The organism is Mycolicibacterium fluoranthenivorans, from assembly GCF_011758805.1.
Lineage (GTDB): Bacteria > Actinomycetota > Actinomycetes > Mycobacteriales > Mycobacteriaceae > Mycobacterium > Mycobacterium fluoranthenivorans.
Genome location: NZ_JAANOW010000001.1, coordinates 2401190 through 2457972, shown reverse-complemented (window position 1 = coordinate 2457972; position 56783 = coordinate 2401190). Strand labels below are relative to the sequence as shown.

The following is a 56783-nucleotide window of genomic DNA, read 5'->3' as shown; positions in this document are numbered from 1 at the left end:
TCACCGAGCGGGCACTGATCCCGAAGCCGTCCGGCGGCGGGGCGATGATGCGGCGCACCGCGGCCAGCACCCGGTTGTAGTTGGCCAGCGGTTCACCCATGCCCATGAAGACGATGTTGGACAGCCGGCCGTCCTGCTCTTCACGCATCGCGAAGGACGCGGCGCGCACCTGCTCCAGGATCTCCGCGGTGGACAGGTTGCGTTTGAGCCCGCCTTGTCCTGTCGCGCAGAACGGGCAGGCCATACCGCAGCCGGCCTGTGACGAGATACAGACGGTGTTGCGCTGCGGATAGCGCATCAACACCGATTCGAAGGTGGTGCCGTCCAGTGCGCGCCACAGCGTCTTGCGGGTTTCGCCGGCATCGCACTGGATCTCGCGAGCCGGCGAGATCAGCGTCGGGAACAGCTCGCCGGCCACCGAGGCGCGCACGGCGGCGGGCAGGTCGGTCATCTGGTGCGGATCGGCGATGAGGCGCCCGTAGTACTGATGGGCCAGCTGTTTGGCCCGGAATTTCGGCAACCCGAGCTCGGTGACGGCCGCCACCCGCCCGGCTTCGTCGAGATCGGCCAGGTGCCGCGGCGGCATACCGCGGCGGGGGGCTTCGAAAACCAGTTCCTGCTTCATGATCGATTCCAGTATCAGTCTTGTCCGGCGAGAACGTCACGCACGGTCTGTTCGACGGTGTCGAGGATCCCCGCGTCGACCCCGGCCCGGCCACGGACGAACACCGACGCGCGACTGGCCGGAGGCAGCCCCTCGGCCAGACAGAGGCCGTCGGGCAGCCGGCCGATCATCGGCAGCAGCGCCACTCCCAGCCCCGACCGCACGGCGGCGAACAGGCCGGACAGATCGGCGGATTCGGCGGCGATGCGGTAGCCGATCTTCATCCGGTCCAGCGTGGCGAACGTCGGTTCGCGCAGGGTGCACGGTTCGGAGAACATCACGACCGGTAGCGGCTGGTTGGCCGGCGCGGCGAAGCTGCGGCCCGAGACCCATTTCAGCGCAAGCGTTCCGGAGGCATGGGCGGGATCCAGGCCGGATCCGTCGAGCATCACCGCGAGGTCGACGAGGCCGTGTTCGATGGCGTCGGCCAGCGTGACGTTGCGATCGAGCCGGAACCGCAGCCGCCATTCGGGTAACCGTTCACCCAGCGCCGCGGTGAGCCCCGGCAGCATGACATCGGCACCGTGTTCGGTGGCGCCGATCAGCAGCACCCGCTCCTCGGCGGCGCCGAGGTCGGTCAGCGCCGCATCGTGTGTGGCCAGGATGGTCCGCGCGTGCCCGAGCAGGCGGTGTCCCAGTTCGGTGAAGGCGACGCCGCGGCCGGAGCGTTCGACCACCGGGCCGCCGACGACGGCCTCGATCCGCCGGACATGTTGGCTGACCGCGGACTGCGTCATGTGCAACACCGCGGCGGCGCGGTGAAACCCGCCACAGTCGGCCACTGCCACCACACTGCGCAGCGGCGCGATGTCCAGCACCTGACCCATGCCGTCAAGGTACTCCGATCAGTGCATACGATCAAAAATCGAGCCTTCGACGACAGATACGGCAGATATTCCCCGCAACCGATCGATATTCACGATCAATCGTGATAGCCGATATTCGTTGGACCGCGCGCTACCGGGCGACCCACCATGGACCCCATGACCCCGATGCCGTTGCGCACCGCGACGACCGTGACGTTCTTCTATGCGCTGGGCTACCCGATCGGCAACATGGCCGTGCACGCACTGTCCCCGATGGCGGTGCTGGCGTTCCGGTTCGGGCTGGCGGGCGCGATCCTCGGGGTGTGGGCGGCACTGTCCGGGGTGCGGTTCCCGACCGGGCGCACCCTGGCCCATGTCGCGGTGGCCGGGCTGCTGATGCAGGCCGTGCAGTTCTGCGCGCTCTACATCGCCATCCAGCACGGCGCCCCGGCTGTGCTGTGCGCGGTGGTGATCGCGATGAACCCGGTGGCCACCGCGCTGCTGGCCGCGGCGTTCCTGCGGGACCGGTTGACCTCACGGCGCGTCATCGCCCTGGTGCTCGGCGTCGCCGCCGTGCTCGCGGCGTGCGCGACCCGCCTCATCGCGACCGGCGGGGTGGACCCCGTGGTCGGACTCCTGCTGGTGGCCCTGCTCGGCCTGGCCGCAGGTGGGGTCTATCAGCAGCGGTTCTGCGCCCATATCGACTTCCGCGCTTCCACCTCGGTGCAGAACGCCGTGGCGTTCGTGCCGGCCCTGGCGCTGGCACTGAGCACGCCGATCGACGTGCACAACATGACCCACGCGGTGTTCGCGGTCGCGGGCGTCGTGCTGCTCAACGCGACACTCGGCGTCTCGCTGTACGTGCGGGCCATCAGCCATCACGGTGCGTCGTCGGTGGCGATGCTGTTCTGTGTGATTCCCGCCGTCGCCGGGGTGCTGTCCTGGCTAATGCTCGGCGAGCGGGTCACCGTCGGGATCGCCGTCGGGTTGGTGCTGGGTGCGGCGGCGTGCTGGCTGAACGCGTCAGGATCAAGGTCCCAGGGGGTCGAGCGCAGCGAGGGGGGATTAAGCCAGCAGCGTGAGCACGATCCAGCCGACGACCGCGGACGGCAGCATCGCGTCGATGCGGTCCATGATCCCGCCGTGACCGGGTAGCAGCGTGCCCATGTCCTTGATGCCGAGATCGCGCTTGACCTGAGACTCGACCAGGTCACCGAGCACGCCGGTGACGACCAACAGCACACCGAGCGGCACACCGACCCAGGCGGGCTTGTCCATCAGGAACGTGACCGACAGCACCGCGGCGGTGATACCGAACAGCAGCGACCCGCCGAGGCCCTCCCACGATTTCTTGGGGCTGATCGCCGGCGCCAGTAGGTGCTTGCCGAACAGCACCCCCGCGACGTAGCCGCCGATGTCGGCGAAGACGACCGTCACGATCACGGTGAACACCCGCACCCCACCGTGGTCGGCGAAGATCAGCAGCGCGGTGAACGCGGCGAACATCGGGACCCAGGTGGCCAGCAGCACAGTGGCAGCGATATCGCGCAGGTAGTTGACCGGTTGCTGGTCCAGACCTTGGCCGACGAGCCGCCAGACCATGCAGACGACGATGGTCGCGCCGTAGGCGCCCAGGAGACCCGCCACGCCGAACGGCCAGGTCAGCCAGATCATGGCCTGGCCGCCGACGAGCAGCGCCAGGGTGGGCAGCGCATAGCCGTGTTCGCGCAGGCGCCGGATCACCTCGTGGGTGGCGATCCCGATCGCGACGGCCAGCAGCGGCAGCCACCAGATCGGCGCGAACAGCAGGGTGCCGATGGCCAGGGCGCCGAGGACCACCCCGACCGCGATGGCGGCAGGCAGATCGCGGCCGGCGCGCGACGTCTTCTTGGGTGGCTCGGTCTGTGCCACGGGACTGGGGTGCTGAAAGGTCATCTAGACCTCCAGCAACTCGCCTTCCTTGTGCTTGACCAGTTCGTCGATCTGGGCGACGTACTGCCCGGTGCTCTTGTCGAGGTCCTTCTCCGCGCGGCCCACCTCGTCCTCGCCGGCCTCGCCGTCCTTCTTGATCCGGGCCAGCTCGTCCATCGCCTTGCGACGGATGTTGCGGATGGACACCTTGGCATCCTCACCCTTGGACTTGGCCTGCTTCACCAGTTCGCGGCGGCGCTCCTCGGTGAGCTGCGGGACGGAGATCCGGATGACGTTGCCGTCGTTGGACGGATTGACACCGAGATCGGAGTTGCGGATGGCATCTTCGATGGCGCGCAACTGATTGGCCTCATAGGGCTTGATGACGACCAAGCGGGCCTCGGGCACGTTGATGCTGGAAAGCTGAGTGATCGGCGTCGGCGAACCGTAATAGTCGATGTTCAGCCGGGAGAACATGCCGGGGTTGGCACGGCCGGTACGGATCGACGCGAGGTCGTCGCGCGCCACCGTCACCGCCTTCTCCATCTTCTCTTCGGCGTCGAAGAGGGTTTCGTCGATCACAGGGTCTCCTTCACATGCGCGGCTGTCAGCTGGTGACCAGTGTTCCGATCTTCTCACCTGCGACCGCTCGCGCGATATTGCCGTGGATGAGGAGATTGAACACGAGCATCGGCATGCCGTTGTCCATACAGAGGCTGAAGGCGGTGGCATCGGCAACCTTCAGTCCGCGATCGATCACCTCGCGGTGGGTGATCACGGTCAGCAATTCGGCGTCGGGCACCTCACGCGGGTCGGCGGTGAACACACCGTCGACGGCCTTGGCCATCAACACCACGTCGGCACCGATCTCCAGCGCGCGCTGCGCGGCGGTGGTGTCGGTGGAGAAGTACGGCAGCCCCATACCGGCGCCGAAGATGACCACTCGGCCCTTCTCCAGGTGCCGCCGGGCGCGCAGCGGGATGTAGGGCTCGGCGACCTGCCCCATCGTGATGGCGGTCTGCACGCGGGTGTCGATACCTTCCTTCTGCAGGAAGTCCTGCAGCGCAAGGCTGTTCATCACCGTGCCGAGCATGCCCATGTAATCGCTACGGGTGCGTTCCATACCCCGCTGCTGCAATTGGGCACCGCGGAAGAAGTTGCCACCGCCGATGACGACGGCCACCTGCACGCCGCTGCGTACCACCTCGGCGATCTGCTGCGCCACCAGCGCCACGACGTCGGGGTCCAGGCCCACCTGTCCACCGCCGAACATCTCGCCACCGAGTTTGAGGAGCACTCGGGAGTACGCCGGCCGGATCTGTCCCTCCGTCATCAGGCTCCTTCGCTTCCGACACAGAATCGCCACCATCCTGCCTCATGACGGTGCCCCGGCCACGTCGGGGTGGCCGGGGCACCGGTGGAAGTTTGGTCAGGCGCGGTGTGCGGTGAGAAGCCAGGCGCCCACCGATTTGCGTCCATTCGGCTCATCGCGGACGTCCGCTCCGGCGAAGGCACCGAAGTCACCGAGCACCGGCGGCACCTGGGCGTGGATTCGGGCCGCGCGGATCTCGTCGATCTCCCAGTACCTGCCCACCACCTCGCGCAGCTCCTCGGAGGTGACCGGGTTGACCGGGCCGTCGGTGGGCATACCGGTGGCATCGAAGACCAGCACGAAATACGACGCGCCGGGCGCGGCCGCGCGGACTATGGACTGCTGGTAGCCCTCACGCAGCTCCACCGGCATCGAATGGAACAGCGTCGAGTCGATGATGGTGCCGAACCGCCCGTCGTATCCGGTGAAGGCGCTGATATCGGCGACGTCGAAGGTGACGTTGGTCAGTCCTCGCCGGGCCGCTTCGGCGCGGGCCAGCTCGATCGCGGTGGGCGATGAGTCCAGTCCGACGGTCGTGAAGCCCCGCGCGGCGAGATCCAGGGCGGTGGCCGCCTCACCGCATCCGGCGTCCAGCACGTCACCGTGCACGCGTCCGGCGGCGATGAGAGCGGCGATCTCGGGCTGCGGTTCCCCGATACTCCACGGCGGCCGGGCACCCTCGAAATCCGGCGCCTCGCCGCGGTAGGCCGATTCGAACATCTGTTGTGGTGTGGTCATGTCTCCGGTATATCAACGTAGTTGATATGTGTCAATATGCTTGACATGGGTGACGCACTCGACGATCTGCCGCTGGGCTACCTGCTGCACCGAGCTGCCATGGCGTTGCGGTCGGAGGTGACGACCTCCGTCCTGGAGCCCCTGGATCTGACCTTCGCCCAGTACCTCTGCATGCGGATCCTGTCCAAGGCTCCGGGCAGCTCGAACGCCGAGCTCGCGCGCCAACTCAACGTCTCGCCGCAGGCGATGAACATGGTGGTGCGCGGGCTTGAAGATCGGGGGCTGGTGTCCCGTCCGGCCAGCGTGGCGTCGGGCCGCGCGCTGCCCGCCGAGCTGAGCCGGGAGGGCGTGGCGATACTCAGCCGAACCGACTCCGGTGTGCGCGCAGCGGAACTGCAGGTGTTGGGCAACCTCGCCGAAGACGAGCGTTCCCAGCTGAAACGGATCCTGGCGGCCGTCGGCGAGTAGGCGTTCAGAAGCCACCCGCCGGCGACCGCCACCCCGTCAGTGCTGGTGGCAGGCTTTCGGCGGGGACGGCGGCAGATCCAGTGCCGGGTTACCGTCGAAGAAGCCGATCGGCTTGAGGTGGAAACCCGTGTAGGCACACGGCATCACGGGCCAGTCCTCGGGGCGCACCACGTGATGGGCACCGAGGGTGTACCAGAGCACCACGTCGGTGTCTTCCAGCGGCGCATCATCGGCGACGAACTCGGGCAGGCCCTGGACATCGGCCGACTGGTACATGTAGTCACCGGCGGCGAACATCTCCGACGGGTCGTACTTGGTCACCCACAGGTTGTGCTGGACGAATCGGGCCCGGTCGTAGATGTAGGAGCCCTCCTGCACCATCACCGGCACGATCTCCTTGGGCACCAGCTTGTAGGCCACCGGTGCACCGAGTTCGTTGACCTTCGACGGATTGGTCACCTTCCAGTACCGGCCGGTCTCCCAGTTCCAGTCGCGGGCGCCCTCGGCCTCCGACGCCACCAACGTGTCCTGGGTGATCCACGCGTTGTGGTGCGGGTTGAGTGCCGGATCCGGCTCGGGCACCGAATCGACCTCGTACACACTGTTCCCGGCGCCGTCGATGCTCATATCGAGCCGGAAGTTGAAGAAATGCTGGTGATTCGGGCCGTAGATGCCGGGAGCCACCATCTTGCCCCAGCGGGGCGTCTCCCCCTCGGCCACCGCACCGGTGGTCAGCACACCGGAGAGCTTGACCTCCACCTCGATCGAGGCGTCGTTGTAGAAGTACCAGAAGAATCCGTACTCGTAGTTGCCCACCGTGCAGATCATCGACACGACCAGCCGCCGCGAGCGGCGCACCTCCACTTCACCCGTGCGGAAGTCGGTGTGCTTCCAGGAGATCCCGAAGTCCTCCTCGTGCATGCAGATCGCGTTCGGGATGACCACCGCGTTCCCGTCGGAATCGTTGACCGTACCGTCGAAGTAGTGGATCTCGCCCAGACAGTCGCAGCCCAGCGTCAACGGATTGGCCGAGAAGCCCATCCCGACCTCGCCCATGTCGAACACGTTCTTGTTCCAGTGGGTCGGCGAGGTGTCGCCGTAGGGCACCACCATCTCCGAGAGCGACCCGCGGTAGAGGATCGGACGTGTCTCACCGCGATCGGTGTAGGTCACCTCGTGGATCGTGACACCCTCGCGGGGGTTGAAGCCGATCCGCAGAGACCACTTCTGCCACTGCACCTTCCAGCCGTCCACGGTGAAGCTCGGGCCGTCCGGCTGGGTAATCTCGATCGTCTTGACGTCATCACGGAACTGCGTGAACGCCGGCCGGTTATCGGGTGAGAACATGAACTGTTCGGAATAGTTGCCCGCGGTCGGCGGCAGAGGAACCACCCCGTGGTCCTCGATATCGATGACCTCCATCGCGTCGAGATCGAACGTGACGATCAACCCCTCGACGGGTCGCGCGTACCCGTGTTCGGACGGTGCGGCGCGCATGAACGTCAACGGACGGCAGACCAGCGGCGAGTTCTCGTAATGGTCGCCCGCGCCGTAATAGCCCGCAGGCCAGGGGTCGATCATCGCGAGACTGAAGTCGGTGACGCCCCGCTTGCGCATCGCCTCCTGCCACCGCGGGTCCTCACGGACCTTCTCCTCCACACCCGTCATGTGTTCGACGAGGTAGGAGGGGAACCGGCCGGGCACCCCCTTCCACGACTCGATGACTCGGGCGCCGAGGTCGACGACGGCTTCATAGATCATCTTGGCGGCCGCGTCGTACATGCTCACGAACGCACACCGCGGGACGTCGAGTCCCTCGAAGTTCAGCCCGGCGGTCTTGTCCGGCTCGGCGAGCTGAATCATGACGAATTTCAGTGTGGGAGTGGCGTATTCCGACCCCGTGATGACCGCCGCGGCGGCCTCGATCTCGGCGCCCGACAGCGGGTCGAGCGGGTAGAACGTGGCATCACTGGCCGTGCCCGTCGCGCGGGTGTCTTCCATGGTCACTTGGCGGTTTCCTCTGCTTCCTTGGTGAGATCGAATACCGCGAGATGGGCCAGGGCATCGTCTTGGGACACCTTGTGCGCCGACCGTCGGCCGAAGATGTAGACGACCAGGCCGAGGGCGAACATCCCGACGCTGATGCTGCCGACCCACGTCATCCACTCGCCGTCCCCGACGCCGGAACTGGTCAGCCAGGACTTCGCGAACGAGTAGTAGACGCCGGCGATGGTGCCGATGGTGCCCACGACCACGGTGATCCAGACGCCGACCATGCCACCGGGGATGCGCCAGAACGTCTCGCTCGCATAGCGGTCGGCATACTTCTTGCGGGCGATGACGACCGGGATCAGGAAGAAGAATCCGGAGAGCAGCCACACCGTCGACAGGCCACCCTGCAGGAAGATCGTCGTGTTCACCAGGCTGCTCTGCGAGTAGAGCCCGATGATCAGCAGCGAGGAGAGCACACCCTGAATCAGGATGGCGCTCACCGGGTTACGGGTGCGCGGGTTGAGGTGGGTGAAGATCCGCGGCAGGTGACGTTCCAGGCCGGACACGAAGATCAGCCGGGAGTAGGCAACCTGGTAGGTCATCAGCGCCACGACGATGATCAAGGCCAGCACCACCGCGCAGATCTCCATCAGGCCGGGGAATCCCGAGACTCCCAGCATGCCGATCACACCCGTGACCGCGTCGATCTGATCGGTGGGCAGTGCCATCATGGTGCCCAGCGTCGTCAGCAGGTAGATGGCCACCAAGGCGGTGGAACCCCAGAGGATCATCCGCGGACCACTCTTGCGGACCGACAGAAACTCGGCACCCATGTTGTACGGCGTCTCGACGCCGAGCAGGTACAGCAGGACCGTGCCGTACAGGAAGCCCGATACCGCGAAGTTCGGGATCACGGCGTCGTGCCAGTTGAAGGGGGTCGCCGAGCCGTTCTTCACCGCGAACAGCACGCCGCAGATGAAGATGGTCAGCGCGAGAATGCCGAACACGACGAAGACGACGTTCATGATGCGCTGGTTGGCGGCGAGTTTGGCGAGCGCCAGCCCTACCACCACCCACATGATGACCAGCTGCAGGATGACGCTCGTCATCACCCCGAGTTCGGTGTGAAACGCCAGCAACAGGAACGAGAGCACCACCGCCGGGGAGGACGCCGCGTTCAGGATCACCGGCACCCAGGACAGGTAACCGCCGATGAAGCCCCACGTCTCACCCATCGTCCGGGTGGCCCAGATGTACACACCACCCTGGCCGGGCCACAGGTTACCGAGTTCGACGACGGCCATGCCGGCGGGAACCAGGAAGGTCAGGATGCCGAGGATCCACATCGGGATGGCGGTCCACCCACCGGTGGCCATCACCGAGGAACCGGTGATCCAGCAGATGATGAACACATAGGCGGCGGTGAGGCCGAATGTGCTCATCACCTTGGGCAGGATCTGTTCCGGTACCAGTTCGGTGGTCATCAGCTTGTCGCGTTCAGCGGTGACCGCGTGTTCGAGTTCTTGTGTCATGACTAGTCTCCCAATACCGTTGGATCAGTTGACGATCTGTCCGTCTCGCATCCGGACAACACGGCTCGCTTCGTCGGCCACCGTGGGGTCGTGTGTGCTCGCGACGACCGTGACGCCGAGCGTCGAACACAGGTCGCGCAGCATGCGCACCACCGTCTCCCCCGTGCGGTGGTCCAGATTGGCAGTCGGCTCGTCGGCCAGTACCAACGTCGGATTGCTGATCAGCGAACGCGCAATGGCGGTGCGCTGCTGCTCGCCGCCGGACATCTTGGTCGGCTGGTGATTGATCCGGTGCCCCAATCCGACCAGTTCGAGCAGTTCGGTGGCGCGCTTGCGCAGCGCCTTGCGGTCATACGGCTCGAACATCAGTGGTAGTTCGACGTTCTCGACGGCAGACAGGAAGGGGATCAGGTTGTAGCTCTGGAAGATGAACCCGATCGTGTCGTGCCGTAGCGCGGCGAACTGGCTCTCCGAGATCGTCGAGGTGTCCTGACCCGCGACGTGCACGGCGCCCTTCGTCGGGCGATCCAGGCCGCCGATGATGTTGAGCAGCGTCGACTTGCCACTTCCACTGGGTCCCATCAGGCAGACGAATTCGCCCGGCATCACCTTCAGCTCGACGGCGATGAGCGCCTTGACGACCTCGTCGCCCAGTTTGTGCAGCTTCCACACATCGGAGATCTCGATCACCGGCGCCGCGCCGGCTGATGCACCGTCGGCCAGCGCGACCGAATCGGTGGCGGATTCGTTGATGGCAGTCATGTCTTCCTATCCCGTGCTCAACGATCGGATGGGTGGGCGGGAGGCGGCATTCCAGGTGGGGACGACACTGGTGGCCAGCGCGGCGACCACACTGACCGCGACGGCGATGGCGGTCCCCAGCGCGAGGCCACCGATCGCCACCCCGGTCGGGACGAAGCCGACGGCCCCCAGCACCACTCCGGCGATCACCGCCAGCGCTGCGCCTCCGACGGCTCCCAGCAGGGCGGCGATGACGGGTTCGACGAGCAGCGCGATCACGACAGGTGTCCGGGGAATTCCGTTGGCCCCCAACACACCCAGTTCCCTGGTCCGCTGGGCCACCGTCCGGGTGGTGGCGACCGCCACCTCGACCACACCGACCAGCAACACGGTGACGGCGATGAGCACCACAACGGCACTGATCTCGTCGGCGTGGCCCAGCGATGCCGACTGGGCCCGGATCCCCTCCGACATCCCGAAGACGATGACGACCAGAAAGGCACCCGTGGCGGTGGTGATGGCGGGCAGGATCATCTCTCCGAGCCGGCGCCGCGCCGCCAGCCAGCCGTACGACAGTCCGTAGCGCATGGCTACCTGCCTCCCAAGAGGTCGACGGGCCGCTGTTGCAACAGCCGGTGCACCGGGATCAACGCTCCGACGATCGCCATGGCGGGGATGAAGGCGGCGACCATACCGGCGGCCTGTGCCCACGCGGTCACGGTCGCGATACCCGGAATCACCAGGGCGACAGCCGCTCCCGCACCCAGTACACCGACCAGATAGGCGACCACGAAGACGATGGCCGACTCGACGAGGAAGAAATACAGCACTTCGTCGGCGAGTCCGATACTCGACATGATGCCGAACTCCCGTTTGCGCTCGGCGACGGCGGCCAGGAAGGAGGACACGGCGATCACGAAGCCGAGGATGAGGCCGATGGTGGAGATGAGCCCCAGCGTGGACCCGGTCACCTTGCCGGAGAACAGCGCGGAGAAGTTCTGCTCGAAGGTCAGCGGTCCCACTCCGCCCACCGTGTCATAGATCAGTCCCGATCCGTTGCGGTCGGGCTGCACCGCCGGATCCGTGGTGGTGGGCAGCCCGGTCGCGGCGCCGAAGATCTGGGCCAGGTCGCGGCGCTTCTGCTCACCTTCTGGTGCGGTGATGGTCCACCACCCATTGTCACCCACCACGCTGTGCGCCAGATCGGTTGACACGGTGGCAGATTCCCCCGGGCCGGAGAGGTCCACCACGAGACTCTGTCCGCCGATCACCACGCGGTCTCCGGGGCCGACGCCCAGTCGGGTCGCGAGCTGCTCCCCCACCGCAGCGTGACCGGCGGCCACCGAGTCGTTACCGCGTACGGACACCGTCATACCGTTGACCGAGGTGGTACCGGACAGCGTCCGGACAGCCGACCAATCGGCGGGCACGACGGTGATGGCGGAGGCGGGGCCGTCGGCCACCAAGGCCAGAGCCGCGGTGTCATAGTGCACCCCGGCGGCCGGCACCACCCACAGCTGCGCGCCGCCGATCACATCGGTGACCGAATCCGCGCCTGTGATCGCGAAACTCGCGGCGATGGTGCGCACCACGGTGACGCATGCGATCGCCAGCGCGATACCGAGGACGGACAGGACGAATCGTTCGGGCCGGCGCTTGATGTTCGCCAGGGCGAACCGGACCAGGCACAGAAAGGTGTTACCGGACGCGGTGGCGATCTCCGGTGGTCGCGTGATCGTGAGTGGTGCAGCGGACTCCACGGAAGGGATGGTGGGCGCGCTGTGTTTCGTCGAAAGCCATCTGCGGTATCTGCCGCGTTAACGGAGACTGCTTGCGATTACAACAAGGTGTCTCGACGACAACGGATTTCGTCGTCGGATCAGAGAATCGCGGCCGCGATGATCAGTCCGAAGGCCAGATACGACGCCGCCACGACCAGCACTTCGGGGGTGAAGCGCTCCTCGGCAAGCACGCGGCCGATGTCGACACCCTTGATCACGCCGACCAGGCGGACCGAGAACGCTTGCGCGGCAATGCCCAGCAGGCCGAAGACCAGGGTCTTGATCAACCCGCCGACGAGATCACCGGTGGAACTGTAGATCGCCAGCACGATGATCAGTGCCATCGACAGGACTCCGGAGGCGGTGATGGCGGCGGCGTTGGGGCGTCCCGCTTGCACCAAGGCGCGCAGCGGACCGGGCGTGGTCCAGTCGATGACGAAGAAGCCCAGGACCATCAGCGCGATGCCGACGATCGTGTACAGCACGATCGCCGACGCACCGTGGCCGACGATCGACCAGTAGTCCGGCCCCAGGGCCGAGAGCGTGGCGCGGTTCATTGACGGATCCTTCCGGTCACAGCGGAATACGGTGGGGGACGAATGCGGCGCCGTCATCGGTGATGAGGCCGGAGGTCTCTCTGATGCCGAGCCCGGCGGATTCGTCGCCGACGATCCACGCACCCAGCGCGGGCCGCATATCGTCGAATTTCGGTAGTGGGTCCAGCAGTTGGTAGACGTAGCCCTCTTCGCCGTAGACGCCGCCGGTCTCCATATCCTGCCCCGCCCCGACCACGCTGATGTTCGCCCCTTCACGGCCCAGCTTGGGTTTGCGGACGTATTCGGTCAGCTCGTGCGGGCTGTCCAGATAGGCGGGCAGCAGGTTGGGGTGGCCCGGGTACATCTCCCAGAGCACCGCGAGGATGGCCTTGTTGCTCAGCAGCGTCTTCCACAGCGGTTCCACCCACATGGTCGACGGCAGCAGGTCCAGAGCGTGGCGCCCGAAATCGTCGTCGAGGATCCACTCCCACGGGTAGAGCTTGAACAGCGACGCGATGGGGGCTTCCTCGAGATCGACGAAGCAGCCCAGGTCCCGGTCGAACCCGATGTCCTCGATCGACAGGCCGACGGTGTGCAGGCCGGCTTCGGCCGCGCACTCCTGGATGTAGCCGAGCGTGACGTTGTCCTCACCGCTCGCGTCGGCCGAGGACCAGGTGAAGTGGGTTTCCTTGCCGGGCAACCGATCCCGGATCTCACCCCACCGCGCGACGAGGCGTTCGTGCAGCGAGTTCCACTGGTCGTCGGCGGGAAAGACGTCGGTCTTCCAGTGCCACTGCAGGATCGCGGCTTCCAGTAGCGAGGTCGGGGTGTCGGCGTTGTACTCCAGCAGCACCGGTGGCCGGCGTCCGTCGTAGCGCAGATCGAATCGCCCGTACAGGTGCGGATCGCTGCGGCGCCAGGACTTCTCGATGTGCTCCCAGGTCCACTCGGGCAGGCCGAAGTCTCGGTAGCGCTCCGCCAGCACCACGTGTTCTACGGCATCCAGGCACATCGAATGCAGCACCTCGACGGAGGCTTCCAGCGACAGCACCTCGTCCATATCGAAGACGTAGTGCACCGACTCGTCCCAGTACGACCGATCCGCACCGGCCGAATCACGCGCCGGGGTGCCGAAACACATGCCCTGCTCGGCCACGATCCGTTCCCAGCCCGGTCGCGGGGAACAGTGCTCACGGCGCATTCAGCTGCCCGAGCTTCCATGGCTGGACGAGCCGAAGCCACCGCGCGAGATCGACGATCCCGAACTCGTCTTGCCGGTGGTGCCCTTGGGGAGTTCGAGGGTGCCGCCCCGCGCCGTGGTCCCAATTCCGCCGTTGCTGCCGCCGTAGTAGTAGCGGTACGGCGAGCCGGCGAAGATAAACAGCCCGCCCGTGCCCGCGTGACCGCTGCTGCAGTAGCTGTCCGGCACCACCTGGTTGCTCCCGTCGGCGACACAGGTGGCCGAGACCGTGTCTTCGTGCAGTACCTGGTAGCCCAGCGCGATGGCCCCCACGACGCCGACGACGGCCACCGAGCCCATCAGGACTTTCTTCCCGGTGGCCGCGCGCTTCTCCGCGTTCTCGCGTTGCAGGGCGGCGAACTGTTCGGCGGCTTCGCGGGCCCGGCGCGCCTTATCGCGCTGACGGGCCTCGGCGACGGTGGGCGGCCGCGGTGTGGTCGAGCCGGGGTCTTGGTAGCGCATGGAACCCCGCGGCCCCGCTGGGCGCTCGGGCGCGTCGTCGGACCCGGATTCCATCCATCCCCCCAAATTTTTTTCCGCCCAGCGGCGTTCCCCGTCCAGCCGCCTCACAGCATAGAGCGGTCACTCCTGGATGCGGCCGAACGCCTGGGCCTCCTCGAGTTCGTAGGCCAGTTCCAGCAGGAGACGTTCCTGCCCGACCGGCGCCGCGAACATCATCCCGACAGGCAGGCCGTCGGCGGATTGGCCGAGCGGCAGCGAGATCGCCGGGTCCCCGGTGACGTTCTGCAGCGGGGTGAAGGCGACCCAGTCGATGAGCCGGTCGATGATCTGCTCATACGGGGCTGTCGGGTCGAGGTGCCCGATCCGGGGTGTCACGTCGGCGAGGGTGGGCGTGAGCAGGACGTCGTAGGAGGCGGCCAGCCGCGCGATGGTGCGGCGGGTCCGGGCCAGCCGGCCGATCACCAGCGGCATGCGCACCAGGTTGCGGCCGGCCAGCTGTTCCAGCCCGAGGGTCAGGTTGTCCAGTTTCGTCTTGTCGAAGCTGGGGCCGAACGTGCGCGGCCCACCGCGCACCAGGGCGAACGCCAGCAGCGACCAGTACAGCAGGAAGTCGTTCATGAACGACGCCGGCACCGGGTTGGCGATTTCGGTGACCCGGTGCCCGAGACTCTCCAGCAGGGCCGAGGTCTTCATCGTCACCTCGCGGATCTCCGGGCTGGATTCCCGCGCAATCGATTCGGTGCACACCGCGATGTGCAGCCGCCGGCTGCTGGGCCCGGTGACATCGCCGATGGGTGGCAGCTTCGGGTTCCGTTGCAGGCGCTCGGCCTCGCGGTAGTACGCGGCGGTGTCACGCACGGACCGGGTGAGCACCCCGTTGGCCACGATGCGCAGCGGCATCTGGCGCATCGCCTTGTCCAGCGGCAGCCGCCCACGGGACGGTTTGAGACCGACCAGTCCGTTACAGGCGGCCGGGATGCGGATGGATCCGCCGCCGTCGTTGGCGTGCGCGATCGGCACCACGCCGGCGGCCACGAAGGCGCCCGAGCCCGACGACGATGCCCCGGCGGTGTGGGCGGTGTTCCACGGGTTGCGCACGGGCCCGAGGCGGGGGTGCTCGGCCGAGGCGCTGAAGCCGAACTCGGAGAGCTGGGTCTTGCCCAGGGCGACCAGACCGGTGCCCAGGTAGCTGCGGGCGAAATCGCCGTCGGTGGGCGCCGGCCGCGGTGTCCAGGCGTCGGTGCCCTCCCTCGTCGGCATCCCGGCGACGTCGGAGTTGTCCTTGACGAACGTCGGTACGCCGCCGAAGAAGCCGTTACGGGGCGCGGCCGTGCGGGCTCGGTCGAACGCCGGGTAGGCCAGCGCGTTCAACGCCGGATTGACGGCTTCGGCCCTTGCGATCGCGGCCTCGACCAGTTCGGCCTGCGAGACGTCGCCGGCCCGCAGCGCGGCGGCCAGCCCGACCGCATCCAGATCGCCCAGGGCGTCGTCACCGAAGGCGTGCACACGTGTCATGAGCCCGACGGTACCAGTACGTACCACGTCGTCGGGAGGTTCCCGACGCAAAGAACCCCGCGTCGCGGAGGCGACGCGGGGTTCTTCTGGCCGCAACGGGCCGAGCTGTTACTGCTGGCCGACCTCGAACCGGACGAACCGGGTCACGGTCACGCCGGCCTCGTCGAGCAGCGCCTTGACGGACTTCTTGTTGTCCGACACCGACGGCTGATCGAGCAGCACGACATCCTTGTAGAAACCGGTGACGCGACCTTCCACGATCTTGGGCAGCGCCTGCTCGGGCTTGCCCTCCTCCTTGGCGGTCTCCTCGGCGATGCGGCGCTCGTTGGCGACGACATCGGCGGGCACCTCTTCACGGGTCAGGTACTTGGCCTTGAGCGCGGCGATCTGCAGGGCGACCGCGTGCGCGGCCTCCTCCGAGGCACCGGTGTACTCGACCAGCACGCCGACGGCCGGCGGCAGGTCGGCCGACCGCTTGTGCAGGTAGGTCTCGACCTGACCGTCGAAGTACGCCACCCGGCGCAGCTCGAGCTTCTCGCCGATCTTGGCACTGAGGTCCGCGATCAGCTGCTCGACAGTGGTGTCACCCGACTTGGCGGCCTTGAGAGCGTCGACGTCAGCGGCCTTGGAGGCGGCCGCGGCGGTGACGATCTGGTCCGCGAGTGCCTGGAACTCCGCGTTCTTGGCGACGAAGTCGGTCTCGGAGTTCAGCTCGATGAGCGCGCCGTCCTTGGCGGCCACCAAACCCTCGGCGGTCGCGCGCTCGGCGCGCTTGCCGACATCCTTGGCACCCTTGATGCGCAGCACCTCGACGGCCTTGTCGTAATCGCCGTCGCTCTCGGTCAGCGCGTTCTTGCAGTCGAGCATGCCGGCGCCGGTCAGCTCCCGAAGGCGCTTGACGTCGGCAGCGGTGTAGTTAGCCATGAAAGCGGTTCTCCTTGAACTGAGAAATCAGGAAGCGTCGGTGGTGGTCTCGGCAGCGGCTTCGGTGCCGGTGGTCGCGCCGGCCAGCAGCTCCTGCTCCCACTCGGCCAGCGGCTCGGCCGCTTCGGCCGCCTCGGTCTTGCCTGCGCCGGCACGGGCCTGCAGGCCCTCGGCGACGGCAGACGCGATGACCTTGGTCAGCAGCGCGGCCGAGCGGATCGCGTCGTCGTTGCCCGGGACCGGGTAGTTGACCTGGTCGGGGTCGCAGTTGGTGTCGAGGATGGCGATGACCGGGATGCCGAGCTTGATGGCCTCGTTGACGGCCAGGTGCTCCTTGTTCGTGTCGACGACCCAGATGGCCGACGGCACCTTCTGCATGTCCCGGATACCGCCGAGGCTGCGCTCCAGCTTGTTCTTCTCACGCGTGAGCATGAGGATTTCCTTCTTGGTGCGACCTTCGAAACCACCGGTCTGCTCCATGGCCTCAAGCTCCTTGAGGCGCTGCAGACGCTTGTGCACGGTGGAGAAGTTGGTGAGCATGCCACCCAGCCAGCGCTGGTTCACGTACGGCATACCGACCCGAGTCGCCTCAGCGGCGATGGACTCCTGGGCCTGCTTCTTGGTGCCGACGAACATCACGGTGCCGCCGTGGGCGACGGTCTCCTTGACGAACTCGTAGGCCTTGTCGATGTAGGTCAGCGTCTGCTGCAGGTCGATGATGTAGATGCCGTTGCGGTCGGTGAAGATGAACCGCTTCATCTTGGGGTTCCAGCGCCGGGTCTGATGCCCGAAATGGGTGCCGCTGTCGAGCAGCTGCTTCATGGTCACTACGGCCACGATGGTGCCTCACTTATATATCGGTTGTCGCCCGGCATCGGGTGATACCGGACCCTGGCGTCCGCTGCTGCCGGACCCGTTTCGGTTTCCCGAAGCGGGACCGCCCGGCAAGCTGGTGCAACCCTGGTTCCCGGAGGGAATGGCGATTGCAAAGCAGGCGCGCGAAGTCAGCCCACAAAAGTGAGCTGCGGGTAGCAGTTTACACCGTGGATACCGGTGCTTTTACCATCGCAGTTATCCACAGTCGGGCCCTCATCCACATTCTCCGGCGACCCGCTTCCCATACCGGCGGCGGGCCGCTGAACTGGGGTGATGAGGTTTCTCGTGGTGCTGTCGGCAATGCTTGCCGCGGCCGTCCCGGCGCACGCCGACAGCACCCGGCTGGGCTGGCCGCTGCAGCCCCGCCCGGCGGTCACCCGCGGCTTCGACGCCCCGGCACCCAACTGGAACCGCGGCCACCGCGGTGTCGACCTCGCGGGGGCACCCGGGCGGCCGGTCTATGCCGCCGGGCCCGGGACGGTGGTGTTCGCCGGCGAACTGGCCGGCCGGCCACTGGTGTCCATCAGCCACCCCGGCGGCCTGCGCACCAGCTACGAACCGGTGCGCGCGACGGTGCGGGCGGGCCAGCTGGTGGCCGCCGGAACCCCGATCGGTGTGCTGATCGCCGGGCATGTGGGCTGTCCCGCCGCGGCGTGCCTGCACTGGGGCGCGATGTGGGGCCCGGCCGCCCGCGCCGATTACGTCGATCCGCTGGGGCTGATCGCCGAGACACCCATCCGGCTCAAACCGGTCAGGCTCGTGGGTGTGCCTGGTCGTGGACCGCCCGCAGTCGCGCCACCGTGACATGGGTGTAGAGCTGCGTGGTGGCAAGGGAGGAATGGCCCAGGAGTTCCTGCACGATGCGCAGATCGGCGCCGCCCTCGAGCAGATGGGTGGCCGCGCTGTGCCGCAGGCCGTGCGGCCCGATATCGGGTGCGCCGTCGACCGCGGTCATGGTGTCGTGCACGACGGTGCGGACCTGACGCTGGTCGACCCGGCCGCCGCGGGCACCGAGGAGCAGGGCCGGCCCGGACTTCTCGGTGGCCAGCGCGGGCCGACCGTCGGTGAGCCAGGCCTGCAGGGCCACCGCGGCCGGCTGCCCGAACGGCACCGAGCGTTGTTTGTTGCCCTTGCCCAGCACCCGCAGCACCCGCCGCGACGTGTCGACATCGTCGATGTCCAGCCCGCACAGCTCGCTGACCCGGATACCGGTGGCGTAGAGCAGCTCGACGATGAGCCGGTCCCGCAGCGCGAGCGGATCTCCTTGCTGCGCACCGGAGTTGAGCGCCTCCAGCGCGTCGATCGCCTGGTCCTGGCGCAGCACCGCGGGCAGGGTGCGGTGCGCTTTGGGGGTCTGCAGCCGGGCCGCCGGGTCGGTGCGCAGCAGACCCCGGTGGCACGCCCACGCGGTGAACGTCTTGACCGCCGAGGTGCGCCGGGCCAGCGTGGTGCGCGCCGCCCCCGCACCGGCCTGCGCGGCCAGCCAGGAGCGCAGCGTGATCAGGTTCAGGCTGTCCAATCCGCCGCCGGTGAATTCGAACAGTGACCGCAGGTCACCGAGGTAGGCCCGGCGGGTGTGCGCGGAGCGGCCACGCTGAAGCTCCAGGAATTCGTCGAATTCCTCCAGAAGGGGCCCGATCTGCACTCCCCCACCGTGCTCAGCCGCACGGGCCCTGTCTAGGTGACGCGCCGCAGCGTGTCCGGGGTGAGATCCGCCAGTGACCGGTAACCGTCGATCGCCATGATCAGGTCGGCCTCGGCGAGCAGGGATCGCAAGACGTGCACCACCCCGTCGACGCCGCCGAGCGCCAGCCCGTAGGCGTACGGCCGCCCGACGCCGACCGCGGTGGCGCCCAGCGCGAGCGCCTTGACGATGTCGGCACCGCTGCGCACTCCGGAGTCGAACAGCACCGGCAGCCCGTCGGCGGCGGCCACCACGTCGGGCAGGCAGTCGATGGCGGGCAGGCCGCCGTTGGCCTGGCGGCCTCCGTGGTTGGAGCAGTAGATGCCGTCGACCCCGGCGTCGCGGGCGCGGCGCACGTCATCGGGATGGCAGATCCCCTTGACCAGCAGCGGCAACGTCGTCAGGGTCCGGAGCCAGGCCAGGTCGTCCCAGGTGACGCACTGGCCGAAGTTCTGGATCCAGCTCAGGATCGCGCCCTGTGGGTTCTCCTCCGGCGGCTGCGCGAGCCCGGCCCGGAACACCGGGTCGCTGGTGTAGTTGGTCAGGCAGTGCCCGCGCAACTGCGGGAAGTTCGAGGTGCTCAGGTCGCGCGGCCGCCAGCCGGGCACCCAGGTGTCGAGCGTGACGATGATGCCCTTGAACCCGGCGGCCTCGGCGCGGGCCACGAAACTCGCCGCCAGCTCACGGTCTTTCGGGGTGTAGAGCTGGAAGAAACCCGGGGTCTCACCGAATTCGGCGGCGACGGCCTCCAGCGGATCGGCGGTCAGCGTGGAGACCACCATCGGGACGCCGGTCCTGGCGGCCGCGCGGGCCGAGGCGATATCGCCGTGACCGTCCTGGGCGCACAGCCCGATCACCCCGATGGGCGCCATGAACAGCGGCGACGGCAGGGTCAGCCCGAACAGGTCCACCGTCAGGTCGCGTTCGGTGGCGCCGACGCACATCCGCGGGATCAGGCCCCAGTTCTCGAACGCGGTGACGTTGACCCGCTGGGTGCGTTCGTCGCCGGCACCCCCGGCCACATACGACCACAGCGACGGGGACATCGCCTTCTCGGCCCTGGCCTCCAGTTCGGCGTAGCCGATCGGCAGGGTGGGCACGACCCCGGAAAGGCCCTGGAAGTAGATCTCGAGCTGATAGTCGCCGAATGCCATGGGGTCAGTCTGACTGGCTCGCTTCGACTTTCGCCAGCTCCGCTTTCCACTGCCGGAAGGTCTCCTCGGTCCGCCCGCGCCGCCAGTACCCGGAGATGGACGCCCATTTGGCCTCGACACCGCGCTCTTTGCGCAGATAGGGCCGCAGATTGTGCATGACGGTCTGCGCCTCGCCGTGCACGAAGACCTGCACCTGACCGGGCAGCCATTCGGCGGCGCGCACCGCCGCGATGAGCGGCGCGTGGTCACCGGCGACCGAGTCGGGCACCTGATCGGCACGGCCGCCGCGGTGGATCCAGTGCACCGCGACACCCGCCGGGGCGGTCAGCTCCAGCTCGTCCTCGGGTCCGGCCACCTCGATGAAGGCCTGCCCGACCGCGGTCGGGGGCAGGGCGTTCAGTGCGGCGCTGATCGCCGGCAGTCCGGCTTCGTCGCCGGCCAGCAGGTGCCAGTCCGCGGCGGGATCCGGCGCGTAGGCCCCGCTGGGGCCCATCAGGTAGGCCGGCTGGCCGGGTTGGACCTTCGCGGCCCACGGGCCGGCCACCCCCTGCTCGCCGTGCACCACGAAATCGACTGTGATCTGGCGCTTTTCGGTATCGACACGGCGGACGGTGTAGGTGCGCACCGTGGGTCGCTGATCCTCGGGCAGCTCGTTGAAACTGTCCAGGGTGAGTGGTCGCGGGAGCCCGCTTACATCGGCACCGTCGGGCACGATGACGAACTTGACATAGGAATCGGTGAACGCGCTGGGGGTGAAGGTGTCAAAACCCTGCCCCGCCCCGGAGCCACCGAGCACCAGCCGGATCATGTGCGGAGTCAGCTGCGTGGAGCTGATCACCTCGAAGGTATGGACCGGACGTCCCGCCACAGTGCCTCCCCGTTCTGTTAGACGATCTCCGCACCACTGTACGAGTGGCCGGTCGGCGGCGGTCGGCTACGCCGACGTGGACCGCGACACGATCCGCCACCTGCCCTCCTTTCGCTGCACCAAGCCCGACACCTCGAGCAGCGCCAATGGCCCGAGGACCGACTCCGCGGGAAGGGCAGCATCGACCGCGATCTCCTCGAGGCTGCGATAACCCCGCGCCGGCAGCGCCTCGTACACCAGCCGCTCGGGCCGGGACAGCCCGTCCAGTGCTGCGACCGGATGTTCGGGCTCGTCGGCAAACTCCCCGGCCTTGCCCACGATCTCGACCAGTTCGTCGGGCCGGTCCACCAGCAGCGCCGTGCCCCGCAGCAGCACATGACACCCCGCTGACGCGGAGGACGTCACGGGTCCGGGCACGGCGCACACCACTCGTCCCATCGCCGCGGCCCACGAGGCGGTGTTGGCCGCGCCGCTGCGCAGCCCGGCTTCCACCACGACGGTGGCGCGCCCGAGCGCGGCCACCAGACGATTGCGGGCCAGGAAGCGGAACCGGGCCGGACGCACGCCGGGTGGGTACTCGGTGAGCAGCAATCCGGTCTGTGAAATCCGGTGCAGCAGAGCCGAATGACCGCTCGGATACGGCACATCGATACCGCCGGCCAGCACGGCCACCGTGCAGCCCTCGGCGGCCAGCGCCGCCCGATGTGCCGCGCCGTCGATCCCGTAGGCGCCGCCCGAGACCACCGCCACATCGTGTTCGACGAGCCCGTCCGCCAGGGTCGCCGCCATGTGTTCGCCGTAGGCGGTGGCCGCCCGGGTGCCGACGATGGCCGCGGCGCGGTCGGCGATATCGTCCAGGCGCGCGGGCCCGATCGCCCACAGCACCATCGGCACCCGCCCGTCCTGTTTCTTCCTGACGTCTTCGGCCCCGAACGCGGCGAACGACAGGTACGGCCACTCGTCATCGTCCGGCGTGATCAGCCGGCCGCCGCGACGATCGAGCAGCGCCAGATCGTCTGCCGAGCGGTCGATATCCCGGCGCCCCGCCACCGCATCGGTCAACGACGGCGGCTCCGTGCCCGACCGTATCCTCGCGGCCGCCTCGACCGGACCGTGCACGCCGACGTACTCGGTCAGTGCGGGACAGGGTGGTTCGGTCACGCGGGACAGATAGGCCCACGCCCGCCGGGTCTGGTCATCGGCCATCGTTGACCACCTCATCGCGGAAGCTCAGCGCCGTGCCCACGTCCACCACCGTCGGAGATTCCTTGCCCGCCAGATCGGCGATGGACCATGCGACCCGCAAGGTTCGGTCGACTCCGCGGACGCTCAACGTGCCGCGATCGAGCGCCGTGCGCAGCGGTGCCATGGCCTCGCGGCTGAGCCGGAACGCGCGCCGCAGGATCGGCCCGGGCACCTCTGCGTTCGTCCGCACCCCGACGGCCTGCCATCGGTGCGCCGCGGCGGCCCGGGCGTTGGCCACCCGTTCCCGGACCACCGCGGTGGGTTCGGGGACCTGGTCGCCGAATGCCCCGCCGCGCACCTGATGCATCTTGACGCGCAGATCGACCCGGTCCATCAACGGGCCGGACAGCTTGCCCAGGTAGCGCCGCTTCACCGCGGCCGGGCACACACAATCGCGGGGATTGGCCGGTGCACAAGGACATTCGTTGGCCGCGAGAATGAGCTGGAACCGCGCCGGGTATTTCGCGACCCCGTCGCGGCGGGCCAGCCGGATCTCGCCGTCCTCCAGGGGCGTCCGCATGGCTTCCAGCACGCTGGTACCGATTTCGGCGCACTCGTCGAGGAACAGCACGCCGCGGTGTGCCCGGCTGACCGCACCCGGGCGGGCCATACCCGAACCACCACCGACCATGGCCGCCACACTGGAAGTATGATGCGGCGCGATGAACGGCGGCTCGGTGATCAACGGCGTTGCCCCGGTCAGCAACCCGGCCACCGAATGAATCGCCGTCACCTCCAACGCCTCCTGCTCCGTCAACGGCGGCAACAAACCCGGAAGCCGTTGCGCCAACATCGTTTTACCGATCCCCGGCGGACCCGACAAAAACAGATGATGCGCACCGGCGGCAGCCACCTCGACCGCATACCGGGCCTGGGTCTGCCCCACCACATCCGCAAGATCAGCCACCACCGCCGGCGCAGGCGCCACCGTCTCCAGACGACCGGCCAACCCACCCTTGCCCGCCAACCACGCCTGCAACTGACCCAACGTGCGCACACCCCACACCTCGATACCATCCACCAGGCTGGCCTCGGCGAGATTCTCCTCAGGCACCACCACCACCGGCCACCCCTCGTTCTTGCCCGCCCACACCGCCGGCAGAATCCCGGTCACCGGCCGCACCCGACCATCGAGCGCCAATTCCCCCAGCAGCAAAGACTTTTCCAGCCGCGGCCAGTCCTTCTTCCCGTGCGCGGACAACACCGCAGCCGCCAACGCCAAGTCGTACGCCGAACCGTTCTTGGGCAACGTCGCCGGCGACAACGCCAACGTCAACCGCGACATCGGCCAGGTATTGCCACAATTGGTGATCGCCGCACGCACCCGATCCCGCGACTCCTGCAACGCCGCATCCCCCAAACCCACCAGATGCACCCCCGGCAGACCCGAGGTGATATCCGCCTCGATCTCCACGATCACCCCCGCCACCCCACGGATCGCCACCGAAAACGCCCTCCCCAGCGCCATCAGCCGACTCCCCGCACATGCGCCAACTCCGGCACCCGGGTCCGCCCGATCCGCACCCCCACCACATCGATGCGCACGCCGGCCCAACTGCCCCGCTGCTGCGCCAACCACACCCCGGCCAACCGCCGCAACCGGCGCACCTTGGCCGGCGTCACCGCCTGCGCCACCCCACCGAAAGCATCACTGGTCCGCGTCTTGACCTCCACGAACACCACCGTGGAACCATCCGCCGCGATCACATCCAACTCGCCGTAACGGCACCGCCAATTACGTTCCAGCACCCGCAAACCCAAGGCCTCCAGGTGCGCCACCGCCAACCGCTCCCCCAACGCACCGATCTCGGCGCGACTCCATGTCTCCATGAACCCCAGGATCGACCGCACAACCGACAACAACGCCCACGCCGGCACCCACAACAGCTAGTTATCCACAGTCACCGATTCATCCACAGGCGCCAGCCGAAACCAGCCGGTTACCAGGCGAGTAACTGCGATGTCGACGCCCGGGCGACGGAGGCGAACTCACCCAGCGCCGAGACGTTCGTCCCGGCCGGGAGCACCGTGGTCAGCTCCTCGGCCAGCATGCGCAATGACCGCGGTGACGGTTTGTCCACGTCCACCAGCAGCAGGTATCTGTTCGTTTCCCGGATACCCGTGGAGCTCAGCAGTTCCGAAGCGAGCACATTGCCGGCACGGCCGGCAGCTCGTCGCGGTAAGGACTCCAGGAACGGCTGCACCGACGCGAGCACCATGTCGTGCTGTTCACCCAGTGGGCCGTCCGCTGCCATGTCGATCGCGATCACCCACGTGGTCATCCCGACCACGTTAGGGTGGCCGGCTTCTAGGAAGCTGAGTAGGCGGGTACTCGGTTTCAGGCCAGCGCGTCGAACGCCCGTCTGGCCGTCAGGCCAGCGCGTCGAACGCCCGTCTGGCCGTCAGGCCAGCGCATCAAACAGCGCCGCCAACTTGCCCGGCGACACCGAGACACCGCACTGGCTGCGCAGCGAGGTCAGCGGGCGAGCGATGTTCTGCAGGTCCAGGAACTCGCCGGGGTGTCCGGTGAAGTAGCCCCTGATCGCCGCGGACGCATCACCGGTCTCCTGATTGCCTGCGGCGGTCAGGACGTCATTGGCGCCGGGATGCGCATCGAGGTAGCTCCCCGCTTGCGCGAGCACGCCGCTGGCGGTGCTGGCCAGACCGCTCGCCGAACACGGGTCGGCCGCGGCCGCGGTCGGGGCCGTGACGCTGGCGAAAACGGCAGACGCGCTGAACAGGAGGAGGGCAATCGGCTTCATCGCTCGATCCTATGGATTCGCCGGGCAACCCCGCACCCTTTGCGCGGAGCGGCCCGCGTGTCCCGGGACTTGTCGGACCGCCGCGCTACGTTGCGCCCATGACTTTCGATATGGAGTCCTACGTCGACCTCGACCTCCCCACCAGGCGTTCACCCGGCGGCGGCTCGTTCGATGCTGATGCGGCCCTGGATCTGGTGACCGAGTTCTGCATCTCGCGGGATGTGTACCTGGGCACCAAGTACTCGGTCATCCCGCAATTGGACCGGGCGCTGCGGATCGCGTCCCTGATCGGGCCGGACAGGCGATGGTCCCGGATCGCACGCTGGTCGGGAAATGACGATACCGGCGCTGCCCCCGGTGCCATCGTGCCGAATGATCTGCGGGACATCCTCTACAGCCGCTTCGTTGCTGCCATGCCCGATGCCCGGTGGCTGCCACCGATCAGCGTGGTGTCCGTGAGCAGGTGGGCCCGGTTCTCGCAGTCGATGCGCCGCGCCCGGGACCTCGATCTGGGCTGGATCGTCCCGATTCACCGGGAAGTGCTTCTGGTGCCGATGCCGACGGTCCGCTACGCCGACGGCAGTGCCGGTGTGCTGCACGACGATACCGGCCGCCCGGCCATCGAATGGTCTGACGGATCCGGTATCTACTATCTGCGCGGCACTGAATTCGGTGAATCGGTCTACCGGCGGATCGTCGACCGTGAGATGACCATCGAGGCCGTCGCCGCTCTCCAGAACGCGGATCAACGGTCGATCGCGTTGCGCTACCTCACTTTTGAGCAACTCATCAACGGGTCTGGTGCACAATTGGTCGACACCGATGTCAGCGGCGCTCGACTGTATCGCCTGCCGCTGCCCCCGCGGCTGGCCCGGGACCGGCCTCCGGGCTACGGGCAGTTCGACTATTTCGTCCACACCTGCGATACCGGCCATCCCGCATGTCCATTCGTCGACTGGGTTGAGCCACGAAGTGGCCTGCGATACAAGGCTGAATCCAGCGAGGCCTGAGCACCCGGGATCACGCCACGGACAGTGACTCCGAATCGAAGTTGAGGGCGCCGAGGAGTATCCGTACCGGCACCGGTATGTTACTAAGGGCAGCCTCAACTTAGGAGAGGATCCTTGATGCGTGCCCGATGGGGTCGATTCACCGCCTTGCTCGCGGTCCTTGCGCTCGTCGCCGCCGCGACTGCCTGCTCGTCGGGCACGCCCAACGACGAACTGCTGATCTACAACGCTCAGCACGAGTCGCTGGCCAAGGAATGGATCGAGGCGTTCACCAAGGAGACCGGGATCAAGGTCACCTACCGGCAGGGCGGTGACACCGAACTGGGTAACCAGATCATCGCCGAAGGAGCTGCGTCTCCGGCAGACGTATTCCTCACCGAGAACTCACCGGCGATGGCCGCGGTCGAGAAGGCCGGACTCTTCGCCGACGTCGATGCGGCCGTCCAGCAGCAGGTGCCCGCGCAATACCGCCCGGCGTCGAACAAGTGGACCGGCGTCGCTGCGCGCACAACGGTATTCGTCTACAACAAGGCGAGACTGCAGGAGAATCAGCTGCCGAAGTCGATCATGGAGCTGCAGTCTCCGCAGTGGAAGGGACGGTGGGGCGCGCCACCCGCCAAGGCGGACTTCCAAGCCATCGTCGCGGCCATGCTCGCCCTCACCGGAGAAAAAGCCACCGCGGCCTGGCTGGCCGGGATGAAGACCAACGCGACCATCTTCCAGGACAACATCGCCACCCTGCGCGCGGTCAACGACGGTCAGGTCGACGGCGGCATCATCTACCACTATTACTGGTTCCGGGACCAGGCCAAGACCAAGGACATCAGCGCCAACACCGCACTGCACTACTTCCGCAACCAGGACCCCGGTGCGTTCATCAGCATCTCCGGCGGCGGCGTCCTCAATTCGAGCAAGAAGAAAGACCAGGCCCAGCAGTTCCTGCGGTTCATCACCGGCAAGGCCGGTCAGGAGGTCCTGGAGAAGGGCACCTCATTCGAATACCCGGTGGCGAGCGGCGTCCCGGCCAACCCCGCCCTGCCCGCGCTGGACACCCTGCAGGCCCCCCGGGTGGATCCCTCTGATCTGAACGCCACCAAGGTGACCGACCTCATGACCAGCGCCGGCCTCCTGTAGGTGGTCACCACCCAGGCCCCGCGCACCACCCGCACCGGAGCCGGACCGCTGTTGAGCGGGACTGTCGCGCTGCTGGTGGCGTTGACGTTCATCCCGCTGGGCTACGTCGCCTGGGCGATTGTCTCCACCGGGCCCGCCCGGGTGTACGCGTTGGTGGTCCGTCCCCGCGTCGGGGAACTACTCGTCAACACCGTCGGGCTGGTCGTGGTGACGGTGCCGATCTGCGTTGCCCTCGGGGTGGCCGCGGCCTGGTTGGTGGAACGCACCGATGTGCCCGGCCGGGCGGTGTGGCGCCCACTGCTGGTGGCCCCGCTGGCCGTGCCGGCCTTCATCAACAGTTACGCCTGGGTGAGCGTCTGGCCGCAACTGCACGGATTCGGCGCCGGGGTGCTGGTCTCGGCACTGTCCTACTTCCCTTTCGTCTATCTGCCCGCCGCGGCCACGCTGCGCCGGCTCGACCCGGCCATCGAGGAATCCGCCCGCGCTCTGGGATCCAGCCCGGTCGGGGTGTTCTTCCGGGTGGTGCTGCCGCAACTGCGGTTGGCCGTGCTGGGTGGCGGCCTGCTGATCGGGGTGCATCTGCTTGCCGAGTACGGTGCCTTCGCCATGCTGCGGTTCGCCACCTTCACCACGGCGATCTTCGAACAGTTCCAGGCGACCTTCGACGGCGTCGCGGGCGCAACCCTGGCGGGGATACTGGTGACGCTGTGCCTGGTGCTGCTGCTGGCCGAGAGCGCGCTGCGCGGCAAGGCCCGTTTCGCCAGGATCGGCTCGGGTGCCCCCCGCATACTCACCCCGATTCCGTTGCGCACCTTCGGGCCGGCGGCGACGGCCGGGCTCGCCGCGCTCACTGCTCTGGCGCTCGGAGTGCCGGTGTGGACGTTGACGCGCTGGTTGCTCATCGGCGGCACCGCGGTGTGGTCGCTCAGCGATCTCGGCACCGCCCTGCTGCAGACGACGCTGCTGGCAGCGGGGGCCGCGATATTGGCCACGGTGCTGGCATTTCCGTTCGCCTGGCTGGCCGTTCGGTTCAGCGGTCCCCTCGCCCGCACCGTGGAGGGCGCCAACTTCATCACCAGCGCGATGCCGGGCATCGTCACCGCACTGGCCTTGGTGACGGTCGCGATCCGGTTCGCTCCCGGGCTGTATCAGACGACCGCCCTGGTGCTGTGCGCCTACCTGTTGATGTTCCTGCCCCGCGCGTTGGTGAATCTGCGGTCCGGCCTGGCCCAGATCCCGCCCGCACTGGAGGAGGCATCGCTGTCGCTGGGTCGATCCCCCGCGCACACCTTCTTCCACGTCACGTTGCGATTGACCGCTCCCGCCGCGGCCGCCGGGATGTGCCTGGTGTTCGTGGCCGTCGCCACTGAACTGACCGCCACCCTGCTGCTCGCCCCGACCGGAACCAGAACGCTGGCCATGCGGTTCTGGTCACTGTCCAGCGAGCTGGATTATGCCGCCGCCGCGCCCTACGCGACGGTGCTCGTCCTGCTCTCCATCCCGGTGACCGTGCTGCTGTTCAACCAGTCGACGAAGGTGGCGACCGCATGAACACCCTTGACGTCACGTCACTTTCGAAATCGTTCGGCGCCGCACGGGTACTGGATTCGGTGAACCTCACACTGACGCCCGGCAGTATCACAGCGGTGGTCGGCGCATCCGGCTGCGGAAAGACCACCCTGCTGCGACTGGTCGCCGGGTTCGAGAATCCCGACGCGGGGACCGTCGAGATCGACGGCACACAAGTGGCCGGTCCCGGCCGCTGCGTCGCCGCGCACCGACGAGCCGTCGGGTACGTCGCCCAGGACGGCGCCCTGTTCCCTCATCTGAACGTGGGCGCGAACATCGCCTACGGCCTGCACGGCCGGCTGGGCAGGAAAGCCATTCGCGAGCAGGTGGCACGACTGCTGGAGACGGTGTCGCTGGACCAGTCGTTCGCCGCCCGCCGCCCCCACGAATTGTCCGGCGGCCAGCAGCAGCGGGTCGCGCTGGCCCGCGCGCTGGCTCGGCGACCGGCGCTCATGCTGCTCGACGAACCGTTCTCCGCGCTGGACACCGGCCTGCGAGCCGCCACCCGAAAGGCGGTCACCCAGGTGCTGCTCGACGCGGGTGTCACCACTCTGCTCGTCACCCACGACCAGGCCGAGGCGCTCTCGATCGCCGATCAGGTCGCGGTGATGCGCGACGGCCGGTTCACCAGTGTCGGTACCCCGCAACAGGTTTACCGCAATCCTGCGGATCAGTTCACCGCCGAATTCCTCGGCGACTGCGTCCTGCTGCCCTGCACGGTGCGCTCCGGTAGCGCCGAGAGCGCACTGGGCCGGGTCCCCGTTACGGCGGACGACGGCCCGGGCACCCTGATGCTTCGGCCCGAACAGCTGCGCGCGACCGTGACCGCCGACTCTCACGGCGGCGCCGGTCTCGGCACCGTCGTCGCCAGCGAGTTCCTCGGACACGAGGTGCTGCTGACGATCGACCCCGGCGGGGATACCCCTGCCTTCACCGTCCGCCAGCACAGCATCGACCCGCCGCCGGTCCATGCCAAGGTGTGCATCGACATCATCGGAAGCGGCCTGGTTTTCCGGTGAGGCCGCTGATCGACCACCTGGCGTCCCTCGGCGAGCGCCCGGCAGTGCACTGCGCTGACAGGACGCTGACCTACCGCCAACTCGCGGTCCAGGTATCCAGTGCCGCAGCGCAATTCACGGGTGATCGCGGTATCGCGCTGATCGAGGTGCGCAACGACATCACCACGCTGGTGCACTATCTGGGCGCGCTCGCGGCCGGGCACGTCCCGCTTCCGGTTCCGGCCGGGCGCGATCACCGGGCCCTCGTCGAGTGCTACCGGCCCGACTTCATCGCCGACGCCGACGGGGTACACCATCGCGGAAGACAGGGGCACCGCCTGCACCCGGAGTTGGCGCTGCTGCTGTCGACATCGGGCAGTACCGGTTCCCCCAAGCTGGTGCGGTTGTCCACCGAGAACCTGCTGGCCAATGCCGCAGCCATCGCCGACTACCTCGATATCCGTGAAACCGACTGTGCGGCCACCACGTTGCCGATGTCCTATTGCTATGGACTGTCGGTCATCCACAGTCACCTGCTGCGCGGAGCCGCGTTGCTGCTGACCAACCTGTCGGTGACCGACGACGAGTTCTGGACGCTGTTCCGCCGGTACCGCGCCACCACGTTCGCCGGGGTGCCCTACACGTTCGACCTGTTGGAGCAGATCGGATTCGACTCCATGGACCTGCCGGATCTGCGCTACATCACCCAGGCCGGTGGCCGGATGGCGCCGCAGCGGATCCGTGAGATGGCGACGCTGGGCCGACGCCGCGGGTGGGAGCTGTTCGTCATGTACGGCGCCACCGAGGCCACCGCGCGGATGGCCTACCTGCCGCCGCATCTTGCGCTGTCCTCACCGGGTGCAATCGGGCGGGCGATCCCGGGCGGCCAGCTGCAGGTCGACGCACCCGACGGTGAGATCGGCGAACTGACCTACCGCGGACCGAATGTGATGCTCGGCTACGCGCACAATGCCGACGATCTCGCACTGGGCCGCACCGTCGACATACTGCGCACCGGTGATCTGGCCCGGCACCTCGGCGACGACCTGTACGAGGTGGTGGGCCGGGCCAGCCGGTTCGTGAAGATGTTCGGTCTGCGGATAGATCTGCAACGCTTGGAGGCATCCCTGCGCGACCGCGGCATCCTCGCGTGGTGCACCGACGACGCCGACACCCTCGTGGTGGCCGCACTCGCCGACCCGGCGCAGGTGCGCGACGCCGTGGCCGCCATCACCGGCGTGCCACCGGCCGCCGTGCGCGCGGCCCGGGTCGACAAACTGCCGGTGCTGCCCTCCGGTAAACCGGACTATCCGGCAGTGCGGGCGCTGGTCCCGGCGCAGGTGGCGACATCCACCGTCCGTGCGGTGTTCGCCGATGTCCTGCACCTCGACCCCGACCGCATCGATCCCGGCGCAAGTTTCGTCGATCTCGGCGGCAACTCCCTGACGTATGTGGCGGTGTCGGTGCGGCTGCAGAAGGTCCTCGGCCGGCTACCGCCGCAGTGGCAGCAGGCCCCGCTGCGCGACCTGGAACAGGCTGCGCAGCCGGCTACGCTCGGCACCGCGCTGGAAATCAGCATCGCCCTGCGGGCGCTCGCGATCGTCTTGATCGTCGGATCCCATGCCGAACTGTTCACACTCTGGGGTGGCGCGCACATCCTGCTCGGTCTGGCGGGCTACAACTTCGGCCGGTTCTGCCTGACGCCGGTGTCGCGCAGCGACCGGGTCCGCCATCTGCGCCACACCATCGGCTGGATCGCCGTCCCGGCGATCGTCTGGGTGGCCGTCGCACTGGTCGTCACCGACGACTACCACGCCACGAACCTCTTGCTGGCCAACAAGTTTCTCGGTCCCTCCGACAGCATGACGGCCGGACGGTTGTGGTTCGTCGAAGTGCTGGTGTGGATTCTGCTGGGTCTCACCGCGCTGTGCTGGCTGGGCGACCGCGCCGAACGCCGGTACCCGTTCGCCTGCGCCGCAGCGTTTCTGGCGCTCGGGCTGGTGCTGCGCTACGAATTCCCCGGCCGCGACGGGTGGTTCACCATGGTGGCATTCTGGTTCTTCGCAGCGGGATGGACGGCGGCGAAGGCCACCTCGGTATGGCAGCGCCTGGCGGTCACCGCAGTGCTCGCTGCGGGAATCCACGGCTACTTCGGCAACACCGGCCGGGAGATCCTCGTGTTCACCGGGCTGGCGCTGCTCATCTGGCTGCCGACCGTGCGGTGCCCGGCGCCGCTCGCGGTGCTCGCGGGTGTGGTTGCCGAAGCGTCGCTCTACACCTACCTCACACACTTTCAGGTGTACCCGTTGTTCGGCGAGCACCGGCTGCTGGGTGTGCTGGCTTCCCTCGCCGCGGGTGTGGCGTTGAGTCAGCTGATCAACGGGATCCGCAGGCGCGTCCGTCAATCCCGGTCGGCCAACAGCCCTTCCTGGACCAGGGTCGCGGCGATGACGCCGTCGGCACGCACCAGGCTGGCGGTGATGACGCTGCGCCCCCGCGCCGCCGCCGGTGAGGACGACTCCAACAGATTCCACTCGTCGGCCCGGACCGACTGATGCAGCCAGATCGATGAATCGGTGGTACCGGTGCGGTGCGTGCGGTCGCTCATGGAGTGGCCGTGCACCTGTGAGGCCGGGTCGACCCCGTACAGATCGGTGATGTACACGGCGATCAGGGTGTGCAGCAGCGGCACATCGGGCAGCGGCGCAGTCACTCGCCACCACATCCGCCGGACGAAATCCGGTCCGGAGCCGACGTCCTCGATCCGGATGTCGAGTTCCTCCAACGGCAACGACGGCGCCGGACCGGGCGGGCCGGTCGGCGCCAAGGTGTCCGGCTGCGCGGGCAGCACCGTGCGCACCCCGTGTTCGGGGCCGGCCAGCGGCACGGTGAACGACACCGTCGCGGCGGTGAGCAGCCGACCGCCCTGGCGGCTCTCGACGCGGCGGGCCGCGGCGGTGCGCCCGTCGTACACCCGGTCCACCCGCAGGTCGAGCACCGCGCCGGCATCCCCGCCGCGCAGGAACTGCAGGTGCATGTTGGTGGGCTGGAAGGCCGCGTCGAGGGTGTGGCAGGCGGCGGCCAGGCTCTGGGCGGCGATCAGTCCGCCGAAGGCCCGCTTGCCCTCGGGCCCGCCGGCCACACCCGTCCACGCGTCATGACCTGCCTCCGTGAGGTCGAACAGTGCCGCGAGCGCGCTCATGCCACCGTGCCGGCCTGGGTCAGGCGGGCCACCTCGTCCGCCTCGAGCCCCAGCGTGTCGGCCAGCACCTGCGCGGTGTGGTCACCGAGCGCGGGTGACGGCACCGCGGGCGGGTAGCTGCCATCGATGGCCACCGGCAGCCCCGGCGCCAGGTAGCTACCGATGCGGGGCTGGTCCAGGGTGGTGAACAGCGGGTTGTCGGTCACCGACGGGCCGGCGGCGGCGTCGGCGAAGCTGCGGTAGCGCTCCCACAGGATCGAGGTGCCCGACAGCGCGGCGCTGATCTCCTCGGCGGTGTGCGCGCTGAACCACGGGGTGAACAGCCCGGTCAGCGCGTCGCGGTGGCGGTAGCGCCGGCCTTCGTCGGTGAAATCGGCACCCAGCGACTCCCCGAGCGCCGCAACCGCTTTGGTGTTGCCGGTGACCTCGGCCAGGTCCCGGAAATGCCGCCCGGTCAACGCGACGATCATGAACGCGGCGCCGTCTGCGCTGGTGAACTGTTGTCCGTACTGGCCGTAGATCGAGTTGCCGATGCGCGGCCGATCCGTGCCGTTGATCATCACCTCGGTCAGGAAGCTCAAGTTGCCCGCGGTGGCCAGCGCGACGTTCTCCAGCGGGATCGACACCCGCTGGCCCTGTCCGGTGGCATCGCGGTGCCGCAACGCCGTGGTGACGGCCAGCGCGGTGTACAGACCGCAGGCCACATCCCAGGCCGGCAGGACGTGATTGACCGGAACGTCGAGCCCTTCGGGCCCGGTCACCAGCGGAAATCCCAGCCCGGCATTGACGGTGTAGTCCACCCCGGTGCCGCCGTCGGCGCGACCGGAGATCTCCACATGGATCAGGTCGGGCCGCATCGCCGCCAAGGTGTCGTACGAATGCCACTGCCGCCCAGCCACATTGGTGATCAGCACACCGGCCTCGGCGATCAGCCGAACCACCAGGTCCTGTCCCTGCTCGGAGCGCATGTCCACCGCGACCGACCGCTTGCCCTTGTTCAACCCGGCCCAGTAGATGCTCTCACCGTCGTCGGTCACCGGCCAGCGCCGGTAATCGGCGGCCCCGCCCACCGGGTCCACCCGGATCACCTCGGCGCCCAGTTGGGCCAGCGTCATTCCGGCCAGGGGTACGGCGACGAAACTGGAGATCTCGATGATGCGGACCCCGGCCAACGGCCGGAGCGCCTCAGGTGCGTCAGTCACCCCGGTCACGTTACGTTGGTGCCGTGCCCTCGATCACGCTCGATACCCCTGCCGGTCCCATCGACGCATTGCTGAGCACCCCGGCGGGGCCCGGGCCGTGGCCGGGGGTGGTGGTCGTGCATGACGCCTTCGGATACCGGCCGGACAACGAGGCGGTCTCCCAGCGGATCGCCGATGCCGGGTATCTGGCTCTGACCCCGAACCTGTACGCACGGGGCGGCCGAGCCCGCTGTATCACCCGCGTCATGCGGGAACTGCTGACCCAACGCGGGCGCTCGCTCGATGACATCCTGGCCGCGCGCGACCATCTGCTGGCCCTGCCGGAGTGCACCGGCGCGGTCGGTATCGCCGGCTTCTGCATGGGTGGACAGTTCGCACTCATCCTCTCCCCCAAGGGATTCGGCGCCTCGGCCCCGTTCTACGGCGTACCCTTGCCACGCAACCTGGACCGCACGCTGTCCGGTGCCTGCCCCATCGTGGCGAGCTTCGGCCGCCGCGATGTACTGGGCATCGGCGCGCCGGAGAAGCTCAGGCGAACCGTGAACGCCCACCACATCACCGCCGATATCAAGGTCTACCCCGAAGCCGGGCACAGCTTCGCCAACCAACTGCCCGCGCAGCCGCTGCTGCGGGTCACCGGGTTCGGCTACAACGAGGCCGCCACCGCGGACGCCTGGACGCGGGTGTTCACCTTCTTCGGCGAACACCTGCGGGCTTAGTCGGGCAGCCGCAGTTCGGGCTTCTCCACCTCTTCGATGTTCACATCCTTGAAGGTGATCACCCTGACCTGCTTGACGAAGCGCGCCGGGCGGTACATGTCCCACACCCAGGCATCGGCGAGCCGCAGTTCGAAGTAGACCTCACCGTCGGCGTTCCGCGGCACCAACTCCACACTGTTGGCCAGATAGAACCGGCGCTCGGTCTCCACCACGTAGCTGAACTGGCCGACGATGTCCTTGTACTCGCGATACAGCGAGAGCTCCATCTCGGTTTCGTACTTCTCGAGATCCTCGGCACTCATCTGCTCTGCTGTCCTTCGTCTAGGTTGGGTTCCATCATTCCGCACTGCGCTTCTGCATCCAACTGCGGACGCGTCGCCTCGACCGATCCCGCAACGCGTGCGATATTGGCGAACGAGAACCGGTGCTGGCGGCACGGGCCCAGTCGCTCCAACGCCTCGGTATGGGCCGCCGTGCTGTAGCCCTTGTGTTCGGCGAAGCCGTATCCGGGGTGCTCGGCCTCCATGGCGACCATCATCCGGTCGCGGCTGACCTTGGCCAGCACGCTCGCCGCGGCGATACAGGCGGCGGCCGCGTCACCGCCGATCACCGGCAGCGACGGAACCGCCAGGCCGGGTACCCGGAAGCCGTCGGAGAGCACGTAACCGGGACGCATCGGCAGGCCGGCGACCGCGCGGCGCATCCCCTCGATATTGGCGATGTGCACCCCGCGTCGATCCACCTCGGTCGATCCGATGATCACCACGTGATAGGCCACAGCGTACCGGCGGATCAACGGGAACAGCCGCTCCCGTTCGGCCTCGGTGAGCCTCTTCGAATCGTCGAGGGCGTCCAGACTGGAAAGCCGGTTCGGACCGAGCACGCACGCGGCCACCACCAGTGGACCGGCACAGGCACCGCGCCCCACCTCGTCCACACCCGCCACCGGGCCGAGTCCGCTGCGGTACAGCGCGGACTCCAGGGTGCGCAGGCCGGATCTGCGGATCACGGTCCTCGGGGGCCAGCTCGCCGGCAACGCCGCAGCTCCTAGGACGCGGGAGCCGTCTGCGGGTTCACGCTGTCCACGCCACCCCAACGCGACGGCGGCCACGCGATGAACCGGGCCTTACCGATGACGTTGTCGACGGGCACCGTGCCCGCCACCGGGTCGCCGGTGCACAACAGGCCCTTCTGCGCATCGGCCGGCAGATTGCTGCAGTGGGCGCGCGAGTCGGCCGAATGGGTACGGTTGTCACCCATCACCCACAACCGGCCTTCGGGCACCTTGACCGGGCCGAACTCATTGCCCAGGCAGGGATAGACGTCGGTGTCGGCCATCATCGTCGTCGGGTCCAGGTAGGGCTCGTTGAGCTTCTTCCCGTCGACGGTCAGCCCGGTGGCCGCCCGGCATTCGACGGTCTGGCCGCCGACCGCGATGACCCGTTTGACCAAGTCGTTCTCATCCGGGGGCACGAAACCGACGAAGGACAGCGCGTTCTGCACGAAGCGGAGCACCGGGTTGTCCGACCGGATCGACTTGTAGCCGATATTCCAGTTCGACGGGCCTTTGAAGACGACCACGTCGCCGGGCTCGGGCTTGGAGAAGTCGTAGGTCAGCTTGTCGACCATGATCCGGTCCCCGACGCAGCCCGCGCACCCGTGCAGGGTGGGCTCCATCGATTCGGACGGGATCAGGTACGGGCGCGCCACGAAGGTGAGCACCACGTAGTACATGACCAGCGCGATGGTGACCAGGATGACGCCCTCACGCAGGGCACCGCCCTTGCGCTTGGGCTCGTCGCCGTCTTCGGTTACATCCTCGACGGAGTCTTCCGCCGTGCCTTCTTTTTTGTCGTCGGTCACGGCATCAGGGTAATCAGCGTCATGCCGCGTTCCCTGGCAGGGCGCGTCAGCGCTTCTCCTTGATCTTCGCCTTCTTGCCGCGCAGTTCGCGCAGGTAGTACAGCTTGGCGCGACGCACGTCGCCACGGGTCACGACATCGATGTGGTCGATGTTGGGCGAGTGCACCGGGAAGGTCCGCTCGACGCCGACGCCGTAGCTCTCCTTGCGCACGGTGAAGGTCTCCCGGGCACCGCCGCCCTGGCGCCGGATCACGGCACCCTTGAAGACCTGGATGCGCTCCTTGGAGCCCTCGATGACCTTGACGTGCACATTGATCGTGTCGCCGGGGCCAAAGGCCGGGATATCCTCGCGCAGCGACGCCTGATCGATGAAGTCCAGCGTGTTCATCGGTGACACTTCCTTGCTGTTAGCGGCTCGTGTCAAACCACGCCGGGCGCGGTCGAGCCGAGGTATTTCGGGTGTATCGGGTTCTGCGTCACGCAGCAGGCTTCACGCTTCACAGGCGAGGCCGTGCGCAGACAACTGCTCAATTGTGCCAGACGGCACGCATACGACGAAATCGCCGTATACGGGCACGAAACGCCCGGAGTCGGTAGCTGCGCGGCAACGGCACTCAGCCGTTAGGCTACGTAAACGTCACGACCGGCATCCGGGGGTCCGAGCTCGGGCCCGAAAAACCTCGGTTTACCCAGCGGTTCACCGGGTTACTGACACGCCACGTCAAGGAGGAGAGCTATGCGCGCGCGGCCGTCGAAGTTCATGACGGTGACCGCGACCGTGCTCTGTACCGGCGCGCTGGTGTCGGCCTGCGAGGCCAAGGTCTACGGGACCCCACCCCCGCCCCCCGAATCACCCCAGCTGACCGTCATCGCGCCGTTGGGCAACTCCGCCCCGCTGCCCGAGACGCCGCCCGACCAGCCGACCGCCGCATTCGACGGGCTGGACATGCGTATCCGACAGGCCACCGCGGAAGCCGCCAGATCCGGCGCCGATATCACCGTGGCCATCCTCGACCGCAATACCGGCCAGCTGGTCACCAACGGCGCAGCCGATACCGTGGCGATCGCCTCGGTGGTGAAGCTGTTCATCGCCGACGATCTGCTGCTGCAAGAGGCCAAGGGCCAGACCACTCTCAGCCCCGACGACCGCCGGATGCTCGACGTCATGTTGCGCTCGTCGGATGACAGCGCCGCCGAGGTCTTCTGGAATCGCAGTGGTGGCAGCGCGATCATCAACCGGGTCGTCGCACGCTACGGGCTGTCGGCGACGCGGCCGCCGGGTAACGGCCGCTGGTACAACACCACCAGCACGGTGACCGATCTGGTGCGCTACTACGACATGCTGCTGGCCGGCACCGGTGGACTGCCACTGGCCGACGCCAGCATCATCCTGTCCAATCTCGCCGAATCCACACCCACCGCCCCCGACGGTATGGTGCCCGGCGGGGTGTACCCGCAGCGCTTCGGCATCCCGGAGGGGTTACCCGCGGAACCCGTTGCGGTGAAACAAGGGTGGATGTGCTGCATCGGCGCGGACTGGATGCACCTGTCCACCGGTGTGATCGGCCCGGACCGGCGCTACGTGATGGCGATCAGTTCGATGCAGGCCACCGACGCCACCAAGGCGCGCCAGACCATCACCCAGGCGGTGGCGACGATCTTCCCCGGCGGGCATATCTAGACCTCGTCGAGCAGGTCCGGCCTACGGTCACGGGTGCGCGCCAGTGCCTGCTCGTGCCGCCACGCCGCGATCTTGGCGTGATCGCCCGAGAGCAGCACCGGCGGCACCTCCAGGTCTCGCCAGACCGCCGGCCGGGTGTAACTGGGCCCCTCGAGCAAGCCGTCAGAATGCGAATCCTCAAGGTGGGACTGCGGATTGCCGAGCACCTCGGGGAGCAGCCGCACCACGGCCTCCACCATGACCAGTACCGCGGCTTCACCACCGGCCAGCACATAGTCGCCGATGGACACCTCTTCGACGCGCATCCGGCGGGCGGCGTCATCGGCCACCCGCTGGTCGATCCCCTCGTAGCGGCCGCAGGCGAACACCAGATGCGATTCGGCACTCCAGCGTTGCGCGACGGCCTGGGTGAACGGCCGCCCGGCCGGCGTCGGGATCACCAGAAGTGTTTCCGGCGAACAGATCTCGTCGAGCGCCTCACCCCAGACGGGCGCCTTCATGACCATCCCCGGGCCACCGCCGTACGGGGAATCGTCCACCGAGCGGTGCACATCGTGCGTCCACCGGCGCAGATCATGCACACCGACGTCGTAGATGCCGGCGTCGATGGCCCGGCCGGGCAACGCCTGCCGCAACGGCTCCAGATAGGCGGGGAAGATCGTGATGACGTCGATCCGCATGGCGACTAGAGATCTTCGAGGTTGAGCAATCCGTCGGGCGGATCGATCTCGATGAGCTGGTCGTCCCGCGACACCGACGTGACGATGGCTCCGACGAACGGCACCAGGATCTCGGCGCCCTCGGGGGTCGTGACCGAGAGCAACTCGCCGGCCGCGGTGTGCAACACCTCGGCGACGGTGCCGACCGCGGCGCCGCCGACGGTCCGCACGGCCAACCCTTCGAGTTCGTGGTCGTAGAACTCGTCGGGATCGGTGATGGGGGGTAGATCGTCGGTGTTCACCAGGAACACCGTGCCGCGGACCTCGTCGGCGCCGTTGCGGTCGTTGACCCCGGCCAGCCGCACCAGCAGCCGGTTGCCGTGCTCACGCACCGCCTCGATCACGAATTCGCGCTGCGCACCGCCACGCTTGACACCGCGTAACCGGGCGCCCGGGGTGAACCGGGCGTCCGGATCGTCGGTGCGGACGTCGACGACGACCTCGCCGCTGATGCCGTGGGCCTTCACGACCCGACCGACGACGAGATCCATTCCGTGCCCGCCCGACCTACTGGTCGGTGTCGACCACGTCGACGCGGATGCCCCGGCCGCCGATACCGGCGACCAGGGTGCGCAGCGCGGTGGCCGTGCGGCCACCACGGCCGATGACCTTGCCCAGGTCCTCGGGGTGCACATGAACCTCGACGGTGCGGCCGCGCCGGTTGGTCACCAGGTCGACGCGCACGTCATCGGGGTTGTCGACGATCCCGCGAACGAGGTGCTCGACGGCGTCGACGACTACAGAGCTCATTCGGCGGCGGGGGCTTCAGTCTCGGTGGCCTCGGCGGCGACTTCGGCCGGAGCGGCCTCGGCGGCTTCCTCCTTCTTGGAGGGGGCCTTCTTCTTCTTCAGCTGGGTGGCCTCACCGGTGGGCTCGTTGTCCGCGGCGGCCAGGGCCGCGTTGAACAGGTCCAGCTTGGACGGCTTGGGCTCCTTGACCTTCAGGGTGCCCTCGGCGCCCGGCAGGCCCTTGAACTTCTGCCAGTCACCGGTGACCTTCAGCAGCGCCAGGACGGGCTCAGTGGGCTGCGCGCCGACGCTCAGCCAGTACTGCACGCGCTCGGAATCGACCTGGATGAGGCTCGGCTCTTCCTTGGGGTGGTACTTGCCGATGACCTCGATGGCGCGTCCGTCGCGGCGGTTGCGCGCGTCGGCGACGGCGATGCGGTACTGGGGGTTGCGGATCTTGCCGAAGCGGGCGAGTTTGATCTTGACAGCCATGGTGAAGCGTTTCTCCTGTTGATTGCCACGCTGGCAATTCGGCGATCCGGGCGGGTTGCCGGGATCCGGTTTTGCCTTTGCGTGTGTGACCGGGGTGCGGCGCATCTAACGTGTCGCACGCGGACAGCCGACCATTGTGCCAGAACGGCCACAGCCAGCCCAAATCCCCGTCAGACCACCCGGTCGAAGCACTTCACCTCGACGCGCCGGGTCATCCGCCAGCCGTCGGTGGTGCGCACGAACTCGTCCTCGTACCAGAGCCCGCAGAACAGCACCTGCTGCTGCTCGCCGCTGGAGCCCGATGTCGCCGCCGGGGCGGCTCCGAGAACCATGGGGTTGAAGCACAGCGTCCGCGAACTGGCGGTGTCGCCGGTGATACGGATATCGAAGTTCCCCAGCATGTGCGCGTACGCCGGGAAGTTCGGCAGGACCTGAGCCAGCCACGCCTTCACCTCGGGGAACCGGCCGTCCACCCCGCCCATGGCGCGGTAGTCGATATAGGCGTCCTCGGTGAACACGTGATCCAGGTCGTCGAACCGGCGGTTGTCGATGGCCGTCGAGTACGCCACCAGCAGATCCTGGATTTCCAGGCGGTCGGAGATCTCTTCGATGCTCAGCACGTCTCGATTGAACCACCGCGGTGGCCCGTAGAGGTCAGGCTTGCGGTCCTTCGGCCGGCGGCCAGTGCTCGCCGGACCACTCCCCCGGTTCGGCATGGTCGCCGCGCGAGAGCGGCACCCACTGCTCGGTGGGCGCGGGCTGTTTCGACGACGGGAAATCGCGCAGCTTGCCCGACGGTTTGGCGTCCCACTTGGCGAACGTCAGCGGGGTCTGCAGCCACGCGTACAGCAGGTTGTACACAGCTTCCAGCGAGTCGAGATGGGTGCGCTCCCAGCCGTGGCTGCCGTCCAGCCCGAAACCGACCAGCGCGGCCCGGGTGTTGGCACCGGCTTCGATGGCCGCCGCGGCGTCGGAACGGTAGAAGCGGAACACGTCGCGCGCGTAGGGAATCCGGCGCTCATCGGCCAGTCGGCAGAGCTTGCGGGTGAGGTGGTAGTCGAACGGCCCGTGCAGGTCGGCCATCGGGATGGTCACACCGTCCTCGATGGAGTGCTGCCCCGGCGCGCAGACCGCGTTGTCGACCGACACCAGTTCCGCGACGTCCGGCGGCAGGCCGTGGCTCGCGCCGTGCCCCACCTCTTCGGTGATGGTGACCATGATCGTCGTCTTGTGCGGCAGCACGATGCGGTCCTCCGCGACGGTCTTGGCCAGGGCCAGCGCGACCGCCACTCCGGCCTTGCCGTCCAGGTGCCGCGAGACGATGAAACCGTCGGCGGTCAGCTCCGGGGCGGCGATCAATGCGACGAAGTCACCGACGTTGAAGCCCAACCGCTCCAGGTCCGCGCGGGTGGCGACCTTGCGATCGATGCGGACCTCGACGTTCGGCCAGTCCGTGAGCTGGGTGTCGATCTCGTCGCCGAACGCGTGCCCGGAGGCCTTCAACGGCATCACCGTTCCGGTGAAGAACTCCTCGGGATCGTCGGTGAAGATGCGCACCCGGGCACCGGTGGCAAAGCGCGCCGAGAACGTTCCCACCGGTATGAGCTCGAGGCGGCCGTTGTCCTTCAGATCCCGGACCATGCAGCCGATGGTGTCGGCGTGCACGACGACCGCCCGATCGATGGTCTTCGACTCGCCGGGCAATTCCGCGGTGAGCGCGCCGCGGCGGGTCAGGGTGAACGGCACCCCGAGGTCGTCGAGGACGTCGCCGATCAGCTGCATGACGGCGTCGGTACGCCCCGACGGGCTCGGCGTCTGCAACAGACCGAGCAAGGTGTCGATCATCCACGCGCGGGTCGCCTCCGGCATCGCGGCACGTTCGGACTTCATGTCTCCTCTTCCCATCCTCGAATCGGGGTCGCATAGGCAACCCCGGCGGCCTAGCCCTGATCGACCGGTTCGGGCTGCCAGGCCCACGGTGTGGCCGCGGTACGGGGAAAGAGTAGATCCACGAAGGCCTTTGCCGTGGGGCGCGGTTCATGATTGGCCAGCCCGGGGCGCTCGTTGGCTTCGATGAACACGTATTCCTCACCGTCGACGGCGGGCACCATCAGGTCGATACCGGTGACGGGAATGCCGATGGCGTCGGCGGCGTCGATGGCCACCCGGGCCAACGTGGGGTTCACTTCGTCGGTGACATCACGGATGGTGCCGCCGGTGTGCAGGTTCGCGGTGCGCCGCACGGTCAGCCGCTCGTTGACGGGCAGCACCTCGTCGAGCTCCCAGCCCGCGTCCCGCACGGTGTCGGCGGTGACCTCGTCGACCGGGATCACGGATTCGCCGTGGGTGGCCGCCGCTCGCCGGCGGCTCTGCGCCTCGATCAGCTGCCGCACGGTGTGCTTACCGCTGCCCAACACCTCCGGTGGGCGCCGGACTGCCGCCGCGATCACCTTGCCGTTGATCACCAGCAGCCGCAGATCCTCACCTTCGCAACGTTCTTCGATGAGCACGTCGGGACAGTGCTTGGCAGCCCAGCTCACCGCCCGGTCCAGTTCCTCGGGTGTGGTGACCCCGACGGTGATACCGGCCCCCTGCTCGCCGCGTGCGGGCTTGACCACGACCGATCCCACCTCGCGCAGGAAGGCGTAGTCCTCGTCGTCGAAGGTCGCGGTCCGGCCCCGCGGCACCCGGATACCCGCCTCGGACACCACTCGGCGCGCGACGCGTTTGTCGTCGCAGCGACTCATCGCCACGGCATTGGTCAACTCCGACAACGACTCTCGGGTGACGACACTGGTACCGCCGTGGGTCAGCCGCAGGTAGCCGCCCTTACCGTCGAGCACCTCCACGTGGATCCCCCGCATGATGGCCTCGTCGGCGATGATGCGGGCGTACGGGTTCAACTCGGCGAGGCCCTCCTCCTCCTGCACCGGGGCGAAGAGTTTCTCGTTGATGGCGTTCTTGCGCTTGATGCCCAGCGTGGGAACCCGGTGGAACCCCATCCGTTCGTACAGCGCGATCGCGCCCTCGTTGTCGTGCAGCACCGACAGATCCATCTGGGCGCGGCCACGTCGGATGAACTCCTCCACCAGCGAGCGCACCAGCAGGCCCCCGACGCCGGGTCGCGACACCGACGGGTCCACCGCCAGGCACCACAGGCTTGAGCCGTTCTCGGCGTCCCCGAACAGTTGCCGATGGTCGATACCGGTGACGGTGCCGATCAGTGCGCCGGTGTGTTCGTCGATGGCCACCAGATAGACCATGTGCCGCTCGTGCTCGACGTTGTTCCACATCAGGTCGATATCGGCGGGCACCATCCGGCAGCGTAGGTAGATCTCGTTGATCGCGGCGCAATCGGCGGGCGATTGGACGGGGCGCACCACGACCCCGGGCACCTCACCCGGCCAGAATTCGCCGCGGTCGTCGAAATTGAGCCGGTAGGTGAAGCTGGGGTCGATGAAGAACTCCTGCGGGTGCAGGGCCACGAAGACGTGCGGGGCATCGAGGTACATGCCGATATCGCGGCGGCCGCTGGCCTCGGCCCGCAACGCGGTGCCGAACTCCGCAGGGTCGTCGAACGTCTGGCCGAAGACCAGCCGGCCCCAGCCGAGATCCTGCACCACTCCGACGTCATCCCGTGTCTCCGACATGGTCAGCTGCGGCCTCCGTCGACGTGCTCGGCAAGCCACATCTCCAACAATCCGATCTGCCACAACGGATTTCCGCGCAGCGGAGTGAGGTTTCCGTTCGGGTCGGCGAGCAGGTCGCCGACCGCCGCGGCATCGAACAATCCGCGGGAACGGGCGGCGTCGCTGTGCAGCGCGTCGCGCACCAGGTCCAGGTAGGGTCCTGCCAGGTGCTTGAGCGCCGGCACCGGGAAATAACCCTTGGGCCGGTCGATGACGGCAGCCGGGATGACCCGGCGCGCAGCCTCTTTCAGCACACCCTTGCCGTCATGGGCGGTCTTCAGGCCCGGCGGACAGGTCGCGGCCAGCTCGACGAGTTCGTGGTCGAGGAACGGCACCCGGCCCTCCAGTCCCCACGCCATGGTCATGTTGTCCACCCTCTTGACCGGGTCGTCGACCAGCATGACGGTGGTGTCCAGCCGCAGCGCCCGATCGGTCGCGGTGGCCGCACCGGGGGCGGCGAACTGCGCGCGCACGAAATCGCCTGCCACATCCGTGTCGAGCCGCCACTGGGGTTGCAGCAGCGCGTTCACGCCCGAGTGGTCGCGGTCGAAGAAGGCGGTACGGTATCGCTGCAGGGCGCCCTCGACGTCACCGTCGCCGGCGTGCGCCATCGGCGGGTACCAGTGATAGCCGGCGAAGATCTCGTCGGCACCCTGGCCCGACTGGACCACCTTGACGTGCTTGCTGACCTCTTGGGAGAGCAGATAGAACGCCACGCAGTCATGGCTCATCATCGGCTCACTCATCGCCCCGATCGCCCCCGACAGCGCGGGGAGCATCCGCGCGGTGTCGATGCGGATCTGATGATGGTCGGTCCCGAAGTGCCGGGCGATGACATCGGAGTACTTGAACTCGTCGCCCTCTTCGCCGCCCGCGGCCTCGAAGCCGATCGAGAAGGTCTGCAGCCCATGCTGTCCCGCCTCGGCCAGCAGCCCGACGATGAGGCTGGAATCCAGTCCGCCCGACAGCAGGCAACCCACCGGCACATCGGCCACCAGGCGCCGCTCCACCGCGGTGCGCAGCGAGGCCAGCACGGCCTCTTCCCAGTCGTTCTCCGACCAGGACGCGCGCTCCGACACGCGTTCGAAAACCGGGGACCAATAGGTCCGTTCGACCCGGCGGCCGTCCGGATCGATCCGCATCACGGTACCGGGGGCGAGCTTGTGGACACCGCGCAGGATCGTGTGCGGGGCGGGGACCACCGAATGAAAGCTCAGATAGTGCTGCAGCGCAACCGGATCGATCGAGGTGTCCACTCCGCCTGCGGCCACCAGCGCGGGCAGCGTGGACGCGAACCGGAAGGCGCCGGTCGGCCCGGGGATATCCGCCCAGTACAGCGGCTTCACCCCGAGACGGTCCCGCGCCAGCAGCACCGCGCCGGTGTCGGTGTCGGTGACCGCGAAGGCGAACATCCCGTACAGGCGGTCGACCACACCCTCGCCCCACGCATGGAAGCCCTTGAGCACCACCTCGGTGTCACTGTGCGAGAAGAAGCGGTAACCCTTCGCGATCAGATCATCGCGTAGTTGCGGGTAGTTGTAGATGCAGCCGTTGAAGGCCACGGTCAGGTGGAGCTCGGGGTCGTGCATCGGCTGGTGACCATGGCTGGACAGGTCGATGATCGCCAGGCGCCGGTGCCCGAAGGCCACCGCGTCCTTCGCCCAGAATCCGCCGCTGTCGGGTCCGCGCGGGACCATGGTGTCAGCCATCGACGCGATGGCTCCGATATCTGCTGCCCGTCCGCGAGCGATCTCGCCCGCGATGCCGCACATGGCGTGAACCACCTCTTCCTTTTCAGGGGGCAACCGAGCATGGTGCTAGCGCGATACGTCGCCCGCGAGCACGGGTACCCGCCTGGGATGGCTTCAAACCTGCGACCTGGATCACAGTTGGGTGCTCCGCACTAGGCTGATGCACCCATGGGGCGATTCCTGACCGTGCTGCTCACCTGCCTGGCGCTCGTCGTGACCTCGGGGCCGCCGTCGGCCTCGGCGGATCTGGAGATCCCCGCCGGTGCGGCGCCCGCGCCGGACGGACCTGCGGAGGCCTGGCTGGTCGCGGATATCGACAGCGGCGAGGTGCTGGCCGCCCGCAACGAGTTCGGCCGGTACGCCCCGGCGAGCACCATCAAGGTGCTGCTGGCGTTGACCGTCCTCGACGACCTTCCGCTCGACGCGACCATCGTCGCCAACGACGTGGACACCGTGGTCGAGTGCAACTGCGCCGGAGTGGCGCCCGGGGTGACCTACACCACACGTCAGTTGCTGGAGGCGCTCCTGCTGGTGTCGGGCAACGATGCCGCCAACACCCTGGCCACCATGCTCGGTGGCCGCGATGCCGCGATCGCCAAGATGAACGCCAAAGCGGTGTCCGTCGGCGCAACCGGGACCACCGCCGGCAGCCCGTCCGGACTCGACGGCCCGGGAATCGACGTCTGGACCACACCGCACGACCTGGCCGCGATCTTCCGCGCCGCGCTGGCGCATCCGGTGTTCGCCGAGATCACCGCGCAGCCCACCGCGCTGTTCCCGAGCAAGACCGGTGACCGGGCGCTGGTCAACCAGGACGAGATGCTGGCCCGCTATCCCGGCATGTTGGGCGGCAAGACCGGATTCACCGACCTGGCCCGAAAGACGTTCGTCGGCGCGGCCCAGCGGGACGGCCGGCGCCTGGTGGTGGTGTTGATGCACGGGTTGATCCATGAGGGCGGGCCGACGTATTGGGATCAGGCGTCCGCGCTGCTGGACTGGGGATTCACCCAAGGTCACGGCAGCTCGGTCGGCGCGCTGTAGATGATGCAGAACGGCAACCTCACCGCGCGCTGAGCGAGTCCTGTGCGCCGTAATCTCGACGCGCGTGCGAAGACTCCTGACGGCGACGCTGCTCACCGTGACCACAGCCCTGAGCGCCGGGGTCGCCTATGCGGCCCCGGACGCCGAACTCGCCGGCGTGCAGGCGTTCGCCAACGGCCCGGCCAAGGCCTGGCTGCTCGCCGACCTGGACACCGGGGCCGTGCTGGCCGCCCAGGATCCCTACGGCAGCTATGCCCCGGCCAGCACCATCAAGGTGCTGCTGGCCACCGTCGTACTGGACAACCTGCGGCCGGACAATTTCGCGCGCGCCAACGCCTCCCACACCAAGGTCGAATGTTCCTGCGTAGGACTGAAACCCGGCCAGGCCTACACCACACGCCAACTGTTGGAGGCGCTGCTGATGGTGTCCGGCAACGACGCGGCGAACATGCTGGCCGATATGCTGGGCGGCCAAAAGGTGGCGGTGGCGCGGATGAACGCCAAGGCACAACAGCTCGGCGCCCGGCATACCAGGGCCTCCTCCCCCTCCGGACTGGACGGTCCCGGTTGGGAGACGGTGACGACACCGCACGATCTGGCGGTGATCTTCCGAGCGGCTCTGACCTATCCGCTCATCGCACAGATCATGCGGGAGCCCTCGGCGCAGTTCCCCGGTCGCGTGCTCACCAACCAGAACGAGCTGTTGAGGCGCTATCCGGGCGACCTGGGCGGCAAGACCGGATACACCAACCTGGCCCAGCACACCTACGTCGGCGCCGCCCAGCGGGGTGATCGCCGGTTGGTGGTGGTACAGATGTACGGCAACGGGGATCTGTACGGACAGGCGATCGATCTGCTCGACTGGGGTTTCAGCCGGTCCGCATAAGGTGGCCGCCGCGCAGCACCGCCTATCAAGTAAGGTGACCCTAATTTTGCGGACGCACATTGAGGGGAACCGAGTTGACCGGCACTGCAGAGATATCGATGATCGTCGCCTTCGGCACGGACATGGGCAATGCCGAGGATGCCGCGATGACCTTCGCCGAATCGGTCGCGCCGCTGGGCATCCAGGCCGAGGCGATCGAACTGAACCAGGTCGAGGTCGCCGAACTGCAGTCGGTCACTCATTTCATCGCGGTCGTGTCGACCTTCGGCGAGGGTGACTTCCCCGATAGCGCGACGCTGTTCTGGGAGGCGCTCGAATCCAGCACCGAGCGGTTGGAGAACCTGAGCTTCTCGGTCCTGGCGCTCGGCGACAGCTCGTATGAATTCTTCTGCAACGCAGGCAAGCTGCTCGACGCGAAGCTGGAGCAGCTGGGGGCGACCCGAATCGTCGACCGGGTGGATGTGGACGGTTTCTACGAACAGCCGGCCAAGGCGTGGACCGCCGATGTGGTGAAGATCCTGACCGCCGAGCGTGGCGCCACCGCACCCGCCGAGGCCGTCGCGGCACCGGCGCCCGGCCGGGAACGCCATGAGGAGTTCGAGGCGGCGCTGGTCGTGAACAGGTTGCTCACCGCCGCCGAATCCGACAAGGAGGTGCGCCACTACGAGGTGGATCTCGCCGGGTCGGGCATCACCTACCAGGCCGGCGATTCCCTGGCGGTGCATGCCACCAACGACCCGGCGCTGGTCGCACTCATCCTGACCGAGCTCGGCGTGGGACCTGATCACCTGGTGCCCGACCACGACGAACCGCTCGGTGTGCTGCTGAGCGAGCGGCTGGAGATCCGCACGCCGTCACGCGCGCTGCAGGATGTGGCCGGTCCGGCCGCCTACGGAGAAGATGTCCTCGACCTCATCAAGCGCGCCGGACTCAAGACCGAGGACGTCTTGGATACCTTGCGCCCGTTGGGATTCCGCGACTACTCGATAGCCTCCAGCCCGCTGGTCCACCCCGAGCGCATCCACCTGACGGTGGCCTCGGTGCGCTATCCCGGTGCCGGCCGCGATCACCGCGGCGTCGCGTCGACCTTCCTGGCCGACCGCGCCGACCGCATCCGCGTCCACCTGCGCCCCAACCACAATTTCCGGCTGCCCGCCCCCGACGTGCCGATCATCATGATCGGGCCCGGCACCGGCATCGCCCCCTTCCGCGCCTTCCTGCAGGAGCGCGAGGCCACCGCCGCGGCAGGCCGCGCGTGGCTGTTCTTCGGCGACCGCCGCCGGGCCACCGACTATCTGTACGGCGAGGAACTGGACGGCTTCCTGGACTCGGGCGCGCTGACCCGGCTCGACCTGGCGTTCTCCCGCGACCAGGACGCCAAAGTCTATGTGCAGCATCGGATGTCGGAGAATGCCGAGGAACTCTTCAGCTGGCTGGCCGACGGCGCGTACGTCTACGTGTGCGGCGACGCCGACCGGATGGCCAAGGATGTCGACGCCACCCTGCACGAGGTCGTGGCACGAGGCGGCGGCATGGACGCCGACGCCGCGCACACCTACGTCAACGACCTCGTGAAGTCCCATCGCTACGTGCGCGACGTCTACTAGTAGACCCGCCCACGCAGGATCACCACATCCGGATGCCCGACACCGGCCACCCGGGGATCCTCGGCGAAGCACAACAGGTCCGCGGACGCGCCGTGCTCCAGCACCGGCCGGCCCAGCCAGGCACGGGCATCCCAGCACGCCGCCCCCAGAGCGTCGGTGGCACTCAGGCCGACGGACCGCAGTGCCGCGATCTCGTCACCGATCCGGCCGTGCGCCACCATCCCACCGGCGTCGGTACCGGCGAAGATCGGCACCCCGGCCTCGTGGGCGGCGCCGACGCGCTGATGGCATGAGGCGTACAGCTCGCGCATATGGGTGGCGTAGGACGGGTATCTGCCTGCCGCATCGGCGATCCCGGGAAAGTTCTCGATGTTGATCAAGGTGGGTACCAGCGCCGTACCGTGCTCCAGCATGAGGTCGATGGTGTCCTCGGTGATGCCGGTGCCGTGCTCGATACAGTCGATGCCCGCATTGATCAGGCCGGGCAAGGCGTCCTCGCCGAACACGTGGGCGGTGACACGGGCGCCGTTGGCGTGCGCGGCGGCGATGGCTTCGACGAGGATGTCGTCGGACCACAGCGGGGCCAGATCGCCGATCCCGCGGTCGATCCAGTCGCCGACGAGCTTCACCCAGCCGTCGCCCCAACGGGCTTGTTCGGCGACGGCGGCGGGCAGCTGCGACTCATCCTCGATATCGATGGGCAGGCCCGGCATATAGCGCTTCGGCCGGGCCAGGTGTCGGCCGGCGCGGATGATCCGCGGCAGGTCCGCCCGGTCGTCGAAACTGCGGGTGTCCACCGGGGATCCGGCATCGCGCAGCAGCAGCGCGCCGGCGTCACGCTCGGCCTCGGCCTGTTCGACGGCCTCATCGAATGTGGTGGCGCCACCGGGCTTGAGCCCGACGTGGCAATGGGCGTCGACCAGCCCCGGGATGATCCAGCCGCCAGCCCCGTCAGCCCCGAAAACGGTGTGGGCGCCGGCGATCGGTTCCGCCGACAACACACCCTGGTGGATCCACCACTGCACCTCCTCGCCGTCGGGCAGGCCCCGGCCGCGAACGTGCAGCACCATGGGTTACTTCTGGCCCGGGAACTTCAGCTTGGACAGGTCGAAGTCGGCCAGGCCCGGTGGCAGTTCGTCGAGGCCCTTGGGCATATTCGACAGATCCGGGAAGCCCGCGGGCAGACCGCCCACGCCGAGCGGATTGGCGACCTTCGGCGGCGTCGGGCCGCGACCCTTCTTCTTACCCGCCTGCTTGTTCTTACCCTTGGCCGCCTTGCGCGGAGAGTTCTTGCGGCTGAACGGCATTCCCATCTGCCCGGCCATCTGCGACATCATCTTGCGGGCCTCGAAGAACCGATCCACGAGTTGATTGACCTCGGAGACGCTGACACCGGAGCCATTGGCGATGCGCAGGCGGCGGGACGCGTTGATGATCTTCGGATCGGACCGCTCCGCCGGTGTCATGCCGCGAATGATGGCCTGTACCCGGTCGAGCTGACTGTCGTCGACGGCCGCGAGCGCGTCCTTCATCTGGCCGGCGCCGGGCAGCATGCCCAGCAGGTTGCCGATCGGCCCCATCTTGCGGATGGCCAGCATCTGCTCGAGGAAGTCCTCCAGCGTCAGCTCCCCGGAGCTGATCTTGGCGGCGGCATCCTCGGCCTTCTGCTGATCGAAGACCTGCTCGGCCTGCTCGATCAGGGTGAGCACGTCACCCATGCCGAGGATGCGGCTGGCCATCCGGTCCGGGTGGAAGACGTCGAAGTCTTCGAGCTTCTCCCCCGCCGAGGCGAACAGGATCGGCACACCGGTGATCTCCCGGACCGACAGTGCCGCACCACCGCGGGCGTCACCGTCGAGCTTGGTCAGCACCACGCCGGTGAAGCCGACGCCGGACCCGAAGGCCTCGGCGGTACTGACGGCGTCCTGACCGATCATGGCGTCCAGGACGAACAACGTCTCGTCCGGCTGCACGGCATCGCGAATGGCAGCGGCCTGGGCCATCAGTTCCTCGTCGATGCCGAGGCGGCCGGCGGTGTCAACGATGACGACGTCGAAATGCTTGGCCTTGGCCTCGGCCAGGCCCGCGGCCGCCACCGACACCGGGTCGCCGGTGGTCATCTGGTCGATCGAAACCCCGTCCGGTGACACACCGGGGTGCGGCGCGAACACCGAGACGCCGGCGCGCTCACCGACGATCTGCAGCTGGTGGACCGCGCCGGGGCGCTGCAGGTCGCAGGCCACCAGCAGCGGGGTGTGGCCCTTGGCCTTCAGCCACTTGGCGAGCTTGCCGGCCAGCGTGGTCTTACCGGAGCCCTGCAGACCGGCCAGCATGATGACGGTCGGCGGGGTCTTGGCGAAGGCGATCTGGCGGGTCTGGCCACCGAGGATGCCGACGAGCTCCTCGTTGACGATCTTGACGACCTGTTGGGCCGGGTTGAGGGCGCCGGACACCTCCGCGCCCTTGGCGCGATCCTTGATGCGCCCGACGAACGCGCGCACCACGGGCAGCGAGACGTCAGCCTCGAGCAGGGCCAGCCGGATCTCGCGCGCGGTCGCGTCGATATCGGCGTCGGTCAGCCGACCCCGCGAGCGCAGGCCAGCAAGTGCACCGGTCAACCGGTCAGACAGCGATTCAAACACCTGGTAAGCCTAACGGTCGCGCGCAGGGGCGAGGAACTCACGCGGACTGCGCCCGCAGCCCGGGGTGCCCGCGCTAGTCTGCGAGCGCACGCTGACCAAGTCGCCGGAGGCCCCATGACAGCGATCGACGTCCCCCTGCCCGAGGTCCGCAACTCGTCGCACGAGGCCAGGAGCACCACTCATCTCAGCCAGTGCACCCTGTGTGAGGCGCACTGCGGGATCCACGTGACGGTGACCGACGGGAAGGTCAGCCGCATCGAGGGCAATCCCGACGACGTGTTGTCCAAGGGCTACATCTGCCCGAAGGCCACGGCGATGGGCGGTCTGCACGACGATCCGGACCGACTGCGTACCCCGATGCGGCGGGTGGGCGACGGGTTCGAGCCGATCGGCTGGGATGAGGCGTTCGCCGAGATCGGTGCCCGGCTGCGCCGGGTCCGCCGGCTCCACGGGCCCCGGTCGGTGGGCATGTACCTCGGCAACCCGGCCGCACACAGCTCCGGCGCCGGTTACGGGATGCTGCTGCGGATGGCCCTGCGGACGCCGAATTTCTTCACGGCCTCCTCGATCGACCAGATGCCACACGAGTACGCAGCCTGGCGGGTGTTCGGCTCCAACGTGCTGATGCCGATCACCGATATCGACCGCACGCACCGGCTGGTGGTCCTCGGCGCGAACCCGGCGGTGTCCAACGGGTCGTTGTCGATCATGCCCGGCGCCAAACGGCGGATCAAAGCGGTGCGCGACCGCGGCGGGAAGGTCGTCGTGATCGACCCGCGCCGGACCGAAACCGCCCGGTTAGCCGATCAGCATGTCGCGGTGCGCCCCGGCGGGGACGTGTTCCTGTTGCTGGGCATGCTGAATGTCCTTGTCGGTGAGAACCTTTGCGATACCGCCCGGATCGCCGAACAGGCGACCGGCTGGGCCGAGCTCGGGCGGCTGGTCGCCTCGGCCACCCCGGAGGCCGTCGCCGAGCGGGCCGGGGTGGATGCCGACACCATCCGCACCCTCGCGCGTGAGCACGCCGCAGCGGAATCGGCGGCGATCTATGCCCGGATCGGTATCTGCCAGCAGGAGACCGGCACCCTGGTGAGCTGGCTGGTCATGGTGATCAACACGGTGACCGGCAATCTGGACCGGCCGGGCGGGACGATGTTCTCGACACCGATCGTCGATGCCCCCCGCCTGGCCAAGCGCCTTCCCCTCAAACACGGAAAGTTCACCGACCGGTCAGGACGGCACAAGTCGTTCCGTTCCGAATTGCCCGCGGTGGCCATGGCCGACGAAATACTCACCCCGGGTGACGGCCAGATCCGGGCGATGATCACCTACGCCGGTAACCCGGTGTCGTCGATCCCGCAGAACGGCCGCCTCGACGAGGCCATGTCGACACTGGATCTCTATGTGGCAGTGGATATGTACGTCACCGAGACCAGCCGGCACGCCGATTTCATCCTGCCGCCGGTGTCGCCGCTGGAACGCGCGGACGTCAGTCTGCTGACCACCGTTTTCAGTGTGCGCAACAACGTCCGGTATCAGCACCGGTCCTTCGCCCCGCCGGCAGGCGCCAAGGAGGACTGGGAGATTCTCACCAGGTTGGCACTGGAGTTGCTGCCGGCCCCGCTGCGGCGGGTGCCTGCGGCACTGCGCAGCCGGTTGATCGACGCGATCAACCCGATGCGGGTCGCCACCCTGGTACTGGCGACCGGACCGTACGGTCGGCTCCGGCGGGGCCGCAGCGGGATCACCATGAACGACCTGCGGTCCAGCCGGGGCGGACTGGATCTGGGTCCCCTGCAGCCACGCCTGCGTGAGGTCATCGCCACCCGCGACCGCAAGGTCGCGCTGGCGCCGGCAGAGTTCGTGCAAGCCGCCGCGGCGTACCTGCGCGAGCCCGCCGACCGTGCCGAGCGCACGTACGATCTGCAGCTCATCGGGCGTCGCCAGTTGCGCAGCAACAACTCGTGGCTGCACAACGTGCCGACGATGACCGGCGGGAACAACAAGTGCACCGTCCTGATGCACCCCGAGGACGCGCTGGCCCGCGGACTTGCCCAGGGTGACACCGTCCGGGTCGCGTCGGCCATCGGGGAAATCGAAGTGCCGCTGGACATCAGCGAGGACATCCGGCCCGGCACCGTCGCGGTGCCGCACGGCTGGGGTCATCAGGGCACCGGTTGGCGGCACGCAAGCGCCCTGCCCGGGGCGAACGTCAATGCGCTGCATGATCCCGATCAGGTGGACGCGTTCACCGGGACGGCCGCGGTGAACAACACCTGGGTGACCGTCACCGCCGGCTGACTCGACTACTCCTCACCCAGGATGTGTTCGGGGTGGTGGTAGAGGTTGGTGCGGGCTTGGCCGGTGTCCAGTAGTGGTGGTGGGATCCATTCGACGGTGCCGGTGGTGGTGAGGACGGTTTTCCAGCCGTCGTCTGTGACCAGGCGGTTGTGCGGGCCGCAGGCCAGCACCAGTTGGTCGATATCGGTGTGGCCGCCCTGGGCGAAATCCTGCACCGCGTGATGGGTTTGGCAGCCATAGGCCGGGACCCGGCAGCCGGGGAAGGTGCAGCCCCGATCGCGGTAGGTGAGCACCAGACGCTGATCCACACTGGCGCAGCGTCGGGTCCGCCCGAAATACAGGGGCCGCCCGGTCACGTCATCGAACACCGCCAGGCACAGCAAGGAATGCGAGGCCAAACGGATGACCTCACGCATCGGCACCCGGCTGCCGGCCGCGGTCACCGCGTGCCCGATCGCCTCGTCGAAGTCGGTGACGGTGGCACCGAGCACCACCGTGACCGGCAACCCGTTGTGCTCACCCAAGTCCCCGGACATCAACGCCTCACGGGCGACGGTGATCAACGCATCATGCTGACGCTGCCCGCGGGTGCGGGTATCGGCATCGATCGCCTCCTGCGACGGCGTGCCCTTGGTACACGGGGACTCATCGGCGGGATTGCACATCCCCGGTCCGGCGAGCTTGCCCAGCACCGGTTCCAGATACGCCCGGCCCTGCGCGGTCACGGTGCCATGAAACGCACTGTTGCCGTCCTCGTCCTGCGGACCCAGCACAAACGTCCGGCGCTCCTCGGCCCGCTCGGCGTCCTCGTCAGCATTCGGGTCGGGCCCGTCCGGGTCCAGCACCGCCAACAGATGCTTGGCCAGCCGGCGCAGGGTATCCGGATCATGGGCGCTGGCATACCCGGCCAGGCGGGCCTCGGCATCGGCGCGGGTCGGCTCATCCACCCGTGGCGGGAGCTTCTTCATGGTTGTGGTGATGATGCGGACATGCTCGGCGGTGATCTCCCCGCGCGCCTGGGCGGCCGAGGTGCCCGGATACACCGGCGCCAACGGCTCACCGGTCACCGTCCGCCGTGGGGCCAGTAATTCCCCCTCGGCCAGGCGGCGCCCAGCCTCCGTCGGTGAGAGCCGCAACCGGATCCCCAGCGCATCCCGCCAACTCCGCGCCCCCAACTCACCCGGGCTGGTTTGGGCTTTCACCGCCGCCATCACCCGATGCTGTATCGCCGGGATCTGCCGATGCACCTGCTCCAGCGCTGTCTGGATGTCGAGGAGTTCGGTGACCGAGGCATCGTCGAAGACCGTGCCCGACAGCTTGTCGAGCACCGCCTCCAGATCGACCACACCCTCCATGACTCGAACACTAGTACGAACCACCGACAAGATCAGATGTTATCCACAGCCCAACAAACCATCCACAGATCCACCCGCACAACACGATTCGACGTTGCGCCCACCGAGAGACAGTGCTAGGGCCGCGAGGTGAGCACCAGCGCAGCGCCGTCGGTGACGGCGATGGTGTGCTCACTGTGCGCCGTGCGGGAACCGTCCGCTGACCGCAGGGTCCAGCCGTCGGGGTCGAAGACGATCCGGTCGGTACCTGCCGCGAACCAGGGCTCCAGTGCCAGCGTCAGCCCGGGACGCAGGGTGAGACCGCGCCCGCGACGCCCGATGTTCGGGACGTGCGGATCCTCGTGCATGGTCCGACCCAGGCCGTGTCCACCGAACTCGGTGTTCACCAGATACCCGTAGTCGGCAGCCACCTCGCCGATCGCGGCGGAGATGTCCCCCAGTCGGTTCCCGGGCAGCGCCTGCGCGATACCCGCCGCCAGCGCCTCCTCGGTGGCCGCGATCAAGCGCCGATCTTCGGCTCGCGGGGTCCCGATGATGATGCTGCGAGCCGAATCTGCCACCCATCCGTCGATGGAGACCGCGATGTCCATGGTCAGCAGGTCTGCATCGGCGAGCACGTAGTCATGCGGAAGCCCATGCAGCACCGCATCATTGACCGACAGGCAGATGACATTGCGGAACGGCCCGCGCCCAAACGACGGCGCGTAATCCCAGTAGCACGACTGGGCGCCACGCTCGGCGATCAGCACCCGGGCTCGCTCCTCGAGCTCGAGCAGGTTCACCCCCGGGCGTGCGCGGCCGGCCAGGTCATCGAGCAACTCGAAGATGAAGGTCCCGGTGACGTGCATCGCCGCGATCTCGTGTGCCGTCTTCAACTCCACCAAAGCCATGCCTCCTGAGCGGTATGAAAATACCACCGTACC

56 protein-coding genes and 1 pseudogene (1 of these 57 cut by a window edge) are annotated in these 56783 nt (G+C 67.9%); 14 read left to right on the top strand and 43 right to left on the bottom strand.

Annotation, left to right across the window (positions count from 1 at the left end):
- On the bottom strand, window positions 1-625 hold the 5' portion of the coding sequence (gene rlmN / locus FHU31_RS11865) for a dual-specificity RNA methyltransferase RlmN (protein WP_167158488.1). It extends 467 nt beyond the left edge of the window; 625 of the gene's 1092 nt are visible here — the first part of the coding sequence; the start codon lies at window positions 623-625; its stop codon lies off the left edge, out of view.
- A gap of 14 nt (window positions 626-639) precedes the next feature.
- Complete coding sequence (locus FHU31_RS11860; protein ID WP_167158486.1) at window positions 640-1491, bottom strand: LysR family transcriptional regulator; 852 nt, start codon at window positions 1489-1491, stop codon at window positions 640-642.
- Between the two features lie 165 nt (window positions 1492-1656).
- Between FHU31_RS11860 and FHU31_RS11855 the strand changes: the two genes are divergently transcribed.
- Window positions 1657-2625, top strand: coding sequence for a DMT family transporter (locus FHU31_RS11855; protein WP_167160934.1), 969 nt, complete (start codon window positions 1657-1659; stop codon window positions 2623-2625).
- On the opposite strand, the gene FHU31_RS11850 is transcribed toward FHU31_RS11855, so the two are convergent.
- The 4 genes from FHU31_RS11850 to FHU31_RS11835 form a co-directional block, all read right to left on the bottom strand.
- Window positions 2536-3405: a phosphatidate cytidylyltransferase gene (locus tag FHU31_RS11850; RefSeq protein ID WP_167158484.1), complete on the bottom strand. Its 870-nt coding sequence runs from the start codon at window positions 3403-3405 to the stop codon at window positions 2536-2538. The two genes, FHU31_RS11855 and FHU31_RS11850, sit on opposite strands and share 90 nt — an antisense overlap.
- Window positions 3406-3963: a ribosome recycling factor gene (gene frr, locus FHU31_RS11845; protein ID WP_090356801.1), complete on the bottom strand. Its 558-nt coding sequence runs from the start codon at window positions 3961-3963 to the stop codon at window positions 3406-3408.
- Between the two features lie 25 nt (window positions 3964-3988).
- The gene (gene pyrH / locus FHU31_RS11840) at window positions 3989-4714 is read right to left on the bottom strand and encodes a UMP kinase (RefSeq protein ID WP_090356802.1); all 726 of its coding nucleotides are present in this window, start codon (window positions 4712-4714) and stop codon (window positions 3989-3991) included.
- Window positions 4715-4810: 96 nt separating this feature from the next.
- Entirely contained in the window at window positions 4811-5491 is a 681-nt protein-coding gene (locus tag FHU31_RS11835) for a class I SAM-dependent methyltransferase (protein ID WP_167158482.1), read from the bottom strand.
- Window positions 5492-5527: 36 nt separating this feature from the next.
- Between FHU31_RS11835 and FHU31_RS11830 the strand changes: the two genes are divergently transcribed.
- Window positions 5528-5959: a MarR family winged helix-turn-helix transcriptional regulator gene (locus tag FHU31_RS11830; RefSeq protein ID WP_090356806.1), complete on the top strand. Its 432-nt coding sequence runs from the start codon at window positions 5528-5530 to the stop codon at window positions 5957-5959.
- A gap of 36 nt (window positions 5960-5995) precedes the next feature.
- Here the strand turns inward: FHU31_RS11830 and FHU31_RS11825 are convergent, their stop codons facing one another.
- The 11 genes from FHU31_RS11825 to rpsB form a co-directional block, all read right to left on the bottom strand.
- On the bottom strand, window positions 5996-7966 hold the full coding sequence (locus tag FHU31_RS11825) for a primary-amine oxidase (protein ID WP_167158480.1): 1971 nt from the start codon (window positions 7964-7966) through the stop codon (window positions 5996-5998).
- On the bottom strand, window positions 7963-9483 hold the full coding sequence (locus FHU31_RS11820) for an APC family permease (protein ID WP_167158478.1): 1521 nt from the start codon (window positions 9481-9483) through the stop codon (window positions 7963-7965). The genes FHU31_RS11825 and FHU31_RS11820 overlap by 4 nt, the downstream gene beginning before the upstream one ends.
- 24 nt (window positions 9484-9507) lie before the next feature.
- Window positions 9508-10245 (bottom strand): ABC transporter ATP-binding protein, encoded by a 738-nt coding sequence (locus FHU31_RS11815; RefSeq protein ID WP_167158476.1) that lies wholly within the window; start codon window positions 10243-10245, stop codon window positions 9508-9510.
- A gap of 6 nt (window positions 10246-10251) precedes the next feature.
- Window positions 10252-10812: an ABC transporter permease gene (locus tag FHU31_RS11810; protein ID WP_167158474.1), complete on the bottom strand. Its 561-nt coding sequence runs from the start codon at window positions 10810-10812 to the stop codon at window positions 10252-10254.
- A gap of 2 nt (window positions 10813-10814) precedes the next feature.
- Window positions 10815-11984, bottom strand: coding sequence for an ABC transporter permease (locus FHU31_RS11805; protein WP_263988028.1), 1170 nt, complete (start codon window positions 11982-11984; stop codon window positions 10815-10817).
- Between the two features lie 119 nt (window positions 11985-12103).
- Window positions 12104-12562: a DUF350 domain-containing protein gene (locus FHU31_RS11800; protein WP_167158472.1), complete on the bottom strand. Its 459-nt coding sequence runs from the start codon at window positions 12560-12562 to the stop codon at window positions 12104-12106.
- A 16-nt stretch (window positions 12563-12578) separates the two neighbouring features.
- Window positions 12579-13742 (bottom strand): glutathionylspermidine synthase family protein, encoded by a 1164-nt coding sequence (locus FHU31_RS11795; RefSeq protein ID WP_167158470.1) that lies wholly within the window; start codon window positions 13740-13742, stop codon window positions 12579-12581.
- Window positions 13743-14243, bottom strand: coding sequence for a hypothetical protein (locus tag FHU31_RS11790; protein WP_234901186.1), 501 nt, complete (start codon window positions 14241-14243; stop codon window positions 13743-13745).
- Between the two features lie 120 nt (window positions 14244-14363).
- Complete coding sequence (locus FHU31_RS11785; RefSeq protein WP_167158465.1) at window positions 14364-15758, bottom strand: amidase; 1395 nt, start codon at window positions 15756-15758, stop codon at window positions 14364-14366.
- 108 nt (window positions 15759-15866) lie between these two features.
- Window positions 15867-16682 carry a translation elongation factor Ts gene (gene tsf / locus FHU31_RS11780; RefSeq protein WP_090356821.1) on the bottom strand — a complete coding sequence of 272 codons (816 nt, stop codon included), beginning with the start codon at window positions 16680-16682 and terminating at the stop codon, window positions 15867-15869.
- A 27-nt stretch (window positions 16683-16709) separates the two neighbouring features.
- A complete protein-coding gene (rpsB, locus tag FHU31_RS11775; RefSeq protein WP_090356822.1) occupies window positions 16710-17519 on the bottom strand; it encodes a 30S ribosomal protein S2 in 810 nt (269 codons plus the stop codon).
- Between the two features lie 312 nt (window positions 17520-17831).
- Here rpsB and FHU31_RS11770 point away from each other — a divergent pair, with 312 nt between their 5' ends.
- Window positions 17832-18362, top strand: coding sequence for a M23 family metallopeptidase (locus FHU31_RS11770; RefSeq protein ID WP_167158463.1), 531 nt, complete (start codon window positions 17832-17834; stop codon window positions 18360-18362).
- Here FHU31_RS11770 and FHU31_RS11765 read toward each other — a convergent pair.
- The 8 genes from FHU31_RS11765 to FHU31_RS11730 form a co-directional block, all read right to left on the bottom strand.
- Window positions 18310-19197: a tyrosine recombinase XerC gene (locus FHU31_RS11765; protein ID WP_167160930.1), complete on the bottom strand. Its 888-nt coding sequence runs from the start codon at window positions 19195-19197 to the stop codon at window positions 18310-18312. The two genes, FHU31_RS11770 and FHU31_RS11765, sit on opposite strands and share 53 nt — an antisense overlap.
- A gap of 38 nt (window positions 19198-19235) precedes the next feature.
- Window positions 19236-20396 carry an alpha-hydroxy-acid oxidizing protein gene (locus FHU31_RS11760; RefSeq protein WP_167158461.1) on the bottom strand — a complete coding sequence of 387 codons (1161 nt, stop codon included), beginning with the start codon at window positions 20394-20396 and terminating at the stop codon, window positions 19236-19238.
- A 4-nt stretch (window positions 20397-20400) separates the two neighbouring features.
- Window positions 20401-21264: a siderophore-interacting protein gene (locus tag FHU31_RS11755; RefSeq protein ID WP_167158459.1), complete on the bottom strand. Its 864-nt coding sequence runs from the start codon at window positions 21262-21264 to the stop codon at window positions 20401-20403.
- Window positions 21265-21330: 66 nt separating this feature from the next.
- Window positions 21331-22470: a DNA-processing protein DprA gene (gene dprA / locus FHU31_RS11750; protein WP_167158458.1), complete on the bottom strand. Its 1140-nt coding sequence runs from the start codon at window positions 22468-22470 to the stop codon at window positions 21331-21333.
- Complete coding sequence (locus FHU31_RS11745; RefSeq protein ID WP_167158455.1) at window positions 22460-23977, bottom strand: YifB family Mg chelatase-like AAA ATPase; 1518 nt, start codon at window positions 23975-23977, stop codon at window positions 22460-22462. The genes dprA and FHU31_RS11745 overlap by 11 nt, the downstream gene beginning before the upstream one ends.
- Window positions 23977-24339, bottom strand: a complete 363-nt coding sequence (locus FHU31_RS11740; protein WP_090357278.1) for a YraN family protein — start codon at window positions 24337-24339, stop codon at window positions 23977-23979. The genes FHU31_RS11745 and FHU31_RS11740 overlap by 1 nt, the downstream gene beginning before the upstream one ends.
- A gap of 110 nt (window positions 24340-24449) precedes the next feature.
- Entirely contained in the window at window positions 24450-24791 is a 342-nt protein-coding gene (locus FHU31_RS11735; protein ID WP_167158453.1) for a hypothetical protein, read from the bottom strand.
- A gap of 120 nt (window positions 24792-24911) precedes the next feature.
- Complete coding sequence (locus tag FHU31_RS11730; protein ID WP_167158451.1) at window positions 24912-25271, bottom strand: heme-binding protein; 360 nt, start codon at window positions 25269-25271, stop codon at window positions 24912-24914.
- Between the two features lie 98 nt (window positions 25272-25369).
- Here FHU31_RS11730 and FHU31_RS11725 point away from each other — a divergent pair, with 98 nt between their 5' ends.
- From FHU31_RS11725 to FHU31_RS11705, 5 genes and pseudogenes are all read left to right on the top strand, one after another.
- Complete coding sequence (locus FHU31_RS11725; protein WP_167158449.1) at window positions 25370-26281, top strand: DUF6745 domain-containing protein; 912 nt, start codon at window positions 25370-25372, stop codon at window positions 26279-26281.
- 117 nt (window positions 26282-26398) lie between these two features.
- On the top strand, window positions 26399-27415 hold the full coding sequence (locus tag FHU31_RS11720; RefSeq protein ID WP_167158447.1) for an iron ABC transporter substrate-binding protein: 1017 nt from the start codon (window positions 26399-26401) through the stop codon (window positions 27413-27415).
- The gene (locus FHU31_RS11715; RefSeq protein WP_167158445.1) at window positions 27416-28966 is read left to right on the top strand and encodes an ABC transporter permease; all 1551 of its coding nucleotides are present in this window, start codon (window positions 27416-27418) and stop codon (window positions 28964-28966) included.
- Window positions 28963-30003 carry an ABC transporter ATP-binding protein gene (locus tag FHU31_RS11710; RefSeq protein WP_167158443.1) on the top strand — a complete coding sequence of 347 codons (1041 nt, stop codon included), beginning with the start codon at window positions 28963-28965 and terminating at the stop codon, window positions 30001-30003. Before FHU31_RS11715 ends, FHU31_RS11710 begins: the two co-directional genes overlap by 4 nt.
- Window positions 30000-32447 (top strand): annotated as a pseudogene (locus FHU31_RS11705) (AMP-binding protein); the annotation flags it as partial. The gene FHU31_RS11710 and the pseudogene FHU31_RS11705, both read left to right, overlap by 4 nt.
- On the opposite strand, the gene FHU31_RS11700 reads toward FHU31_RS11705, so the two are convergent.
- Together FHU31_RS11700 and FHU31_RS11695 are read right to left on the bottom strand one after the other, a co-directional pair.
- Complete coding sequence (locus FHU31_RS11700; RefSeq protein WP_167158441.1) at window positions 32384-33184, bottom strand: acyl-CoA thioesterase; 801 nt, start codon at window positions 33182-33184, stop codon at window positions 32384-32386. The pseudogene FHU31_RS11705 and the gene FHU31_RS11700 overlap by 64 nt on opposite strands.
- Complete coding sequence (locus FHU31_RS11695; RefSeq protein WP_167158440.1) at window positions 33181-34386, bottom strand: CoA transferase; 1206 nt, start codon at window positions 34384-34386, stop codon at window positions 33181-33183. Before FHU31_RS11695 ends, FHU31_RS11700 begins: the two co-directional genes overlap by 4 nt.
- A gap of 23 nt (window positions 34387-34409) precedes the next feature.
- On the opposite strand from FHU31_RS11695, the gene FHU31_RS11690 reads away from it, so the two are divergent.
- Window positions 34410-35105: a dienelactone hydrolase family protein gene (locus FHU31_RS11690; protein ID WP_167158438.1), complete on the top strand. Its 696-nt coding sequence runs from the start codon at window positions 34410-34412 to the stop codon at window positions 35103-35105.
- Here the strand turns inward: FHU31_RS11690 and FHU31_RS11685 are convergent.
- Genes FHU31_RS11685 through rplS form a run of 4 tightly spaced genes read right to left on the bottom strand, consistent with a single transcriptional unit; the run spans window position 35102 to window position 37356 of the window.
- On the bottom strand, window positions 35102-35407 hold the full coding sequence (locus tag FHU31_RS11685; RefSeq protein ID WP_024450376.1) for a DUF2469 domain-containing protein: 306 nt from the start codon (window positions 35405-35407) through the stop codon (window positions 35102-35104). The two genes, FHU31_RS11690 and FHU31_RS11685, sit on opposite strands and share 4 nt — an antisense overlap.
- Window positions 35404-36141, bottom strand: a complete 738-nt coding sequence (locus FHU31_RS11680; RefSeq protein ID WP_167158436.1) for a ribonuclease HII — start codon at window positions 36139-36141, stop codon at window positions 35404-35406. Before FHU31_RS11680 ends, FHU31_RS11685 begins: the two co-directional genes overlap by 4 nt.
- 11 nt (window positions 36142-36152) lie before the next feature.
- Window positions 36153-36968 carry a signal peptidase I gene (gene lepB / locus FHU31_RS11675; RefSeq protein ID WP_167158434.1) on the bottom strand — a complete coding sequence of 272 codons (816 nt, stop codon included), beginning with the start codon at window positions 36966-36968 and terminating at the stop codon, window positions 36153-36155.
- Window positions 36969-37014: 46 nt separating this feature from the next.
- A complete protein-coding gene (rplS, locus tag FHU31_RS11670) occupies window positions 37015-37356 on the bottom strand; it encodes a 50S ribosomal protein L19 (RefSeq protein WP_090356852.1) in 342 nt (113 codons plus the stop codon).
- A 348-nt stretch (window positions 37357-37704) separates the two neighbouring features.
- Here rplS and FHU31_RS11665 point away from each other — a divergent pair, with 348 nt between their 5' ends.
- Window positions 37705-38649 (top strand): serine hydrolase, encoded by a 945-nt coding sequence (locus tag FHU31_RS11665; protein ID WP_167158431.1) that lies wholly within the window; start codon window positions 37705-37707, stop codon window positions 38647-38649.
- On the opposite strand, the gene trmD is transcribed toward FHU31_RS11665, so the two are convergent.
- The 8 genes from trmD to FHU31_RS11625 all read right to left on the bottom strand — a co-directional run bounded on the left by trmD (window position 38646) and on the right by FHU31_RS11625 (window position 46049).
- Window positions 38646-39329, bottom strand: coding sequence for a tRNA (guanosine(37)-N1)-methyltransferase TrmD (gene trmD / locus FHU31_RS11660; protein WP_167158430.1), 684 nt, complete (start codon window positions 39327-39329; stop codon window positions 38646-38648). The genes FHU31_RS11665 and trmD overlap by 4 nt on opposite strands.
- A 5-nt stretch (window positions 39330-39334) precedes the next feature.
- A complete protein-coding gene (gene rimM / locus FHU31_RS11655; RefSeq protein WP_167158428.1) occupies window positions 39335-39859 on the bottom strand; it encodes a ribosome maturation factor RimM in 525 nt (174 codons plus the stop codon).
- 16 nt (window positions 39860-39875) lie between these two features.
- Window positions 39876-40118, bottom strand: coding sequence for an RNA-binding protein (locus FHU31_RS11650; RefSeq protein WP_090356861.1), 243 nt, complete (start codon window positions 40116-40118; stop codon window positions 39876-39878).
- Window positions 40115-40588: a 30S ribosomal protein S16 gene (gene rpsP / locus FHU31_RS11645; protein WP_167158425.1), complete on the bottom strand. Its 474-nt coding sequence runs from the start codon at window positions 40586-40588 to the stop codon at window positions 40115-40117. The genes FHU31_RS11650 and rpsP overlap by 4 nt, the downstream gene beginning before the upstream one ends.
- A 170-nt stretch (window positions 40589-40758) precedes the next feature.
- Window positions 40759-41208: a nuclear transport factor 2 family protein gene (locus FHU31_RS11640; RefSeq protein WP_167158423.1), complete on the bottom strand. Its 450-nt coding sequence runs from the start codon at window positions 41206-41208 to the stop codon at window positions 40759-40761.
- A gap of 34 nt (window positions 41209-41242) precedes the next feature.
- A complete protein-coding gene (locus FHU31_RS11635; protein ID WP_167158421.1) occupies window positions 41243-42478 on the bottom strand; it encodes an osmoprotectant NAGGN system M42 family peptidase in 1236 nt (411 codons plus the stop codon).
- A 50-nt stretch (window positions 42479-42528) separates the two neighbouring features.
- The gene (ngg, locus tag FHU31_RS11630; protein ID WP_167158420.1) at window positions 42529-44238 is read right to left on the bottom strand and encodes an N-acetylglutaminylglutamine synthetase; all 1710 of its coding nucleotides are present in this window, start codon (window positions 44236-44238) and stop codon (window positions 42529-42531) included.
- Between the two features lie 2 nt (window positions 44239-44240).
- A complete protein-coding gene (locus tag FHU31_RS11625) occupies window positions 44241-46049 on the bottom strand; it encodes an N-acetylglutaminylglutamine amidotransferase (protein ID WP_167160928.1) in 1809 nt (602 codons plus the stop codon).
- Window positions 46050-46196: 147 nt separating this feature from the next.
- Here FHU31_RS11625 and FHU31_RS11620 point away from each other — a divergent pair, with 147 nt between their 5' ends.
- From FHU31_RS11620 to FHU31_RS11610, 3 genes are all read left to right on the top strand, one after another.
- Window positions 46197-47069 (top strand): D-alanyl-D-alanine carboxypeptidase family protein, encoded by an 873-nt coding sequence (locus FHU31_RS11620; protein WP_167158418.1) that lies wholly within the window; start codon window positions 46197-46199, stop codon window positions 47067-47069.
- A 64-nt stretch (window positions 47070-47133) separates the two neighbouring features.
- Window positions 47134-47955, top strand: a complete 822-nt coding sequence (locus FHU31_RS11615; RefSeq protein WP_167158416.1) for a D-alanyl-D-alanine carboxypeptidase family protein — start codon at window positions 47134-47136, stop codon at window positions 47953-47955.
- A gap of 74 nt (window positions 47956-48029) precedes the next feature.
- A complete protein-coding gene (locus FHU31_RS11610) occupies window positions 48030-49562 on the top strand; it encodes a diflavin oxidoreductase (RefSeq protein WP_167158413.1) in 1533 nt (510 codons plus the stop codon).
- Here the strand turns inward: FHU31_RS11610 and FHU31_RS11605 are convergent.
- Window positions 49559-50632, bottom strand: coding sequence for an amidohydrolase family protein (locus FHU31_RS11605; RefSeq protein ID WP_167158411.1), 1074 nt, complete (start codon window positions 50630-50632; stop codon window positions 49559-49561). The genes FHU31_RS11610 and FHU31_RS11605 overlap by 4 nt on opposite strands.
- Window positions 50633-50635: 3 nt before the next feature.
- On the bottom strand, window positions 50636-52204 hold the full coding sequence (ffh, locus tag FHU31_RS11600) for a signal recognition particle protein (protein ID WP_167158409.1): 1569 nt from the start codon (window positions 52202-52204) through the stop codon (window positions 50636-50638).
- A 114-nt stretch (window positions 52205-52318) separates the two neighbouring features.
- On the opposite strand from ffh, the gene FHU31_RS11595 reads away from it, so the two are divergent.
- Entirely contained in the window at window positions 52319-54505 is a 2187-nt protein-coding gene (locus FHU31_RS11595) for a molybdopterin-dependent oxidoreductase (RefSeq protein WP_167158407.1), read from the top strand.
- Window positions 54506-54510: 5 nt separating this feature from the next.
- On the opposite strand, the gene FHU31_RS11590 is transcribed toward FHU31_RS11595, so the two are convergent.
- On the bottom strand, window positions 54511-55860 hold the full coding sequence (locus tag FHU31_RS11590; protein WP_167158405.1) for an HNH endonuclease signature motif containing protein: 1350 nt from the start codon (window positions 55858-55860) through the stop codon (window positions 54511-54513).
- Window positions 55861-55976: 116 nt separating this feature from the next.
- Complete coding sequence (gene map, locus FHU31_RS11585) at window positions 55977-56744, bottom strand: type I methionyl aminopeptidase (RefSeq protein ID WP_167160926.1); 768 nt, start codon at window positions 56742-56744, stop codon at window positions 55977-55979.
- Window positions 56745-56783: the final 39 nt, after the last annotated feature.

Coding starts and splice junctions, on each gene's coding strand:
- FHU31_RS11720 (WP_167158447.1), top strand. CDS start 26,399: ATGCGTGCCCGATGGGGTCGATTCACCGCCTTGCTCGCGGTCCTTGCG.
- FHU31_RS11665 (WP_167158431.1), top strand. CDS start 37,705: ATGCGCGCGCGGCCGTCGAAGTTCATGACGGTGACCGCGACCGTGCTC.
- FHU31_RS11605 (WP_167158411.1), bottom strand. CDS start 50,632: ATGGTGCTGCACGTTCGCGGCCGGGGCCTGCCCGACGGCGAGGAGGTG.
- FHU31_RS11625 (WP_167160928.1), bottom strand. CDS start 46,049: ATGTGCGGCATCGCGGGCGAGATCGCTCGCGGACGGGCAGCAGATATC.
- FHU31_RS11810 (WP_167158474.1), bottom strand. CDS start 10,812: ATGCGCTACGGACTGTCGTACGGCTGGCTGGCGGCGCGGCGCCGGCTC.
- FHU31_RS11830 (WP_090356806.1), top strand. CDS start 5,528: ATGCTTGACATGGGTGACGCACTCGACGATCTGCCGCTGGGCTACCTG.
- FHU31_RS11635 (WP_167158421.1), bottom strand. CDS start 42,478: ATGAAGTCCGAACGTGCCGCGATGCCGGAGGCGACCCGCGCGTGGATG.
- FHU31_RS11725 (WP_167158449.1), top strand. CDS start 25,370: ATGACTTTCGATATGGAGTCCTACGTCGACCTCGACCTCCCCACCAGG.
- FHU31_RS11860 (WP_167158486.1), bottom strand. CDS start 1,491: ATGGGTCAGGTGCTGGACATCGCGCCGCTGCGCAGTGTGGTGGCAGTG.
- FHU31_RS11785 (WP_167158465.1), bottom strand. CDS start 15,758: ATGACACGTGTGCACGCCTTCGGTGACGACGCCCTGGGCGATCTGGAT.
- FHU31_RS11835 (WP_167158482.1), bottom strand. CDS start 5,491: ATGACCACACCACAACAGATGTTCGAATCGGCCTACCGCGGCGAGGCG.
- FHU31_RS11770 (WP_167158463.1), top strand. CDS start 17,832: ATGAGGTTTCTCGTGGTGCTGTCGGCAATGCTTGCCGCGGCCGTCCCG.
- FHU31_RS11595 (WP_167158407.1), top strand. CDS start 52,319: ATGACAGCGATCGACGTCCCCCTGCCCGAGGTCCGCAACTCGTCGCAC.
- FHU31_RS11710 (WP_167158443.1), top strand. CDS start 28,963: ATGAACACCCTTGACGTCACGTCACTTTCGAAATCGTTCGGCGCCGCA.
- FHU31_RS11745 (WP_167158455.1), bottom strand. CDS start 23,977: ATGGCGCTGGGGAGGGCGTTTTCGGTGGCGATCCGTGGGGTGGCGGGG.
- rpsP (WP_167158425.1), bottom strand. CDS start 40,588: ATGGCTGTCAAGATCAAACTCGCCCGCTTCGGCAAGATCCGCAACCCC.
- rplS (WP_090356852.1), bottom strand. CDS start 37,356: ATGAACACGCTGGACTTCATCGATCAGGCGTCGCTGCGCGAGGATATC.
- FHU31_RS11740 (WP_090357278.1), bottom strand. CDS start 24,339: ATGGAGACATGGAGTCGCGCCGAGATCGGTGCGTTGGGGGAGCGGTTG.
- FHU31_RS11815 (WP_167158476.1), bottom strand. CDS start 10,245: ATGACTGCCATCAACGAATCCGCCACCGATTCGGTCGCGCTGGCCGAC.
- pyrH (WP_090356802.1), bottom strand. CDS start 4,714: ATGACGGAGGGACAGATCCGGCCGGCGTACTCCCGAGTGCTCCTCAAA.
- FHU31_RS11620 (WP_167158418.1), top strand. CDS start 46,197: ATGGGGCGATTCCTGACCGTGCTGCTCACCTGCCTGGCGCTCGTCGTG.
- FHU31_RS11855 (WP_167160934.1), top strand. CDS start 1,657: ATGCCGTTGCGCACCGCGACGACCGTGACGTTCTTCTATGCGCTGGGC.
- FHU31_RS11790 (WP_234901186.1), bottom strand. CDS start 14,243: ATGCGCTACCAAGACCCCGGCTCGACCACACCGCGGCCGCCCACCGTC.
- rimM (WP_167158428.1), bottom strand. CDS start 39,859: ATGGATCTCGTCGTCGGTCGGGTCGTGAAGGCCCACGGCATCAGCGGC.
- FHU31_RS11795 (WP_167158470.1), bottom strand. CDS start 13,742: ATGCGCCGTGAGCACTGTTCCCCGCGACCGGGCTGGGAACGGATCGTG.
- FHU31_RS11590 (WP_167158405.1), bottom strand. CDS start 55,860: ATGGAGGGTGTGGTCGATCTGGAGGCGGTGCTCGACAAGCTGTCGGGC.
- ngg (WP_167158420.1), bottom strand. CDS start 44,238: ATGTCGGAGACACGGGATGACGTCGGAGTGGTGCAGGATCTCGGCTGG.
- tsf (WP_090356821.1), bottom strand. CDS start 16,682: ATGGCTAACTACACCGCTGCCGACGTCAAGCGCCTTCGGGAGCTGACC.
- dprA (WP_167158458.1), bottom strand. CDS start 22,470: ATGGCCGATGACCAGACCCGGCGGGCGTGGGCCTATCTGTCCCGCGTG.
- FHU31_RS11820 (WP_167158478.1), bottom strand. CDS start 9,483: ATGACACAAGAACTCGAACACGCGGTCACCGCTGAACGCGACAAGCTG.
- FHU31_RS11800 (WP_167158472.1), bottom strand. CDS start 12,562: ATGAACCGCGCCACGCTCTCGGCCCTGGGGCCGGACTACTGGTCGATC.
- FHU31_RS11700 (WP_167158441.1), bottom strand. CDS start 33,184: ATGAGCGCGCTCGCGGCACTGTTCGACCTCACGGAGGCAGGTCATGAC.
- FHU31_RS11685 (WP_024450376.1), bottom strand. CDS start 35,407: ATGAGTGCCGAGGATCTCGAGAAGTACGAAACCGAGATGGAGCTCTCG.
- FHU31_RS11735 (WP_167158453.1), bottom strand. CDS start 24,791: ATGACCACGTGGGTGATCGCGATCGACATGGCAGCGGACGGCCCACTG.
- FHU31_RS11650 (WP_090356861.1), bottom strand. CDS start 40,118: ATGAGCTCTGTAGTCGTCGACGCCGTCGAGCACCTCGTTCGCGGGATC.
- FHU31_RS11760 (WP_167158461.1), bottom strand. CDS start 20,396: ATGGCATTCGGCGACTATCAGCTCGAGATCTACTTCCAGGGCCTTTCC.
- trmD (WP_167158430.1), bottom strand. CDS start 39,329: ATGCGGATCGACGTCATCACGATCTTCCCCGCCTATCTGGAGCCGTTG.
- FHU31_RS11850 (WP_167158484.1), bottom strand. CDS start 3,405: ATGACCTTTCAGCACCCCAGTCCCGTGGCACAGACCGAGCCACCCAAG.
- FHU31_RS11730 (WP_167158451.1), bottom strand. CDS start 25,271: ATGAAGCCGATTGCCCTCCTCCTGTTCAGCGCGTCTGCCGTTTTCGCC.